Raw genomic sequence first — 57,671 nt, forward strand, 5'->3', positions numbered from 1 at the left:
GGACTAGGTTTTAAAAGCTTTGAATCGGCCAAACGAACATCGAGCGGAATTGAAGCTGTGCATATGCTAAGAAAGAATCAGATGGTTAGACCAGGTTCATCTATGTTTAAATCATTCTGTGCACTGGCGGGCTAATTTTAAATTACTTAAATTCTTATATTTCATTCTCGCAGATGCGACAAAACCAGCATTTGTTAGTTTAGCCATTTCATTATATAAAATTATTACGCTGTATGTTAAAAAATAATATAAAAATAACTCATTTTGTTTTATTAATGAGTCTGCTTAATTTTTTGTTCTTTCATTTTCCTTTTTACACCTATGTCTTCAATAATGTTGATTATAAAAGTTTAAACGGTATAATTCTGGTTATAAGTTTAGTAATTCTAATGTTGGTTTTAAATGCGTTTCTTTTTTTTCTGCTATTTTCGATCTCTCGTTATGTTGGAAAAACGCTATTGGTTTTGTTCTTTATAATCAATTCAATTGCAGTTTACTTTGTCAATACCTATAGTGTAATAATAGATGAAAGCATGATTGGTAATGTATTCAATACCAATTATGAAGAGTCAAGTAGTTTTTTCTCTTTTAAATTAGTGCTGTATATAATCTTGCTAGGTTTTATTCCGAGTGTTTATATCATAAAAGCTAAAATAATAAACGTAGCCCTGAAGAAATTTTTAACGATGTCTTATCTGGTTTTATTATTTATTGTCGTTTTGGTTTTTGCTAATGCAAGCAATTGGCTGTGGATTGATAAGAACTCAAAACAATTAGGAGGTCTTGCAATGCCTTGGTCATATTCAGTAAATACTTCGCTTTTTTATATCCATAAATACAAGAAGAACGAAAAAGAGATTCTATTACCTAATGCAGTAATAAAAGATAACCAGAAGTCGGTTGTAGTTTTAGTTATAGGGGAATCTGCAAGGAGCCAGAATTTTTCTATGTATGGTTATGGAAAAAACACGAATCCGCTACTTTCTAAAACACAAAATGTATTTCATTTTAACGCCAATTCTTGTGCTACATATACTACTGCCGGAGTGAAATGTATTTTAGAACACACTAATAGTGATGATTTGTATGAAATTTTGCCCAATTATTTGTATAGAAATAATGTAGAAGTTATCTGGCGAACTACCAATTGGGGTGAACCTCCGGTGCATATAGAAAAGTATCAAAACAGAGAGGTTTTAAAGAAGGATTGTAAAGGGAAAGAGTGTGATTATGATGAAGTTCTTTTAACAGGATTAAAAGAGCAAATATTAGCCAGTAAGAAGAACAAAATATTGATAGTTTTGCATACAAGTACAAGTCATGGCCCCACATACAGCAAGAAATATCCGCCTCAATTTGAGGTTTTTAAACCTGTTTGTAATAGCGTCGAATTAGGAAAATGTTCTCAAAACGAACTTCTCAATGCATATGATAATACGATCGTTTACACTGATTTTATTCTTCATAATGTAATTGAAGATCTAAAACAATTAAAAGAGTTTAAAAGCACCATGATTTTTGTTTCAGATCATGGAGAATCTTTAGGTGAAAAAAATCTATATATGCATGGAGTTCCTATAAGTTTTGCACCTAAAGAACAATACGAAATCCCTTTTATTGTTTGGGTATCCGATGGCTCAAAACAACTTAAGCCTACTAAAACATTGACTCAAAACAATGTGTTTCACAGTGTTTTAAATTTTTTAAATATAGAAAGTCCTATTTATGATGAGAAGATGAATATTTTTAAATAATGAACATCAGGATTTATTTTAAGAAGATCACAGAAGTACCAATGAGAAGTTTTGATCTATTTAAATTTTCGTAAGGTTAACTTGAGAGGACAAGTAAGCCTTTTAATACTATATGTAAAAAACTGGTAAAATAGCTCGATAAAGAGCAAAAAAAAGCTAAAACGAAAGTTTTAGCTTTTTTTCTAAGAGTGACCTCGACTGGATTCAAACCAGTAACCTTCTGAGCCGTAATCAGATGCGCTATTCAGTTGCGCCACGAGGCCTTTTTTATTATCACTTTAGCTATTTTTTTGTAGCTTTGTTGATTGCTTATTGCGGGTGCAAAGATAGACATAAATGTGAGATAAACAAGGAAAAAATAACATAAAAATAAAAAAAAATGCAGTTCGAAAATTATATACGTGATATTCAGGGTTTTCCGAAAGAAGGAATTTTATTTAAAGATATCACACCTTTGCTAATTAATCCAGAAGCGCGAACAAATTGCCTTAGAATTTTGCGAGATTCTTTAAATGGGGAAAAAATAGATAAGGTGGTTGGTGCCGAATCTCGTGGTTTTTTCTTCGGAATGTTATTGGCGCAAGAGTTAAATGCCGGATTTGTTCCTGTAAGGAAACCAAAAAAGCTTCCGTTTGATACCATTTCTGCTTCTTACGAATTGGAATATGGTTCTGATAGTTTAGAAATGCATACCGATGCCATTAGAAAAGGGGATCGAGTTTTAATTCACGACGATGTGTTGGCTACTGGTGGAACCGCAAAAGCAGTTTGCGAATTGGTAGAGAAATTAGGTGGCGAAATTGTACAATGTAATTTCTTAATGGAGTTGACCTTTCTTAATGGAAGAGATAAAATAAAACAGTATCCAGTTTTTGCTGCAGTAACATATTAATCGAAACGAAGAAAAGAAATCTGGTGCCGTAAAGGTTTAAGCTTGATTTCGTCTTTTGCAACGCATTTAAGGCTAGAAAATGATGAATTCATTATTTAGCTTTAAAAAGAAGATTGAAGCTTAACAATGCGCCCTGTTCGGTTTCTGTTTAAACTTGAAACCTGAAACCTGAAACAAAAACAAAAACCCGACAAAATGAATTGTCGGGTTTTTTATTTTAAAAGAAGAAAGAAGTTATCTTAAACTTGCACCAAGTTCAGTTTCGAAAGTCTGCTGTAATTTAGACATGATTTTATCAATTTGAGCGTCGGTTAATGTTTTAGTATTGTCTTGAATGGTAAAACTCAAAGCGTATGATTTTTTTCCTTCTGGTAATTTATTTCCTTGATAAACATCAAATAGATTGATGTCTTTTAAAAGTATTTTCTCTGTTTGTTTTGCCAAGTTGAAAATGCTTTCATAAGTCGTTTTTTCATCGATTAATAAAGCCAAATCTCTACGAACTTCTGGATATTTAGGAATTTCAGTATATTTAATTTTTCCTGTAATAATTTTTAAAACCAAATCCCAATTAAAATCGGCGTAATAAACGTCTTGCTTAATACCAAAATGTTTCAAAATAGGCTTTTTAATAACGCCCATTTCAACCAAAATATCATTGTTGTATGTAATTGCTGTTCCTTCAGAATAAACATCGGATTGAACTGGCGCATTCGAAATTTTTTCAATTCCCAAACGAGAAAGAATCGCTTTTACATATCCTTTCAACAAGAAAAAATCTGTTGTTTTCTGCGGATTAGTCCAACTTTCTTTGTTTCTGTTTCCAGAAATCAATAAAGAAAGGTGTTTATGTTCTTCATAACCATTTAAATACTTATGGTATGTTTTTCCGAATTCAAATAATTTTAAATCTGAATTTTTTCTATTGATGTTATAGGAAACTGCTTCTAAACCAGAAAACAATAAAGATTGGCGAAGTGTAGCTAAATCACTGCTCAACGGATTCAGCATAGATACATTATGCTCTTCTTTTAATGAAGCCGATAATTTCGCGTAAGCTGCAGTTGTCAATGAGTTGGCCATCATTTCATGGAAACCTTGCGAGTTCAACTGTGAAGCAATTACGTTTTGTACTTTGTAATCTTCAGTTCTTGGCGAATTGGCTACTGTAGCATTAAATTTCTTAGAGAAGTTAATGTTATTGTAACCGTAAACTCTCAAAATTTCTTCAATTACATCAATTTCGCGCTGAACATCTACACGATATGCAGGAATCGTTAAGCCTAAACCAGTATCAGAAACACTGTTTACTTTAATATCTAAAGAAACCAAGATTTTTTTAATCGTATCTTTTGGAATTTCTTGTCCAATAATTTTAGAAACATGGCTGAAATTCAACAAAACAGAAAAATCTTCAACCTTTTTAGGATAAACCTCTACAACATCAGAAGTGATTTTTCCGCCCGCAACTTCCTGAATTAGAAGTGCCGCACGTTTTAAAGCATATTCTGTAATCGTTGGATCAATTCCTCTTTCAAATCTAAAAGAAGCATCTGTGCTTAATTGATGTCTTTTTGCCGTTTTACGAATGCTTACTGGATCAAAATACGCACTTTCTAAGAAAATAGAAGTAGTTCCTTCAGAAACTCCAGATTTTTTTCCTCCGAAAACTCCAGCAATACAAAGTGGTCCTTTTTCGTCACAAATCATTAAGTCTTCTTTGTGCAAAGTTCTCTCAACATCATCAAGAGTAACAAATTTAGTTCCTTCTGCAACTGTCTTTACAATAATTTTTCCGTTGATTTTGGCAGCGTCAAAAGCGTGTAAAGGTTGTCCTAATTCATGTAGAACATAATTAGTAACGTCAACAATATTATTTTTTGGAGTTAAACCAATCGCTTTTAAGCGGTCTTGTAGCCAGCTTGGAGATTCATGTACAGAAATTCCAGAAATAGTTACACCACAATATCTTGGAGCTAAATGATTATCCTCAACATTCACATCAATTTTAAGCGTACGCATGTCAACTCTAAAATTGCTTACAGAAGGCGTAATCAATTCTACGTTTACACCACGCTGTAGCATTCCTGCTCTTAAATCACGAGCAGTTCCAAAATGGCTCATTGCATCGGCGCGGTTTGGTGTTAATCCGATTTCGAAAACTTCATCATTTGCAATTTGAAAAACTTCAGAAGCAGGAGTTCCTGGAACCAAATCTTCGGCCAAAACCATAATTCCGTCATGGCTATTTCCTAGACCTAATTCATCTTCAGCACAGATCATTCCGTGGCTTTCTTGTCCACGAATTTTACCTTTTTTAATGGTAAATTCTGCTCCATCTTTATCGTATAAAACAGTTCCAATTGTTGCAACAGGCACTTTTTGTCCTGCAGCCACATTTGCAGCGCCACAAACAATTTGTACAGGAGCTTCTAAACCGACATCAACTGTAGTAACTTTCAATCTATCAGCATCAGGATGTTTTTCGCAAGTTAGAACGTGTCCAACAACAACGCCTGCTAAACCTCCTTTAATTGATTCGTATTTTTCAACAACTTCAACCTCTAAACCTAAATCTGTTAGTAATTCAGAAGTCTGCTCAGATGTCCAATCAGTTTTAATAAATTGTTTTAACCAGTTGTAAGATATTTTCATTGTAGTTCTTTAATTCTTTGTATGAGGTTACAAATATAAGGATTGCGCGTTGGAGTAAGAAAAAATTGAGTAGTTTTTTCAAGTTGTTTTTTATTGAAAATAAAATGCTATGTTTTAGGATTTTAGAAATTTATGTGCATAAATTTTAACAGATCAGCATTGTAAAAGGTTTAAAAAATCAAATCTGTAATTTTTGTGCTACAAGATGAATGAAAAGTGCTATTCTGTTTCTTTTTATGAAACTAAATTTGGAGTAAATCAAAAAAAGAAAATTATGAGTACCGCAGTAAAAAGACCTGAATTTAAGGCAAAATACGATAACTATATTGGCGGAAAATTTGTAGCGCCAATTAAAGGAGAATACTTTGATGTTGTTTCTCCGATTGATGGAAAAGTATTTACAAAAGCAGCGCATTCTGGAAAAGAAGATCTCGAATTGGCTGTAGATACTGCTTATGAAGCATTTAAAACTTGGGGAAAAACTTCGGTAACCGAAAGAAGTATTTTACTAAATAAGATTGCACAAAAAATTGAAGACAATTTAGAATATATCGCAGCAGTTGAAACGGTAGATAATGGAAAACCAATTCGCGAAACACTTGCTGCCGATATACCATTAGCCATTGACCACTTTAGATATTTTGCAGGCGTGATTCGTGCAGAAGAAAGTTCGATAGCAGAATTGGATTCGCAGACTGTCTCTATTGCGTTAAGCGAACCTCTTGGTGTTGTAGCGCAGATTATTCCGTGGAATTTCCCGATTTTAATGGCTGTTTGGAAAATTGCTCCAGCACTTGCAGCAGGAAACACAATTGTTTTAAAACCAGCAGAAAGCACACCAATTTCCATTATGGTTTTAATGGAATTAATTGGGGATATTCTTCCTCCAGGAGTTTTAAATATTGTAAACGGATTTGGTGCCGAATTAGGCCGTCCATTAGTGACCAATAAAAAAGTGTCAAAAGCGGCATTTACAGGTTCTACTACAACGGGACGTTTGGTAATGCAATATGCTACAGAAAACATTATTCCGGTTACTTTAGAATTGGGCGGAAAATCTCCAAATATTTTCTTTCCGTCAGTAGCAGATCACGATGATGATTTCTTTGATAAAGCTGTAGAAGGTGCTGTATTATTTGCTTTAAATCAAGGTGAAATCTGTACTTGTCCTTCTAGATTATTAATTCACGAAGATATTTACGACAAGTTTATTAAAAAAGTAATCGAAAGAACCGAAGCGATTATAGCAGGAAATCCGTTGGATAAATCAACGATGATTGGCGCTCAGACTTCGATTGTGCAGAAAGAAAAAATCATGTCTTACATTAAATTAGGAAAAGAAGAAGGAGCAGAGGTTTTAACTGGAGGGGACGAAAATAAATTAGGAGGCGAATTGGAAGGCGGTTATTACATCAAGCCAACTTTGTTTAAAGGTCATAACAAAATGAGAATCTTTCAAGAAGAGATTTTTGGGCCAGTTTTGGCGGTTACCACTTTTAAAACTACAGAAGAAGCGATCGAAATTGCAAATGATACAATGTATGGTTTAGGGGCAGGAGTGTGGACTCGTGATGCGCATGAAATTTATCAGGTTCCAAGAGCAATTCAGTCAGGTCGTGTCTGGATTAATCAATATCATTCTTATCCTGCTGGCGCTCCGTTTGGTGGTTACAAACAATCTGGAATTGGTCGTGAAAACCATAAAATGATGCTAAGCCAATACCGTCAGACCAAAAACATGCTGATTTCTTATGACAAAAAGAAATTAGGGTTCTTCTAAAGAATATAAACTTGAGAATAGAAAGCTAAAAAAGTTTTCTATTCTCTTAAAACCATAGAATTATGCTTCCAAAAACAATGAAAGCTGCGGTCGTTCGAGAATTCGGATCTCTTTTAAGAATAGAAGAAGTTGAAGTAAAACGCCCCGGTAGAAATGAAATTCTTGTAAAAGTAATTGCAAGCGGAGTCTGTCACACCGATTTACATGCTGTAGAAGGCGATTGGCCAGTAAAACCCAAAATGCCTTTAATTCCTGGACACGAAGCTGTTGGCTATGTTGCTGCAGTGGGCCAAGATGTGAAAAATGTAAAAGAAGGAGATGCTGTTGGTGTGCCTTGGCTTTACAGTGCTTGCGGTGGCTGTGATCATTGCATTACGGGTTGGGAAACCTTATGCGAAAGTCAGCAGAATGGCGGTTACAGCGTAGATGGCGGATTTGCAGAGTTTGTAATTGCAGATGCCAGATATGTTGGAATTTTGCCTTCTAATGTGAATTTTATAGAAATGGCTCCAATTTTATGCGCTGGTGTTACAGTTTACAAAGGATTAAAAGAAACCGAGGTGAAACCTGGAGAATGGGTTGCGATTTCTGGAATTGGAGGTTTAGGACACGTTGCAGTGCAATATGCAAAAGCTATGGGAATGAATGTGGCAGCAATTGATATTGGAGATGATAAATTGGAACTGGCAAAAAAATTAGGTGCCGATTTGGTAGTAAATGCTAAAAATCAAAATCCTGGAGAATTCTTAAAGAAAGAAGTTGGTGGTATGCATGGGGCATTGGTTACCGCAGTTTCTCCAATTGCTTTTAAGCAGGGGCTTGAAACATTGAGAAGAAAAGGTACAATGGCATTAAATGGACTTCCTCCAGGCAATTTTGATTTGTCTATTTTCGATACCGTTTTAAATAGAATCACCATTAGAGGTTCTATTGTTGGAACTAGAAAAGATATGAAAGAAGCTATTGAATTTGCTGTAGAAGGTAAAGTCAAAGCAACCGTAACGCCTACAAAATTGGAAGATATTAATAATGTATTTGACAAAATGAAAAAAGGCGAAATAGAAGGAAGGGTTGTGCTTGATATAGCACAGTCCTAAATAGTTGGTTATGTTGAAGCAGTAGATTCTTAATTGAATTTACTGCTTTTTTTAATATTTAAAAGTTATGATTAAACGAATAGAAGCAACAGAAAAAGCAATTGAACTGATAAATGTTTTAAAGGAGAAACACGGTGATTTGATGTTTTACCAAGCTGGCGGATGCTGTGAGGGTACACAGCCACAGTGTTTTGAAAAAGGAGGCTATTATCAGCGAACTGGAGATGTTTGTATTGGAACTATTGAAGACACTGAATTTTGGGTAGACAAAGATTTATTTGAATATTGGAAACATGCGCATTTTACCTTAACCGTAATTGATGCATTTGGAGTGGGAGGTTTTTCGTTAGAAACGCCATTAAAGAAAACGTTTCAGATAGAATACCGCATTTTCACTCCCGAAGAAGAGAAAGATTTGGAACCGGTAACTTTTTTTTAGGTTCAAAGTAACAGAGTTACAAAGGTTCAAAGGTTCAAAGGTTTTAAGGCTTTGCAACTATGTGCCTTTGTCACTTTGAACCTAATTTATATAAAGTAACTGATACTGTTTCGGTGTAATTCCTTCATGTTTTTTGAATAATCTAATGAAGTAATTCGCATCTTCAAATCCTGCTAAATAACAAACTTCGTTAATTTGGAGCGTTGGGTTTCTTAATAGGTTTTTAGCGCATTTTATTTTTTCATTTAAAATATATTCAATAGGGCTCATTCCTAGCTCGCGTTTAAAGAAACGATAGAAAGAAGTGGTGCTCATACAAGCTTTTTCGCTCAGCGATTTCAAATTGATATTCTCTTTTAAATTTTGCTTGATGTATTCGGTAACTTCCTTAATCGGATTATTGTCTTCAAAAGGTTTTCCTTCGTCTAGTGATTTTACAGTCTGGGTTTGAATAATTCTAATTAGTAACTCTTTTAAAGTTAAATCGGCAAAAATGTCTTTGGTGATCGAAGTGCTCATGCATTCTTTGATGAGCTTGTTTATTGTCGCGGCCATTTCAATATTATTGTAAAAGAAATAATTCTGGTAATTGAGCTGCCAGTACATGTTACTTCCTTCTTTTGGATACTGCTCATTTAAGAAATTTAAAATCTCAGCAATTTTATCCTGATCGATGGCCAATGCTAAACATTGCGTCGGATTGTTTCTCGAAGCTTCAGGAAAATCAATTTTCATTTCTACATTAGAAGGGACAATCACAGTTTCGCCTGGAAGATATACAAATTCAGGGTCATCAAAAAGGTGCATGATTTTTTTACCGCGGAGCATGCTGGTTACCACCAAATCATTAAACTTCAATGGAACTTTTTGAGTCGATTCGTAGGTTTCAAATAGATTTAATTCACAATGATTCAAATTGTAAATAGTCCTGTTTTCTACAAGAGTCTTTAATGATTTTTCTTGCGATAATTGGAGCGGATTGACTAAAAATCGTTGGTTGTTCATTAAATTTATTTTTTGGTGAAGACTTTAAATTTAATGAAAATAAGAATATAAATTGCAGATTTAACGTTTAATTATATCAATTCTTCAACGTGTTTTTTGATGTTTTCAGATATTTTTTTTGTTGGAAGATCGTTCTCATCATTTCCAAACGGATCTTCAATTTCTTCAGCAATAAGCTCTAAACTTGCCAAAACATAAAAGATAAAAACAACAACAGGGGCAACTAGATAACCTAAGCTAACAGAATATCCAAACGGAAGAGTCATCGTATAAAAGAAGATGAATTTCTTTATAAAGGCACTGTAAGAGTAGGGAATAGGAGTGTTTTTAATACGTTCGCACGCTCCGCAAATGTCTGTAAAAGCAACTAATTCGTCATTTATCGTAATGAGTTGCTCTCCCGATATTTTTTTAGCCTCATACAAATCATTGATTTTATGATACATGATCCTTTTTAATTGATTTGGCTTGTGTTTATGCTGATCAATTTCCAATTCAACATCTTCAAACAGCATTTTACCAGTATCCTCGTCTTTTAAATGGTGATGAAGTATATCTGCATACATGGGAATGTATTTTCTAAAAAACTTTCTATCATTTTCGTCTTTTAAAATTGCGGATAGTTTTATAGCAAGATTACGGCTGTTGTTTACAAGTCCCCCCCAAAGTTTTCGCCCTTCCCACCATCGGTCATAAGCTGTATTGGTTCTAAAAACAAGTAAAAGTGAAATGACAAATCCAAGCATTCCGTGCATGATTGGAATGTTGTGGATATAATCATTTTTGGTCACTTTAAAATAATGAAGCTCAAAATAACACACTATAGCCGCATAAATTCCGATTGCAATCATAATCGTAAACAGTTTTCGGACTGTATCTGACTTATGAAAATGAAAAATGAAAGTAAACCAATCTTTGGTATTGTATGTAATCATTGAAACTTGTTTTGTAACAAATTTAAATTAAAAAAAATATTCTGTTGTGTGTAAAATAAAAAAATATTCAGAGCAAGGAATATAGATGATTTGAGAGTATTCAAATAGAATGTTTTCTTAAAAACGTTATCTGACCTTTGCTTAAATTAAAAAAAAATCTGCCTAATCTGCTAAATCTGCGAGAGAAAAATAGCTCGAAGATTTAGCGGATTAAGCAGATAATATTTGATTTGTTAATAGCAGTACTTCTTTAATATAGAAAGAAAGTCTTGCTTGATTAAAAGGAAAATTAAAAATTAATATTTCCCGCTAATTCTTTTAGAGCAATTTCAGATAGTTTAGCTTCGTATTGTGCGTTGCTGTAACGCACTTTAGCATTAACATAATTGAGTTGGGCAGTTCTAAAATCCAGTGTTGTAATAGTTCCGATTTTAAATTTGTCTAATGTGATTTCTAAATTTTGTCTTGCAATAGCCTCGTTATTTTCTTCTAAATCAATTAATTCTAAATTGGTTAAATAGGTTTGAAAAGCGGTGCTCAACTGTGTGTTTAAAGTTATGTTTTGCTGTTCTATAGCAAGCTGTGAATTTTCGATCTGTAATTTGGCAACTTTTTCATTACGATGCTGATTGAAACCGTCGAATATGTTCATGGAAGCGTTAAAACCGTAGTTTAAACCTTTAGAAGAGGTTTCGCTTGTAAATCCTAGACTCGACTGGCTTTCAGAAAAATTGTAGCCCGTAGTTAATCTCAAAGTAGGATAGCGGTCTGCTTTTACTTGTTTAAGCTGTAATTCGGCTATGCGTTTGTTTATGATTTCAGCTTCTAAACCTGGATTTTGCTTTTGAGCTAATTCCATTAAATCTGCTAAAACTAATTTATTATCCACTTTTACTTCATCTGTAACTTTAAAATCAATTTTGGGGTCACGAGCCAAGTATTGATTCAATAAAATTTTGCCATTAGCATAAGATTCTTTTTGTCTTAACAAAGCGACCTGATCAGAATTTAAATCTACCTGTGCATTTAAAACCTCTAGTTTTGAAGCTTTTCCAATACTGAAACGATTTTTAGCTAAAGTCAAACGCTGGTTAGAAATTACGATTGTAGTGTCTAATGCAGACAATTGCTGTTGCATTTGAACTAAATCATAATAAGCCGAATTTACCTGAGCAATTTTTAGTAAAATAGTTCTTTTAAGTTCTGCATCGCCCAGTTTTTGAAGCTCTTTTAACTGATCAAGTTTAGCAAACATTTTCATTCCGTCAAAAACCGTCCAGCCTAAACTTACACCATAATTTAAACTGTTGTTTTTAGCGTTATCCAACGAAGTCGATGTTCCGTCTTGTCTTACTTGTGTAGAGTTTGTAATGCTGTTATTGTCAGTAATATTGGCTGTTGCTGTTGGAAGCATTCCTGCATTTCCAATGGTTACGTTTGTCTCGGTTATTTTAGAATTATTTTTAGCAATTTTAATCTCAAAATTATTCTCCAAAGCTATAGACATAGCTTGTTCAATAGTAAGAACTTCCTGCGCCTTTGTCTGAATTACACAAAAAAGCAAGATAAATACTGTACAGTATATTTTTTTGATATTCATATTCTTTTTCTTTAACCAGAAATTAGGTTTCTGGCTTCTATTTAATGCTTTCTCTTTCGTATTCGTCAATATGGTCAAATTCTGGATAATGCTTTCTTGCTCTTGACCACATAAAATAAATGGCAGGAATTACAAAAAGCGTTAAAGCCAATGAAAAGATCGTTCCCCCCACAATTACAACTCCCATACCAATTCTACTAGTTGATGCTGCCCCTAGGGAAAGTGCAATTGGAAGTGCTCCTAGAGCAATAGCTAAACTAGTCATTAAAATTGGACGTAAACGTGCTTCTGAAGCTTCTAAAATAGCTTCTAGTTTTGGTTTTCCTTGTTCTCGCAACTGATTGGCAAATTCTACAATCAAAATACCGTTTTTGGTCACCAAACCAATTAGCATTACTGTACCAATCTGACTGAAGATGTTCCAGGTCTGGTTAAATAACCATAGAGAGAATAAAGCTCCCGCAACAGCCATCGGAACCGTCAAAATGATGATAAACGGATCGATAAAACTTTCAAACTGTGCAGCAAGAATTAAGAAGATTAACAATAGAGCCAATCCGAAGGCGAAAGAAGTATTAGAACTACTTTCTACGAAATCTCGTGATTCTCCAGCTAAATCTGTGGTAAAACTTTCATCTAAAACTTTTGCCTTAATTCTATCCATTTCTTCAATACCTTCTCCCATACTTTTTCCTGGTGCTAAACCAGCAGAAACGGTTGCAGACATGTATCTGTTGTTGTGGTATAATTGAGGCGGGTTACTTTGTTCATACACATTTACTACGTTATCCATCTGGATCAATTCGCCATTTTTATTTTTCACAAACATAGAAGTCAAATCCAGAGGTTTAGATCTGTCCTTTTGGTCAAATTGTCCAATTACCTGATATTGTTTTCCGTTTTTGATGAAATACCCAAAACGCTGTCCGCTTAAAGAAAGCTGTAAAGTCTGTGCAATATCAAGAATTGAAATTCCTAAACTTTCTGCTTTTGCTCGGTCAATTGTAACGTTGATTTCTGGCTTGTTAAATTTCAGGTTTACATCTGTAGTAGAAAATACATCGCTTTTACTCACTTCATTCATAAAAACAGGGATTTTCTCTCGTAACTTATCAAAGTTAGGAGCCTGAATAATGTATTGTATCGGAAGACCTCCACGTCTGTTAACTGCAATTGTTGGCTGTTGTGTTACCGAAGTTTTAGCATTAGGATATTGTTTTGTCCATTTGGTCAACTGATCAGCAATTTCTTTTTGTGATTTTGTTCTTTCGTCAACATCTTTTAAGGTAAGCCTTACCAATCCGCTGTTTACGGAGTTTGAACTAAATCCTGGTGAAGTAATAACCAAACTAACTTTTTTCTCTGGAATCGAGTCATCAATTAATTTAGAAATTTCCTGCATAAATTTATCTGTGTACTCATAAGAAGAACCTTCAGGAGTAGTCATACGCATGGTTACAGAACTACGATCGTCATACGGAGCAGTTTCTTTTGGAAGAATAGTAAAAAATAAGTAAATCAATCCAAAACAAGCAATCAGGATTGGGAAACTAATCCATTTTCGATCCATGAATTTTGTCAGCGCTTCGGCATAACTGCTATTCATTTTTTCGAAGAATGGCTCTGTTTTAATATAAAATTTTGATTTTTTCTGCTCGCCGCCTTTCATTAAATAAGCATTCAGCATTGGCGTTAAAGTCAATGATACAAAAGCAGAAATTAATACTGCGGCTCCAATTACGACCCCAAATTCTCTAAAGAGTCGGCCAACGAAACCTTCTAAGAAAATTACGGGTAAGAATACTGCAGCAAGTGTTACCGAAATCGAAATTACGGCATAGAAAATTTCATTAGAACCTTTAATCGCAGCCTCAATTGGCGACATGCCTTCTTCGACTTTTTTGAAAATGTTTTCAGTTACTACAATTCCGTCATCTACCACCAGACCAGTTGCTAAAACAATAGCTAATAAGGTCAAAACGTTGATAGAGAATCCGAAAAGCCACATAATGAAAAAAGTGGCAATTAAAGAAACAGGAATATCAATTAAAGGCCTGAAAGCAATAGCCCAGTCTCTAAAAAACAGATAAATGATAATGATAACCAGTATAATTGAAATACCTAAAGTTTCGGCTACCTCAAGTACTGATTTTTTTACGAAAATGGTATTGTCAAGAGCAATGTTAAGTTTGATATCTTTAGGAAGATCTTTCTTTAAAGCTTCGTATTTTTTATAAAATTCGGCCGAAATGTCTAGATAATTTGCTCCCGGCATAGGAACAATAGCAAGACCGATCAATGGAAGTCCAGATTGGCTTAATTTGGTTTCTAAATTTTCTGGCCCTAATTCAGCTCCTCCGATATCACTTAAACGGACAATTTTATCACCGTCAGTACGAATAATGATATTATTGAATTCTTCTGGTTTAGAAAGGTTTCCAACAGTTTTTACTGTTAACTCGGTATTGTTTCCAGTTAATTTTCCAGAAGGCAATTCGACATTTTGTGAATTTAAAGCTGTACGAACATCTGCAACAGTACAGCCGTAAGCAGAAAGTTTTGCGGGATCAATCCACAAACGCATCGCATAACGTTTTTGTCCCCAGATTTGTACAGCGCTAACACCTGGAATTGTTTCCAATCGCTGCGAAATAACGTTCTCTGCATAATCACTCAATTCTAAAGAACTTCTTGTGTCACTTTGAACAGTCATCGAAATAATAGCTTCACTGTCTGCATCGGCCTTAGATACAACAGGCGGGGCATCAATATCCTGAGGTAAACTTCTAATGGCTTGCGAAACTTTATCACGAACATCGTTTGCTGCTTCTTCTAAATCTTTATCAAGATTAAATTCTATTGTAATGTTACTGCTTCCTTGGTTACTAGAGGAAGTAATGTTTCTGATTCCGTCAATTGCATTAACAGCTTTTTCAAGAGGTTCTGTAATTTGCGACTCAATAATATCAGAATTTGCACCTGTATAATTGGTACGGATGGATACCTGCGCAGGGTCAATAGAAGGAAATTCTCTGACTCCTAAAAAAGTATAACCAATAAAACCGAATAAAATAATTAGTAAATTCAGTACTATGGTTAAAACAGGTCTTTTTATGCTTGTAGTTGATAAACTCATATAAGATTTATGATTTTAGAGTTCGGATTTTAGATTTTGATGAGCATTTTTAAAACTCATAACCTATAATTCAAAACTCATAACTTTGAATTATTTTACTTTAACTTTGATGGGAGCTTCATCTTTTAAAGACATTACTCCGCTTGTAATTAAAGTATCTCCTGGTTTTAATCCTGATAGAATTAAAATAGAAGAATCAGTTCTTGTTGTTGCATCAACCATTACTTCTTTTGCTTGTCCGTTATTGGCAACAAATACTTTTTTACCGTCTTGAATTGGCACAATAGCTTGAGAAGGAACTACAATAGCGTCTTTTATAATATTTAAAGGTAATTTGATGTCAGCGAAAGTTCCAGGGAAAAGTTTTCCGTCGACATTCTCAGCAAGAGCACGAACTTGAAGTGTACGTGTGGCAACGGCAACTTCTGGTTCTATGGCATATATTTTCGCATTGTATGTTTTGTCTGATCCAGAAACCTTAAAATCGATTACTGATCCTGATTTTACTTCTGAAGCGTATTTTTCGGGGATAGAAAATGTGATTTTTAACTTACTAGTATTAACCAGTTTGGCTACTAAAACAGTGGGTGTGATATAAGTTCCAGGAGAAATATTACGCAAACCAATTTTTCCTGAAAAAGGGGCTCTTACAGAAGTTTTAGAAATTTGCGCTCTAATTAACTGGCTTTGAGCTTGAGCAGAAGCAAGGTCGGCTTTTGCAACATCTGCCTCTTCTTGGCTAATTGCCTCTTTTTGAAGCAGTAATTTAGCCCTTCTTGCGTTTTCAGCGGCCAAATCTTCTCTAGTTATTGCCTGTCTTAATTGTGCTTTTAGTTCAATGTCATTTACTTTTAAAAGGATCTGGCCTTTGGTTACATTGGTGCCTTCAGTAAAAAAGATGCCTTCTACAATTCCTGAAACCTCACTGTGAATTTCAATTTGTTCGTTTGCTTCAATAGATCCTGATAATGCTAAATTATTGTCAAATGTAGCGGTCTTTATTATGATTCCATTAACAGTTGTTGGAGCTTTTTTATCATTGAACTTTTTAGATTCGTCGTTTTTGCCCTTGTTCGAAATAATTCTATAGGTGACAAAGCCACCAATTGCAATAATTAAAAGGGTGTAAATGAGGTGTTTTAGTTTCATAAAATGAGGTGAATATAGATTTTAGGTTTTTGTTTTTAGTAAGCTTACAAATTTAACTTTTTGGTGCGAAATCGAAAGCCGTTAGCGTTTATTTAACATTTGTATGTACAAAGGTTTGCATTTAGACTATAGACAGGTAAAAAGGTTTAATTTAAGTTTAATTTTTTTGAAGAGAATAAAGATGCCAAGGGTAGAATTGCATTGTAAGACTTAGATAAAGGCAGGCCTTTTCTAGTATGGAATATTTTTTTTGCAATTTGTCTGATTTTTTTTGCACTTTATCGATTTTATTTGTAACATTGATATGTTAAACAAAATGAAAGATTTTTACACGAAAGCTAACGGTTGCGTTTAATTTATGTGTTAAAATACGTATGCAGAAGTTGTTTTTTTTGGTTTTTGATTATATATAATGGATAATTATATTAACAAGTGTTTATTGTTTGTTATTGAATGATATAAAAAAAATAATTTATGAAGAAAAAATTACTTCTAAGCTTATGGTTTACATTTTTGCTTGTTTCAATTGGTTATCTGTTTTGGCAGAATGAATTCCAATACAGTCTTCCGACACCTATTCCTAAAAATTATCATGCAATTGCAATGGGGTCAAAAATTGAACTTGGTCCTTGCTGTGCATTTGACAATAAACCTATTTTTATCCATTTTTATAATCCCGAATGTCCCTGTTCGAGATTTAATGTCCCACATGTTAGCGGCTTAATTAAAAAATACGGAGATCAGGTCAATTTTAAAATTGTTGTATTAAACAAACAGAAGAGTTTTACTATTGATGAAATTCAGCAAAAATTTGGTGCTGAGATCCCTGTATATTTTGATGAAGGAATTGCTAAAAAATGTGGTGTTTTCTCTACTCCTCAGGCAGTTTTGCTAGATCAGTCACATAATTTATATTATAGAGGTAATTACAATAAAACCAGATATTGTACAGATACCAAGAGCAATTATGCCCAAATGGCGATTGATTCTCTTCTTAACCAAAAAGAGAACCCTTCTTTTAATGCTTTAGCTCTTAAAGCATACGGATGTTCATTACCAAAATGTACTAAATAACTATTCCAAAAACCTAAATCTAATAACCTATGAAAGCAAAAGCTAGCTTAAACGAACAAGATTATCTGCACAGTTTTATGTCTACAATGACACAAAAATCAGATACAATTATTAATTATGTACTTGCGGTATATTTTCTTCTGGGTATCGGACTTTCTTTTAAATACGATACTTTTGAAATTGGCGTTGGTGTTGGAACATTAAATCTTTTGCTATACTATTCGGCAAAATTTTTCATGAAAAATTCCAAATTTTATCAATACGTTTTATCTGTTGTTCTGGCTATTTTTATGGCGCAGTACATTTATCAAATGCATGGAATGTTCGAAATGCATTTTACAGTATTCATTGCCAGTACCATTTTGATTATTTATCAGAACTGGAAGCTTCAAATTCCGCTTACTTTATTGGTTGTTCTCCACCACGCTGGATTGGCGTACCTCCAAAATTTTATTTATAACGATGCCAACGGCCTTCAGGTGTATTTTTCGCAAGTAAATTTTGATCTCGAAACACTGATTATTCATACCGTTTTGGCTGCAGTAGTTTTCTTTATGAACGGCTATTGGGCATACTATTTTAAAGAGCATAGCGAAAATCATATCTCTAAAATTTCAGACGATTATGAATTAGAGAATATGAAATTGGCTTCGGCAAAATACAGCTCAATGTCGGCGACAAAAGATTATAATGATTTTATTCATAGAACAACTTTAGACTTAAAACTGCCAGTAAATTCAGTTTTAAAATTGATTGATGTTTCGAAAGGGCATACAGATAATGACAAGCTGCTTAGTTATCTTGAAATGATGAGAGAAAGTGCCAAAAAAATTGATGATTTAGTCAATGATATTCATGTGAAATCAACAACCAATAGAAACTAGTTTTTTTAAAACTAGATTTAAAATCAAGTCCCAAAGAAAACAATATTAATATTTTTAAACCCGATGTATGTTCAAGCATGATTTACCCACTGCAGTGCCTACGCTGCACAGTCTTAAAAGAATAATTGAAGATTTTTTGAATGAAAGCATAACATTAGATTCGATTGAAAAAATGGGGATTCAATCTGATTTTGAAATAGAGGTAAAGGAGATTTTCAAAAATTATCGAACGAGTTCACATGTTTATGATCTTGATTTTCAATATAAAAAGCTAATTCAGATTATCAATGATATTCTACAGCTTAATCTCGCTGTTAATAATGAAATTCCAGAATGGCTTGAAAATGAATTAGAAACAGTTTTTCGTAAAATCAGAAACATTCTGCTTGTCTTGGAAATCGAGTCAAATTAAGGATTAAGGATTCATTTTATACTAATTGAATTGTAAATTAATTTAAATGTAAGAGTTATGGATACCAGATTACACCGTCCAACAGCTTCGGATAGAGAAGTGGACTGGAATAAGAATAAAGTATTGCTTAGTAAAACTGATAAAAAAGGAACCATTTTATATGCCAATGAAGACTTTATAGATGTTTCTGGTTATGATGAATTTGAGCTTGTTGGCCAGTCTCATAATATTATACGTCATCCCGATATGCCAAAAGTAATTTTTAAATTCTTGTGGGATAGTATTAAATCTAGTGAAAACATTCATGTCATTATAAAAAACATGGCAAAAACCGGTCGCTATTACTGGGTTGTAACCGATTTTAAAATTGTTGCAGATACAGATGGCGAAATTGTAGGCTTCTTCTGCACTCGAAAATCGGTTCCAAACGATATTATTGTAAAATTTATTGAACCCTTGTACAAGAAACTTTTGCAGATTGAAGAAACCAGCGGTATGCATGCTTCTGAGGAATATCTTGTAGGTTTTCTAGAAGAGAGAAAGAAAACGTACATGGAATATATCGATCACATGATTGCAACCGGAAAGGATGATAAAAATAAGATAAGCAAAGGTTTATTTAGTGGTCTTTTTGAAAAGAAAAACGAGGCAAAAAAATAACAACTGATGATATACTTCATTGTGTCTGATAAAAATATTCACCCCCTTAAATTTGTCCCCCAGCAAAACTAAATCACATGAATATTAGAACGCAATGAAGTGTTTTTTTTTCTTTTTAGGTTAAAGGCTCAAAGGAGCAGAGGTTCAAAGTTTAAACTACAACTAGAAACCTTAGCACCTTTGAGCCTTTGCATCTTTAACTAATATAATTCCAAATATTCTTTTTCTTGGTTAATTCTATAAAGATGTTTCTTAAAACAGCATGTTCTGGTTTTTGAAGAGCAGAATCTTCTTTTAAGATTTTCATGGCATAATTTCTTGCCAGAGATAAAATTTCTCTGTCTTTTACAATATCAGCAATTTGAAGGTTTAAAACGCCGCTTTGCTGTGTCCCCATTAAATCTCCAGGACCACGAAGTTTTAAGTCAACTTCGGCAATTTCAAAACCATCGTTAGTCTGCACCATGGTTTCCATTCTAGTTTTGCTGTCAGAACTTAATTTATGTCCAGTCATTAAGATGCAATAACTCTGTTCGGCACCGCGACCAACACGTCCACGTAGCTGATGCAATTGAGAAAGCCCAAATCGTTCTGCACTTTCTATGATCATTACACTGGCATTTGGCACGTTTACACCAACCTCAATTACAGTTGTTGCCACCATAATATTGGTTTTTCCTTCAGAGAAACGCTTCATTTCAGAATCTTTATCTGCTGGCTTCATTTTTCCGTGAAGAATAGAAATAGAATATTGCGGAAGCGGAAAATCACGAGAAATACTTTCGTAACCGTCCATTAAATCCTTATAATCCATTTTTTCCGATTCCTGAATAAGCGGGTAAACAATATAAATTTGTCTTCCTTTTGCAATTTCGTCGCGAAGAAACTTCCAAACTTTTAGTCTATTGGTATCATAACGATGTACAGTCTGAATTGGTTTTCTTCCAGGAGGTAATTCATCAATAACCGAAATGTCTAAGTCACCATATAAGCTCATTGCCAGCGTTCTCGGAATAGGAGTAGCGGTCATGACTAAAACGTGTGGCGGAATATCATTTTTCTTCCATAATTTAGATCTTTGCTCCACACCAAAACGGTGCTGCTCATCAATTACGGCTAAGCCTAAATTCTGAAATTGCACTTTATCTTCCAATAAAGCATGTGTCCCGATTAAAATTTTAAGTTCGCCACTTTCCAGTTCTTCATGAATAATTTTTCTTTCAGCAGTTTTAGTAGAACCTGTTAAAATTCGAACATTGATATTTAATGTTTTAGCAAATTCAGATAAACCAAGAAAATGCTGATTGGCCAAGATTTCTGTTGGTGCCATCAAACAAGCTTGAAAACCATTATCAATTGCCAAAAGCATACTCATAAAAGCAACAATCGTTTTTCCAGAACCCACGTCACCTTGTAGTAAACGATTCATTTGAGCATTACTGCCCATATCTGTCCTAATTTCTTTAATCACTCTTTTTTGAGCATTCGTTAAGTCAAAAGGCAAATGATTTTTATAAAATTCATTAAAAAGTTCTCCTACTTTATCAAATGGATGTCCTTTTATTTTATGTTTTCGAATGAGATTCTTTGTAATTAATTGCAGCTGAATAAAGAACAATTCTTCAAATTTTAGTCGGAATTGCGCTTTAGCTAAAATTTCAGCACTCTTTGGAAAATGAATGTTGAATAATGCAGCACGTTTTGGAATCAGTTTTAATTCTTCAATTAAAAAAGGAGGAAATGTTTCTGTAAATAATGCTTGTGTTTCCAAGAAAAGCTGTTCCATCAACTTATTAATGGTACGGTTAGAAATTCCTTTATTAGCCAAAGCTTCTGTCGAAGGATAAACGGGCTGCATAGCCGAACGTAAACTTCTTTCGTGTTCGCTTAATAGTTCAATTTCTGGATGTGCCATACTAAATTGGCTTCCGTACAAAGAACATTTTCCAAAAATTACTAAAGGTTCGTTAATCTTTAAGCTTTCGCGAATCCATTTGTGACCCTGAAACCAATTTAAGTCAATTTGTCCCGTATCATCAACAAAACTCGCTACGAGACGTTTTTTATTTTTAGCAAATTCAACCGTTTTAATGTTGATTATTTTACCAATAATTTGAACTTCAGAACCTGTATTCTGCAATTCATTAATCTTGTAATAACGCGTTCTGTCAATATAACGATTTGGAAAAAGATTGACTAAATCTCCATATTTATGAATGCCCAATTCCTTGCGAAGCAGCTGGCCACGGCTCGGACCAACGCCTTTTAAGTATTCAATTGGAGTTTCTAGAAGATTATTAGACATTCGAAGATTAGTAATTTTGTAGATGCAAGAAGAAAGAAAAAAAGATAACATTTTGTCTTTTTTCTTCTTCTATTTTCTTTTCTCTTTAAAAAGCGAAGATAGATTTTAATTGGGAAATTTGAAAATGATTTGTTGTTTTCAAGTGTTTGAAGATTAAGTTATCGTTAAGTCGTGAATTGAAGACGCAACTATTTTAAACAAGGAAAGTCTTATAAATAGTAAACCATCAAAAAATATAAATATGAAAAAAATTGTACTTTTAATTGTATTGCTTATTTCAATTTTTTCCTGTTCTGATAATGACGATAAACCATCTGAAAGTTACGTTGGAAAATGGACGTTGACCAGAATGGGCAGTAATAATCCCGCGGCAAATTCTATAGATGTTTTAGAATGGGAAGAATCTTATGCTTTTAATTCTAATAATACATTTTCTAAAACGAGAAAAAAGGAGGGTAAAACTACAACCATTTCAGGAACTTATTCTGTTATAAAAACCAATGATCAAATACAGTTTGAATTAAATTATACTGCTGAAAGCGATATAGTTGCATCTTGTTTTTCAAAGGCAAAAGAAAATCTATACATCATTAACAGTACTGGAAATTTATATGGAACATGGTCTGTATGTGACGGTCCAGTAATGGTGTATGAGAAAAAGTAATAATTTTGAATGCTTACTAATTCATTTTTTTGAAGCTCCGTTTCTAACGGAGTTTTTTTTAATAATTAAAGTCAGTATTATTTTAATAAAAAAAGATAATTACTAGATTTGTTAAAACATTTAAATTATAAGCCCCAGTTATGATTAAAGAAGAAAAAATTCCTTTTGAAACTATGGTATTTTCGGGAGTTACATTTAAAGTAATTAACCGACACGAAGCCCACAATATTATTGGAGATCTTACCGATTTCAAGAATCAGAAAATTTATAATGTTTTTGAAGATACTTGGCGTTTTCCTGATTACGAAGAAAATCCGATATTTCTATTAGCAGAAGACGATGTAGAAATGGACTTATTTGAGATGGATTTTAGTACCGAAGAACATCCGGATATTTTCATTTTAGGGTTTATTTTCAAAAAAAATCTAACAGTTGCAAAGCTTATCAGTTCTTACGATACGGATAATTCTCCTGCTTTAATTGTTTTAGGAAAGACAACAACAGTCAATATTAATTTGTTTGGAAGTGTCCATTATTTAGGTGGAGGCTTGCAGTGCGATACACTTGCTGGAGAATATAATCACGGAGAACTTTTTGTAAAAGGCGATCTTATAGCTTGGCTAGTTTATACAGATGATATGCTGTTTCATTTTGAACGTTTTACGGATGTGCAGGCGATCATAAGTTCAGGCAGACCCGACGTTTTGATTTGCAGCAATGTTCAAGATACTGACGGATCTATTATAACTGTCGAGAATTATCTTCCTTCAACTCATAAACTTTCTGATATTGTAGAAGATTCTTTTGTTGAAAATTCAGATTACGGCACAGAAATACTAGGCAATAATTATTTAGAAGTTTTTAAAGAAGGGCTTTCTATATTAGATTACGACAAAAAAGAAAAGTATATGTATGCTGATTTTCGTAATCAGTTTATCAATATGGTGGAAGTTTTGTCTGAAAATGAAGAATTGAAAGAAAACGGAAAAATCGTTAGGCATATTTCTGGAACCACTTATTTGTTTATTCCTTTTGATTACGAAGGAAAAAAATACAGTCAGATTTCGGAAGAAATAGGAAATAGTTTTAGTATTAGAATGCGTGCTTTATGGTGTCATGAAGATGAAGAAATTATGATTATTCTGGAATATCTTGATGAAAACGGCGATCCAAAATACCAATGGATGAATGACGAAAATGCTGCAGGAATTGAATTTTTCTGCGTAAAAAATGCTGTCATGAAAACATTTGAAATATTGATGGCTCCAGAAGCTGAAGAAGAAGATGACGAAGATGATGAAACAGAATATGCAGAGTATGATAGCAGTTTTTCATTAGAAGAATTTGCAGTTCAATTTGGTGGCTATAAATTACCTGAAGATTTAGTAAAACTGTATGAATTCGAGCAAGAACATGGGGTAGAATCTTATTCGGAATGTTTTGGACTTACGATTACCAATGATAAAATAGGAATAAAAACATGGTCTGAGGAAGAAGAGTTTTACAATAGCTTTATTGAATTTGCAGGCGCAAACGGTTCGGGAAGTTCGTATGCTTATTGGCTTATAGATAAAGATTTGAATAATTGCCCAATTGTTGTTTTTGGCGACGAAGGTGGAGTTCACATTGTGGCAGAAAGCACTTGTAAACTAATTCAGCTTCTGACATTAGACACTGAAATTTCTGTTGATTTTGATTCTGCTTATTTTTATAAAGATGAAGAGTATTATGAAGAAAGCGAGAATAAAGAAGAGTTTCAAGAATGGGTTAAAGCAGAATTTGATCTAGATGCAATAGAAACAAACGAGGAAGCAGATGAAATTGTAGATCAGGCGCAAAGAAAGTATAAGCAAAAGTTTAACGATTTTTTAGTAAAGTTTGGTATCGAAATCAGCGAAGAAGATGAATAGTAGTTTTTATCTTTGACTAAAAATTAAAAAAAATGAAAACACATTTAGCGCTTTTACGCGGAATCAACGTTTCGGGACATAATATGATGAAAATGGAGGCTTTGAAAGCAATGCTGGAGAACCTTGGATTTCAAAATGTTCGAACGTACCTGCAATCTGGAAATGTTTTTGTGGATAGCGAAGAAGACGCTTCAAAAATTGGGTTTATGATTAAACAGGAAATTTTTAAGGTTTTTGGGCATGAAGTTCCTGTTGTAATGATTACTAAAGAAAATTTAGAATCGTGTTTTGCCAATAATGCGTTTTTGAAAGAGAAAGATGCTGATGTGAAAAAACTATATGTTGCTTTTGTATCAACAACTTTAAAAAAAGAAAACATAAACGATTTAAAAATAAGTCAGTTTAAGCCAGACGAAGCGAGTATTGATGAAAACAGAATTTTTATAAAGTACGCTGTTGGTGCAGGAAAGACTCGTTTTGACCAAAAATATATTGAGAAAAAATTAAATGTAACTGCAACAATTCGCAACTGGAACACAGTTACGAACCTGCTTAAAATGTATGAAGAATAATGAAGAAGTTTTTTTTATTAGTTTTGGTTCTTGCAATGACTGTAAATACTAATGTCTACGCCCGAAATACAAAAACAGTTCCTGAAGATTTTAATACCTTTTTCAGTAAATTCAATACCGATTCCAAATTTCAAATCAGTAGAGTTATTTTTCCTCTAAAATACAAGGCAAACAATGAAGATTTTGAACTGACAGATTATACAATGACAAAAGAAAAGTATAAAGTTCTTAATTTGAACAGAAAAGCAGATGAAAAGTATTTGAAAAGAACAATGTTAATAAAGAAAAATAAAGTTACTCTTGAAGAGCGTGGTCTTGACAACGGAATTTACATTGATTATGTCTTTGAATTAAAAGACGGCAAATGGTTCCTGAAAACTTTTGTAGATCAATCTACTTAGTATTTCAAACATATTAATCCCGAAGCCATTTTTGCATAGTAGGAAAAGGAAGTTTATTTGCTTTTTCTGCTTTTTCATTTCCAACACACAGCTCCATCCATTCTAAAAGAGGCAACCCCATATAATTTCCAGATTTAAAATTAGAAATAAACCAATCAGAATGACCTTTGTATCCGTCTGGATGGAAAACAAATTCGAGCGGAAGCTGTAAATGTTGCAAAGCTGCGTAAGACCATAAAATTGCAACAATCTCATCTCCTTGTGTTGGCCAGTCTTTGGAAATTTTTGATGAGCCAATTAATTTTCTTTCTGCTGGAGCTGTTACGGCAAGGTGACCAGCTTCATGTAAAATATCGCCAGGATATAATAATTTATTATAATCAATATAAATGCAATTAGGTCCTAAATCTAAACCTGGCAGAAAGGTTTCGTCAAGGTCTTTTTCAATAATTTCAATACCAATTTCTTTTAAAAAGATTAGTACTTTTTTTACTTCCTCTTTTTCTTTTAAATCCATATTAATTTGTTTTTAAAACAGTTTTCTTGATGTATATCGTGTCGACATTATGAAAAGCTCCTTTTTTCATTCCACCGCCAAATGGCTGTATATATTGAATGTTTTGAGATTCGTAACCTTCCTTTTTGATCGGTTCGTTTACAGCCAATGTTGGAGCTTCGAATCCAAAAAAGGTAAATTGATGATATCTTTTTTCTTTTAATGAAAAATAACCATTTGACTGGCTTGAAGTTTCACCAACGTTACAATTTTCAATAGGCTTTCTAGTTTCGAAATCGTAAATATATCCTGTGATTTGAGGCCTTTTACACCTGTTGACCAAACAGCTTTGAAAGCTGGAAGAAATAAGAATCACTAAGATAAGTTTTAAGAAAACCTTCATTTATTTTTTTATTAAATCACAATACCAAAATCCAAAATCAAAAGCAGTTTCATCATTGGTATCGCAAGCTGTGTTAGAAGAATCTTTCTTTTCAGGCTTTTCATATTTTCGGTAGACAATTTCGCCAATTTCAAAATCAATTGGTTTTGAAAAAATAGGACCATCAAAAGTAAAAGTATGAAATTCGCCATTTTCACCACAAACATCCACATTTTCAGGTAAATCATTTATAAAATCTTGATCTATAATTCGGCCTACAAAACTTTTATCCAAGTATTTTTCGTTTACACAAACCACAATGGTTTTGAATCCCAATGAGATAAACTCTTGTATTAAATCTTGAGTTGGAATTTTCCAAATTGGAAAAACACCTTTTAAGCCAATTTTCGCCAATTGATTTTCGCGATATTGACGCAAATCTTCAAGAAAAATATCTCCAAAAATAGAATGTGTTATTCCATTATCTTTTAATTCGGTTAAAACTTCGCTCATCACTTTTTCATAAACTTCCATAGTTGGCATTTCTGGAACTTCAAGAATTTTTAACGGAATTCCTAGGCTTTGTGCTTGTTCCTGCAATAGTTCAACACGAATTCCGTGCATTGAAATACGTTGATATTGCTGGTTTACGCTTGTTAGCAAACATTCTATCTGAAAATCAGTATTTTGAAGTGTTTTGTATAAGGCTAGAGCAGAATCTTTACCGCTGCTCCAATTAAATAAGGCTTTTTGAACTGTAGGCACGATTGGGTAGTTTAATAATGTAAACTTACAAAATTGATTCTATTTGTAAAGGAAACCTTTGTAACTTTGGGATTTTACATGCCAAATTAAGATGCTATTTAGAGAAAAATTTAAAACCAATTCAAGTAGATTGCAAAACTGGGATTATTCTAGTGAAGCGGTTTATTTTATTACGATTGTTACCAAAAATAGGAAATCTATTTTTGGTGCTATTGAAGGCGGAAAAATGATTTTAAATGAAAATGGAAAGATTATTGAAAAGGAATTATTAAAATCGATTAAGATCCGTAAAAATTGGTTTTTTCATAATTGGATTATTATGCCAAATCATATTCATTTATTAGTAGAAATTCAAAATACGGTTGTTTCTAATAACATGGAAAACCCCCATCATATCGTAGAGACGCACTGCAGTGCGTCTACGTCTAGTATATCCACAACAGAGAATAATATTTCGGATATTTCTTTGTCGACAAGCTCGGGTGAGACGCACTGCAGTGCGCCTCTACAGGACCAAATGGGTTCTGGATTTTCTAGAAAACCTAATTCGATTTCATCATTTGTTGCTATTTTTAAATCAATTACCACAAAACAAATAAACGGCGTTGAATCAATTTGGCAGACTAATTATCACGACCATATTGTTAGAAATTACAAAATGTTCGAAAAGATTTACGATTACATTAAACATAATCCAATATCTTGGGAAACAGATTCTTTAAAATAAATTTTCAATGAAATATATTTTTTTATTATTCACTGGTTTTCTTTTTGCGCAGCAAACTCAATACGTCGATTTTAAATCTGTTTCAGGACAATTGTCTTTGAATTCAAAAGAAAAAATAGTTTCTGGTGCAGTCGATTTTCAATTTGAGGTTTTAAAGGATTGTGATACTATTTCGCTTGATGCGAAAAATATGGAATTCTCGAACGTGAAAATCAACGAGAAGGAAATTATTTTCATTAATACAACCAAGCAATTAAAATTGGTTTTTCCATTTAAAAAAGGAGAAAATCATCTAACTTTTAATTATTCGACAAAACCCAAACAAGCCTTGTATTTTGTTGAAATGGAAAACGAAGTGCAGATTTGGACGCAAGGGCAGGGAAGATACACGAGTAATTGGTTTCCAAGTTTTGACGATGTGAATGAAAAATTGATTTTTAGTTTGGGGATTTCTTATGATAAAGAGTATCAGGTAGTTTCAAACGGAGTTTTAAAAGAAAAAACAACCAACGGAAATCTAAACCACTGGCAATATCAGATGGAGAAACCAATGAGTTCGTATTTGCTAATGCTGGCTATTGGAAAATTTGATAAAAAAGAATTTAAATCTAAAAGCAGAGTACCTTTAGAATATTATTACGAAGCCAAAGACTCAGATCGTTTTGAACCGACTTATCGCTATTCAAAACGGATTTTTGATTTTCTGGAAAAAGAAATTGGCGTAAAATATCCTTGGAAGATTAACAGACAGATTCCAGTAAGAGACTTTTTGTATGCTGGAATGGAAAATACGACTTCAACTCTTTTTGCAACACGCTATGTAGTAGATTCAACAGGATTCTGCGATCGAAATTACACTAATGTAGATGCACATGAATTGGCACATCATTGGTTTGGAGATTTGATTACAGCTGAAAGCAGTACGCACCATTGGCTTCAAGAAGGTTTTGCGACATACTTTGCCTTGCTTGCTGAAAAAGATATTTACGGAGAAGATTATTTCTATTCTAAGTTATACGATACGGCACAGCAGATTAAGTTTGCTTCACGCACCGATACCATTCCAGTTTTAAATCCAAAAGCAAGTTCGCTGACATTTTACGAAAAAGGAGCGTGGGCATTATTCGTTTTACATGAATCTATTGGAGATAAGGCTTTTAAAAAAGCAATTAAAAGTTATTTAAATAAGTACGCTTATCAAACGGTAAATACACAGAATTTTTTCGAAGAGATAAAAAAAGTGTCTGATTTCGATTTGGATAAATTTCAAAAGACTTGGTTGGAATCAACGGCTTTTGATACGCCAACTGCAAATGCTTTATTAAGTAAAAACAAAGCAATCCAAAAAAGACTGGAAATCGATAAATTGAAAAAAACGCCTTTAGTAGAGAAAACAGATGTTTTGAAGAACGTTTTAGTATCAGATGTTTATCAATCTGTAAAAGAAGCTGTTGTGGATCAGTTGGAAAATGAAAAATACGAAGATAAAAAGGTATTATTGCTTTTGGCATTGCAAACGAATAATAGTAAAGTCCGTCAGAATCTGGCTGGATCTTTAACCAAAATTCCGGAAGATTTTAGAACAAATTACGAAACACTTTTAGATGATAAATCGTATCAGACGCAAGAAATAGCGCTTTATTGGCTGTGGAGAAATTTTCCCGATCACAGAACAGGATATTTGGATAAATCTAAAGATTGGATTGGTTTTAATGATTATAATCTAAGAACATTGTGGCTTTCTCTTGCTTTGTCAACACCAAATTATAGTAATGAGCAAGATTCTTTGGTAGATCAACTGATTTCATTTTCATCTACAAAGTACGAAGCTACAACACGACAAAATGCTTTAGAAAAACTAATTGCTTTTAAAATTATTAACGATCAGGTTTTGAGTAATTTAGTTGGCGCTACTACCCACCATATGTGGCAATTTTCAAAATTTGGGAGAGACACAATTAGACTTCTGTTGAAAAATCCTGAAATGCGTGCTTCATTTAATAGAATTTTGCCTAATTTGACACCCGATGAGCAATTCCAATTGAATCGTTTGTTGAAAGAGTAAAATTAGATGAGAAGATAGAAGCAAGAGGCAAGAAGAAAGAGGCAAGAGGCGCAGCCGAATTGTTGCTTTGTCTTTTTTCTTGATTCTTTTCTCTATATTCTCTAAAAAAAAGTATCCCAAAAACAAAACCTACATTACAATTTATGAGAGCATTGGTTATTTCAGGAGGTGGCAGTAAAGGTGCATTTGCCGGTGGTGTTGCCCAGTATTTAATAGAAGAAAAAAGACACGAATACGATTTGTTTTTAGGAACTTCAACAGGAAGTTTATTGATTCCGCATTTAGCTCTCGGTCATATAAAAAAAATTCATTCTGTATATACCAATGTTACTATGTCAAGTATCTTCAATATTTGTCCGTTTGTGGTGAAAGCCAAAGATGGAGTAGACATTGTGACCATTAATCACTTTAATGTATTGCGTCAGTTTTTTAAAGGAAAACGAACTTTTGGAGAAAGTAAAGGTTTAAAGAAATATATTCAGAATAATTTCTCACTTTCTGATTTTAACAAACTAAAAAAACTTAAGACAGACGTTGTTGTAACCGTAACCAATTTTACAACAAACGAATCTGAGTATAAATCGGTAAAAGATTGTACGTATGAGGAGTTTTGCGAATGGTCTTGGATATCGAGTAACTATGTTCCGTTTATGAGTTTGGTTGAAAAGAACAACTTTGAATACGGTGATGGAGGATTTTCGAGTTTGGTGCCAATTCGTGAAGCGATAAACCGTGGCGCAACAGAAATAGATGTAATTGTGTTAGAAACAGAGGTTAATACCACTAAAACAGTAATCGGGAAAAATCCCTTTTCATTAATGATCGATTTGTTCCGAATTGCTTTAGATCAGGTTGAGAAACATGATATTGCTATAGGGAAACTTATGGCAAATACTAAGGATGTAAAACTTAACTTATATTACACTCCAATAAAATTAACTGATAATGCGCTGATTTTTAATAAAGATGTAATGAAAGAATGGTGGGAGCAAGGTTACGAATATGCACAAAATAAGTCTGAGGTTATGAGTGATAACAGAAAAATGTAAAATTTAATTTATCCGAAACATGAGAGGTTTACCTTATTTCGCTTCCTTTTTGTTGTTGATTTTTATTTCTATAAGCTGTCAGAGAGATAAGTCAATCCCTAATTTTAAATTACCCAAAAATGAAGAAATAAATGCTGTAATTAAAGCTCTTATCAATAGTGATAGTTTACCGCTTGCGGCTCATCATGGATACAAAGAAAAACCCTCGTTTTGTGAGGATTTAGAAAAGTTGAAAATTGAGCATATAGAGAAAGATTTCTTGAAAAAAATACCAAAAAAACAAGAAGGAGAATCAGAATTGATTGAGCTTCTTATCGGTTTGCCAGATGTTCCTCAAGAAAAATTTTTCTTTTCAAAGTCAGACTCTTTGTATATTGAGTTTCAAGGCAAAAACTTCAATACCTTTAAATTAGAGCAAAAAGATTTTGATAATGTACAAATCAGATCAATTAAAGAGCTAAGGAAGGATTTTAAAGAAGTGAAATATTTTAATTTTTACCATGCAACAATTCCAATAATTTCACTTGATGAAAAAAAAGCTTATGTCAAGTATACTTTACATTGTTCCGGTTTATGCGGTTATTGTTATCGCGTTTTCTTAGAGAAAAGAAATGGAAAATGGATAGTAGCGAGATATAATGTAGACTGGGTCAGTTAAAAAAAAAGAAAGATTGAGATTTTTTTAATTCTCAATCTTTCAAAATATTTTTAATACCATAAATCGGCTACTTCATTTTTAATATAACCCAACGCAGCATTACTTGGCGATTGTTTTTCTAGTAAATCATTCAAAATTACTTCGCGTAATTTGTCTGCGTTATCTACTTTATCGCTCATTGCAGCTTTACGAATCATTTGGATTGTTGCATTTTTTGCAGTTATAATGATTGTCCAGCAGTCTTCTGACATATAAATCTGCTGTGTTAAATTGTGCTCAAATTCCTGTTCAATTTGGTCAATTACATAATTTTCGTAATCATGTTTATTTTGAGAAATAGGAGAAATTCTGATTAACAATTTTGTCAAGTTAATACGCTCCAAAAACAAAGTCATACGCTCGTAAGCCTGTAAACGTATAGGTAACGACTCTTTGTGCGCTTGTTTGTTTAATAAAAAAGCACGTTTTCTGTCATTGTTTTTAATATGTAACTCAAAAAAACGATACGCCACAACTCCTGTAACTAAGGCTGGTAAAGTATAACTCGCAAGTTCTATTATTTTGTTGAAATCCATTTGAATAATTTTTAAGCAAAAATATACTTTTTGATCAAAAATCAACTTTAAATTTATAGTAATAAACAAAAATGAAGATGTACTTTTGCGACTTGTTTTTTAATGAGACCAAAATATATTTTGAATGGATTCATACCTAATACTTTTTCTTTGTTTGGCAGCGTTTGCTGCGGGATTTATTGATGCAATTGTAGGTGGCGGCGGATTAATCCAAACGCCAATGGGATTAATTTTATTGCCAAATCTCCCTGTTTCGACTGTAGTTGGAACTTTGAAAATTCCAGCATTTAGCGGAACTGCTTTTGCCGCTTTTCAATATTTGAAGAAAGTAGTGATTCAGTGGAAACTCTTACTTATTATGATGTGTCTGGCGGTTCCGTCAGCATTTTTAGGATCTACAATTTTAACAATGGTCAGCAATGATTTTATGAAACCGCTTTTGTTAGTGGTTTTATCTTTACTATTTGTATACACTTATGCCAAGAAAAATTTCGGACAGCATGTTGCTAAAGATCATTCGATGGCAACCCAAATATTTTATGCTGTTGTTATTAGTATAATTGTTGGATTTTACGACGGTTTTATAGGGCCTGGCACAGGAAGTTTCTTTGTTGTGGCTTTTATTGCGCTTTTAGGATTCGATTTTCTTCACGCTTCTGCGAATGCTAAAATGGTAAATTTAGCAACCAATTTCGGTTCGATTTGTCTATTTATGATTAAAGGGAAAATCATTTGGGCAATTGCAATTCCGATGGCAATTAGCAATGGGTTGGGCGGATGGCTCGGAGCAAAACTGGCGATCAACAAAGGAAATGGTTTTATTCGAATTTTCTTTTTAATTGTTGTAGTCGGAACTTTGATTCGTTTTGCTTACGACGTATTTTTTTAATAAGATTCTAAGTTGCTAAGGTTCTAAGACTCTGAGATACTAAGTTTTTTTTTGAATAGCCGTTGGTTTTTTCTTTTTCAGATTTTAAAGAAAAATTAAAAAATAAGTATAATATCTAATTCCAATTTTCTCAAAATATTTAAAGAAAACCAATTGTCTGTTTTCTAGCCCCGATTGAGGCGGTATCCTCGTAGCGGAGCGGAGAGATATAGCCGAAAGCGGGAAACCATGTCTGAAAAAATGCCTTTTGTTTGGCTTCGAAAAAAAAACTTAGCGACTTAGAATCTTAGCAACTTAGAACCTTCCAAAAGCATCTTAGGAACTTTCTTTTTTAATTCTTATTTTTGCATAAAAGGAGAAAATTACATGCAGAAATATATTGACCAGCTCAACGAAGCGCAGAGAGCGCCTGTTTTAAAGAAAGACGGGCCAATGATTATTATTGCTGGTGCAGGTTCGGGAAAAACACGTGTTTTAACCATTAGAATTGCGTATTTGATGGCTCAAGGTATTGATGCCTTCAATATTTTGTCGCTTACTTTTACCAATAAAGCAGCCCGCGAGATGAAACATAGAATTTCGGATATTGTGGGGGCTAGTGAGGCAAAGAACCTTTGGATGGGAACTTTTCACTCTATTTTTGCTCGTATTCTGCGTGCCGAATCAGATCATTTGGGGTATCCTTCAAATTTTACAATTTATGACTCTCAGGATTCGGCTAGATTGATTTCTTCTATTATAAAAGAAATGCAGCTAGATCGTGATATTTACAAACCAAAACAAGTTTTAGGACGTATATCTAATTATAAAAATAGTTTAATTACGGTTAAAGCTTATTTTAACAATCCAGAATTGGTTGAGGCCGATGCAATGGCAAAAAGGCCAAGATTGGGAGAGATTTATCAGCAGTATGTTGATCGCTGTTTTAAGGCTGGTGCAATGGATTTTGATGATTTATTGTTGAAAACCAATGAGCTCTTAACGCGTTTCCCTGAAGTTTTAGCAAAGTACCAAGATCGTTTCCGTTATATTTTGGTTGATGAGTACCAAGATACGAATCACTCTCAATATCTGATTGTTAGAGCTTTGTCGGATAGATTTCAGAATATTTGTGTGGTGGGAGATGATGCGCAGAGTATTTATGCCTTCCGTGGTGCGAATATCAATAACATTCTGAATTTCCAAAAAGATTACGAAGGTGTAATTATGTTCCGTTTAGAGCAGAATTACCGTTCGACAAGAAACATTGTAGAAGCGGCAAATACCGTGATGGAACATAATAAAACCAAACTAGATAAAGTAGTTTGGACAGCAAACGAGTTTGGACCAAAGATTAAAGTTCATAGAAGTTTGACTGATGCAGAAGAAGGTCGTTTTGTAGCAAGCACGATTTTTGAACAGAAAATGCAAAATCAATTGCATAATGGTGCTTTTGCAATTTTGTATCGTACCAATGCTCAGTCGCGCGCGATGGAAGATGCTTTGAGAAAACGTGACATTCCGTATAGAATTTATGGTGGTTTATCTTTTTATCAACGTAAAGAGATTAAAGACGTTTTATGTTATTTGCGTCTGGTTCTAAATCCAAAAGACGAAGAAGCTTTGGTTCGTGTAATCAATTATCCAGCACGTGGAATTGGAGACACAACAGTTGAAAAATTAACTATTGCTGCCAATCATTACAAACGTTCGATTTGGGAAGTAATGGTAAATATTGATAAAATTGATTTAAAATTGAATGCTGGAACAAAGAACAAATTGAAAGATTTTGTTACTATGATCCAGAGTTTTCAGGTTATCGATCAGAACCAAGATGCTTTTTATATTACAGACCACGTTGCAAAGAAAACCGGATTAGTTCAGGAATTGAAGAAAGATGCTACTCCAGAGGGGATGGCGAAAATTCAGAACATCGAAGAGCTTTTAAACGGTATTAAAGATTTTACCGAAGGGCAAAGAGAAATTGACGGAGCAAGAGGTGCGCTTTCTGAGTTTATGGAAGATGTAGCTTTGGCAACAGATTTGGATAAAGATACAAACGATGATGATCGTGTTGCTTTGATGACCATTCACTTAGCAAAAGGACTGGAGTTTCCGCATGTATTTGTGGTAGGAATGGAAGAAGATTTGTTTCCAAGCGCTATGAGTATGAGTACGAGAAGTGAATTGGAAGAAGAGCGCCGTTTATTCTATGTGGCATTAACCCGTGCAGAACATCAAGCGTATTTGACCTATGCTCAGTCTCGTTATCGATGGGGAAAACTAACGGATAGTGAACCTTCTCGTTTTATTGAAGAAATTGATGGTCAGTTTTTGGAATATTTGACTCCAGCCGAAACAAATTATCGTTATAAGTCTCCAATTGATGGCGATATTTTTGGAGATGTAGATAAATCAAAATTGCGATTGGCAAAACCAGTAGGAGGAACTCCGCCCAAACATATTACAGACAACAGTCCGAAGCCTGATTTAAATATTAGAAAACTAAAACCAGTTTCGGGAAATGCGCCAAGTAATGGAAATTCGAATTTATTTGATAGTAAATTGACCGTAGGAAATATTGTCATGCATGAACGTTTTGGAAAGGGAGAAGTGATGAATTTAGAAGGTGTTGGTCCAGATAGAAAAGCAGAAATTAAATTTGAAGTAGGAGGAATTAAGAAATTGTTGTTAAGATTTGCTAAATTAGATGTCGTAGGATAAAAATGTTTCAAGTTTTAAGTTTCAGGTTTCAAGTTATTACAAAGTAATTTGAAACCTGAAACGTTAAACAAGTTAAACTTTAAACTAAAAAGAAAAATGGCCGAATTTATAAAAATATACCCAGATAAACCTAGTGAAGCTGCTATTGCAAAAGTGGTAAAAGTGCTTCAGAATGGTGGTTTGGTAATTTATCCAACTGATACTGTTTATGGGTTAGGCTGTGATATTACCAATTCGAGAGCGTTAGAAAAAATTGCTAGAATAAAAGGAGTAAAACTGGAGAAGGCAAACTTTTCCTTTATTTGCCATGATTTGAGTAATTTGTCAGATTATGTAAGGCAGATCAATACTTCAACTTTTAAGATTTTAAAGAGAGCCTTGCCAGGACCTTATACTTTTATTTTACCTGGAAATAATAGTTTGCCGAAAGAGTTTAAAAAGAAAACTACAGTTGGTATTCGTGTGCCTGATAATAATATTATATTGGAGATTGTTCGCCAGTTAGGAAATCCGGTTGTTTCAACTTCTATTCGAGATGAAGATGATGTAATAGAATATACTACCGATCCAGAATTAATTTTTGAGAAATGGCAGAATATTGTAGATCTTGTAATCGATGGTGGCTATGGAGATAATGTAGGTTCTACAATTATTGATCTTTCTGAACATGAGCCAGTTATCGTAAGGGAAGGTAAGGGAGATATTGATATTTTGTAAAAAAATACACTAAAAGTATAATAGTATAGAAATTATGAGTAACTTTATTATGTTAAAATTTAGTTAGTTACTTAAAAATAATGCTATTCTTGATTTATATTTAATTGGTTATTAAAAAAATTAAGGATACATAAAAGCAGGTCATTAGACCTGCTTTTTCTGTATTATAAAGTATGTGAAACTCTAATTATTTTTGTTGTTTCTTCATTTCTTTTTCAATCATATCATAGAATTGATCGATTTTTGGCATAACAACAATACGAGTTCTTCTGTTACGAGCTTTGTTCTCAGCAGAATCGTTTGCAACTAATGGTACATAAGAACTTCTACCTGCAGCAATTAATTTAGCTGGGTTAACACCAAGATCGTTTGTTAATACACGAACGATAGAAGTAGAACGTTTAACACTTAAATCCCAGTTGTCTAAGATAATACCGTTGCTTTTGTAAGGAACGTCATCAGTGTGTCCTTCAACCATACATTCGAAATCTGGTTTGTCGTTTACAACTTTTGCAACTTTAGCTAAAACAGATTTAGCTTTGTCACTTACGTCGTAGCTTCCGCTTTTGAATAATAATTTATCAGCGATAGAGATAAATACAACCCCTTTTTCAACATTGATTTCGATGTCTGGATCGTTGATTCCAACTGCACCTTTCAAGCTTGTAACTAATGCTAAAGTAACACTGTCTTTTTTAGTTAAAGCATCTTGAAGTCTAGAGATTTTCAAATCTTTTTCTTTTAAACTTTCAAGAGATTTTTCAAGGTTTTCAGCACCTTTAGTAGTTAAGATAGTTAAATCTTTAGAGCTGTTGATTAAATCTTGATTATGTTGTTTGTAGCTTTCAGCTGTAGCAGCTAATCCAGCTTTTTCTTCTAAGCACGTATTTAATTTTACAGTACAAGAGTTTAACAAATCTTGAGTCTCTTTGTTTTTAGCTTCCAACTCTGCATATTTCTTTTTAGAAACACAAGATGTTAGGGCCATTAATACTGATAGTGCGATAACTATTTTTCTCATAAATTTAATTTTAATTAGACTTGATTACAAATTTAGTTTTTAATATTTTGAATACTGTTAAAGATTTCTTTAAATAAGGTCAATTTCTTGATGTAATAAAGGAAAACGATGCTTTTCACCGAATAGTATTGCTGTATTTGAAAATCTTTTCGTTTTTTAAGATATTTTAAAGATAAGCAATAAAATGAAAAATGTGCTTTTAAAATGGCAAGAGTGTGCCCGAATTTACCTTGTGTAAGAAAACGGATACCGGCAATGCCATCTAATACCATGCGGAAAAAAATTACAAAGAATAATCCTTTTGAAGGCAGATTTTTAACCAACATTAGCAATGAATTTCTAAAATTCAAATAAGTTTTTTTAGGATTTCCTTGCTGTAAAGTTGCGCCACCAACATGATAAACAACAGATTGGTAATTATATTTTATAATATGCCCTTCATTTGCAGCTCGCCAGCATAAATCAATTTCTTCCTGATGCGCAAAGAAACTTTCGTCAAAACCTCCTAATTCATGAAAAACGTTCTTTCTGATAAAGAAACAAGCGCCGGAAGCCCAGAACAATTCAATATTATCATTGTATTGCCCATAGTCTTTTTCAATTGTATCAAATATTCTTCCTCTGCAAAAAGGAAATCCGTATTTATCGATAAAACCACCGGCAGCACCTGCATATTCAAAGTATTCCTTGTTTTTAAAATCAAGAATTTTTGGCTGAATAATAGCGGTTTGATTTTCTTTTTCGAAAGTGTCTAGAATGGGCTGAAGCCAGTTTTCTGTGACTTCAATATCTGAATTTACTAATGCATATATTTCAGCATCAATATGTTTTAAGGCGTCATTATAACCTTTTGCAAAACCATAATTGCCTGAATTTTTTACAATTTTTACAGTTGGAAAATGTTCTGTAACATACGCAACAGAATTGTCCGTAGAATCATTGTCAGCAACGTAAATCGCTGCTCCTTCTGAAAACTGAATAACAGATGGTAAAAACTGCTCCAGCAATTTTACTCCGTTCCAATTTAAAATTACAACTGCTATTTTTTCCAAAAGTATTTAGTTCTTTATTATTTGTTAGTGGTTTTCTTTATAGTCTGGCAGATTTTTTAAAAACTCATATTTCTCGTTTTCAAAATCCATTTGACAATAAAAATGGTTCAGTCCGTTGGTAACATTCAAAAACCGTGCCTGCATTGTCATATTGTAACGTGCAATTTGATCAAAAGTTGCTTGAGAGATTTTAACTTCTGGAGCTTTGCACTCTACTAATATGTGTATAGAACCATCTGGGTTAAATACAACAACATCGTATCGCTTTCGTAATCCGTTGACGGTTAAAACTTTCTCGACATTAATAAGTGATTTTGGGTATTTTTTTTCATGCATTAAAAAATGAACTACGTGTTGGCGAACCCATTCTTCTGGCGTAAGAATTATAAATTTTTTCCTGATTTCATCAAAAATAGACACTTTATTTTCGCTATTTTTGAATCGGAAAGTATAAGCAGGGAAATTAAGTTTAAGCATAAAGCAAAAATATAAAATAGTTTCAGGTTTCAAATTTAAAGTTTCAAGTTTTGAAGCATAATTTGAAACCTGAAACTTGAAACAAAAGATTGAATGGACGAAGTAGTAAAAATTGTTAACGATATTAAAGCCGGAGATATTAAACCGATTTATTTTTTAATGGGCGAAGAACCTTATTATATAGATAAATTGTCTGAATATATTGAACAGAATGTATTAGCTGAAGAAGAAAAAGGTTTTAATCAGACAGTTTTATATGGAAGAGATGTGTCAATTGATGATATTGTTTCAACGGCCAAGCGTTATCCTATGATGGCTGAACGTCAGGTTGTTATCGTAAAAGAAGCGCAAGATTTGTCCAGAACAATCGATAAAATAGAATCTTACGTAGAAAATCCAATGCAAACAACTGTTTTAGTTTTTTGTTATAAATATAAGACACTAGATAAACGTAAAAAAGTTACTAAGCTATTAGGACAAAAAGGCGTTGTTTACGAAAGTAAAAAATTATATGAGAACCAAGTAGGAGACTGGATTAAACGCGTTTTGGCTGGAAAAAAATATACAATTGATCCTAAGGCAAATGCCATGCTTGTAGAATTTTTAGGTACAGATTTGAGTAAGATCAACAATGAGCTAGAAAAACTACAGATTATTTTACCGCAAGGCACGATGATTACTGCGGAGCATATTGAAGAGAATATTGGTTTTAGTAAAGATTATAATGTATTCGAACTTAGAAAAGCAATCGGAGAACGTAATCAATTGAAAGCGTATAAGATAGCAGAAAATTTTGCTCATAATCCTAAAGAATATCCTTTAGTTATGACTACTGGGTTGGTATTTGGGTTCTTTGTCCAACTTTTAAAATATCACGGATTAAAAGACAAGAATCCTAAAAACGTTGCAGCAACACTTGGAGTAAATCCGTTTTTCTTAAAAGAATATGATTTGGCAGTAAAAAACTATCCAATGAGAAAGGTGAGCCAAATTGTTGGAGCCTTACGTGATATTGATGTTAAAAGTAAAGGTGTAGGTGCCAACGCGTTACCGCAATCGGATTTACTAAAAGAAATGCTCTATAAAATATTTAATTAAGCCATTAAAATTCACGATATTTGCGTTTCTAAAAATTTTACTACTTAAAAATAATTGCACAATTATGGGAATGAATAAAAACACCATTTTAGGATGGGCAACTTTAATAATGGTACTTATGGGGTTGTTGCTTATAGCTCTTGGAATCTTTAGATATAGTGATGTTTCAGGATGGGGATTTGCTGCTGTTGGAGTTGGATTTTTTGCTAATGCATGGGTATTCAATGCTTTAAAAGGCAGGGTTTAGAATTTTGAGATTTAAAGAAATAAATAATTATAATAAAAAAAATAAAAAATGTCAGACGATAAGAAAGTAATTTTCTCAATGCAGAAATTGAGCAAAACCTATCAGGGAGCAGACAAACCAGTTCTTAAGAATATTTACCTTAGTTTCTTTTATGGTGCTAAGATTGGTATTTTGGGACTTAATGGTTCTGGAAAATCTTCTCTTTTAAAGATTATTGCTGGAGTTGACAAAAACTACCAAGGAGATGTAGTTTTTCAACCTGGATATACAGTAGGATATTTAGAGCAAGAACCAATTCTTGATGATTCTAAGACAGTTATCGAAATTGTTCGTGAAGGAGCTGCAGAAACAATGGCGGTTTTAGAGGAGTACAACCAAATCAATGACTTATTTGGTCTTCCAGAATACTACGAAGATCAAGATAAAATGGATAAATTGATGGACCGTCAAGCAGCATTGCAAGACAAAATCGATGCTCTTGGCGCTTGGGAAATCGATACTAAATTAGAAATCGCAATGGATGCGTTGCGTACTCCAGAAGGAGATACTCCAATCAAAAACCTTTCAGGAGGAGAGCGTCGTCGTGTAGCTTTATGCCGTTTGTTGTTGCAACAACCAGATGTATTGTTATTAGATGAGCCAACCAACCACCTTGATGCTGAGTCAGTTCTATGGTTGGAGCAGCATTTAGCGCAATATTCAGGAACTGTAATTGCTGTAACCCACGACCGTTATTTCTTGGATAATGTTGCCGGATGGATTCTAGAGTTGGATAGAGGAGAAGGTATTCCATGGAAAGGAAATTATTCTTCTTGGTTGGATCAAAAATCAAACCGTTTGGCTCAAGAGGAAAAGGTGGCTTCTAAACGTAGAAAAACTTTAGAGCGTGAGTTGGAGTGGGTTCGTCAAGGAGCTAAAGGTCGTCAGACTAAACAAAAAGCGCGTTTACAGAACTATGACAAATTATTAAATGAAGATCAAAAACAACTAGACGAAAAATTAGAGATCTATATTCCGAATGGTCCTCGTTTAGGAACAAATGTCATTGAGGCTAAAAATGTTGCGAAAGCTTTTGGTGATAAATTATTGTATGATAATTTGAACTTTACCTTGCCACAAGCTGGTATTGTTGGGATTATTGGACCTAACGGTGCTGGTAAATCGACTATTTTCAAAATGATAATGGGTGAACAAGCTACAGATAGCGGAGAATTTTCTGTCGGAGACACAGTGAAAATTGCTTATGTAGACCAGTCACACTCTAATATTGATCCAAACAAATCTATTTGGGAAAACTTTGCCGATGGTCAGGAATTGATAATGATGGGAGGAAAGCAAGTTAACTCAAGAGCCTATTTGTCACGTTTCAATTTTGGTGGCGGTGAGCAGAATAAAAAAGTTTCTATGCTTTCTGGTGGAGAGCGTAACCGTTTGCACTTGGCCATGACTTTGAAGGAAGAAGGAAACGTACTTTTACTGGATGAGCCTACGAATGATCTTGACGTAAATACACTTCGAGCTCTTGAAGAAGGTTTGGAGAATTTTGCTGGTTGTGCTGTAATTATTTCTCACGACAGATGGTTCTTAGATAGAATTTGTACACATATTTTAGCTTTCGAAGGTGACTCTGAAGTTTATTTCTTTGAAGGAAGTTTTTCTGATTATGAAGAAAATAAAAAGAAACGTCTAGGTGGTGATTTAACTCCGAAACGTTTGAAATACAGAAAATTGATCAGATAGTTTCTGATAAATTTCCAATAAAAAAAATCCCAAATTCCAATTAGTGTGAATTTGGGATTTTTTATTTCAAGTGTTTATGCGTTTAGTTTTGTCATTTCAGGAACAAGATCACGCTAAATTGGAATTTTTTAAAGAAATTTTGCTTTTAACTCTGGAGTCGGAATCATGCAACTTTCTTTCTTGCCATACCAATTGTATCTATTTTTTGCCACATAGTCGTAAATTCTATCACTAATAAAAATAGGAACAATTCTAAAAATTGAAATGAGTTTCCATAAGCCTCCAAAATTTTTTGCTATTTCAATTGCTGCAGAAGACTTATAAAAATATGCTGTTTTTGGATCATACAAAATAATACTATCCATTTTAGAAAAACTGATTCCTAAGTGTTTGCAGATTGAAATGCCCAAATCTGATTGCAATGCAACAAATCTGAAAATGTCTTTTTTGTCATGGTTTATAATATATTGCACAGCAGTACTGCACAGATTGCAAACTCCGTCAAAAAGAACTATTTTTTTATTTTCTGGAAGGCTTTCCATTTTATTAGGTTTGTTTCAAATTTTACATTTCACGTTTTGATATGCATGAAAGTGAGCTTGGATTATTATATTGTCTTTATTTGTTTTGTTTATTGAATTTTAATTTTTAATAAATTTTATAAATTAAAAATGACTTTGATAAATTCTTTAAGATGGATTTTAAAAAATAAAGCATCTTATTTATCCTATTTTGTAAAAACGTTTCTTAAATCGCTTTATTTTAATTTTTCTATTTTTTAACCGTTATTAAACACTGAAAATTTATTTTTTAACCGCTTCTACCAATTCCAATTCATCTAAACTTACTTTCGAAGTGAAAATTCCGTAATTAACCGTTGCTTTATTTTTTTCGATTAAATCAATACTTCCGACCGATCTTCCGTCGAGCATCCTTACTCTATCGCCAACTTTCAAAATTGGTTTTGGTTTTTCAATAACTGGCTTAAGTTTCTTCTCTTTTTTCTCTTTTCGAATTTCCTCAACTTTTACCTGTACTTCAGCAATAATTTCTTTCTGTTTTTCAACTTTTGCTTTTACTTCTTTCGGAGTTGCTTTTTTACGTTTAGAATTTTCGATCTCAACAATTTTTAAAAATTCACCAATTAGTTCTTTTTTGTTTTTGTTGTTAAAATACTTCTCGGCAATGTCGTCAATTTTTTGTCCAATGTAAATTATCTTTTGATTGCTGTCATATAATTCCTGATAACTTTCCAATTTTTGTTGGATTCTGGTATTGATATTTTCCATCTTTTTGCTTTCTTCTCGAGCACGAGTTTCTTCTTCTTTTAAATTCAAAGAAGTTTTTTCTAACTTCGAACGCTCTTTCTGTAAAGTAGCAATTGTTTTATCAAAACGAACTTTTCCAACTTCAATTTTCTTTTTTGCACGATTGATCAATCCAAACGGAATTCCATTTTTTTGAGCAACTTCAAATGTAAACGAACTTCCTGCCTGACCTAAAGCTAATTTGTACATTGGTTCAAGAGATTTTTCGTCAAACATCATATTGGCATTTGTAGCATATGGTAGCTCGTTTGCGAAAATTTTTAAATTGGAATAATGCGTTGTGATAATTCCGAACGCTTCACGATGATAAAATTCTTCCAGAAAAATTTCAGCCAAAGCGCCACCCAGTTCAGGATCAGAACCTGTACCAAATTCATCAATTAAAAACATGGTTTTGCTATTACATTTCTTTAAAAAGTAATTCATGTTTTTTAATCGGTAACTATAAGTACTTAGGTGATTTTCAATAGATTGATTGTCTCCAATATCGGTTAGGATTCTATCAAACAAAAAAGTTTCGCTTCTTTCGTGAACCGGAATCAAAATTCCAGATTGCAGCATTAATTGCAATAAGCCAACTGTTTTTAATGAAATGGTTTTCCCTCCAGCATTTGGTCCAGAAATTACAATAATTCTATTTTCTTGTTTTAACTCGATTGTCTGCGGATGCGTAACTTCTTTTTTCTGTTTATTGTTGAGATATAAAATCGGATGATACGCTTCTCTAAAGAATAATCTTCTTTCTTCTGTAATTGTTGGTAAGATTCCGTTTATTCGATTTGCATATTTTGCCTTTCCTGCAACAACATCAATATCACTTAAAAAGTCTTGATATTCAATTAATAAAGGAAGATATGGGCGAATTACATTTGATAAATTCTTTAAAATTCTTGTAATTTCTTCTTTCTCTTCATATTCCAAGTTGGCTAATTCACGAGAATACTTCAAAGTAGCTTCAGGTTCGATATATGCAATGCTTCCAGTTTTAGAACTTCCTAGAATTGAACCTTTTACTTTACGACGATACATGGCTAAAACCGCTAAAACTCTACGATTTTGTACAAAACTTTCTTTAATATCATCCAAATAACCTAAACCGTTGTACTGCGTTAAAGCTACACCAAAACTTTGATTTACTTTTCCGCGAACTAAGTTCATATTTTGTCTAATCCCAGCCAAAGCAGGAGAAGCATTGTCTTTTATTTCGCCATATTTATCTACAATTGCATCAATTGCAGTGATAATATCTTTGGTTAATTCTACTCTTGAAGCTCTAGCATTTAAGTTTGGATAATAGTCATCGAATTTTTTCAAGAAATTCAATAAGACATTTGTTGTTGCAGAAAGATTTGCGATTTTTCTAAAACTTCCAACTTCAAGAAAGCTGTCTTCGATTGCTAAGAATTTAATTTCATGCGTGATAGCGTCAAATCCATGATTTGGAATTGCATTATTATTTTGAAAAGAAGACACATACTCTGATGTTTGCATCAGCGATTGCATTAATTCTTCTTTGTCTCTAAATGGTTTTATTTGTAAAGCCTTTTCTTTTCCAATATCGGTGTTGCAACCATCTGAGATGGTTTCCAAAACAGTTGGAAATTGTAAGTCTTGTAATGTTTTTTCTGTAATACTGATCATTTAATTTCTTTATGAAAGTAGAGGCAAAAGTACGAAAACATTATGATTGAAATCTACAAGTAATCGCTAATTTTATGTAATAGTAAATATGATTTTAAGTAATAATTTCTGAAATTCGCATAAAAAAAATTATGGACGTAAAAATGCATTCTTCTTGGAAACCAGTTTTGAATGAAGAATTTGAAAAACCATATTTCAACGATTTAATCGAATTTGTAAAATCTGAATATGCAACAAAAGTTTGTTACCCAAAAGGGAATCAGATTTTTTCAGCTTTTGATCATTGTCATTTTGATGAAGTAAAAGTTGTTATTATTGGGCAAGACCCTTATCATGGGCCAAATCAAGCAAATGGATTGTGTTTTTCTGTAAATGATGGAATTCCTTTTCCACCATCACTTCAAAATATATTCAAAGAAATTCAAGACGATTTCAATATACCAATGCCTAATACAGGTAATTTGGAACGCTGGGCAGATCAAGGTGTTTTTCTGTTAAACGCAACTTTAACGGTAAGACAATCTGAAGCAGGAAGCCATCAGGGAAAAGGATGGGAAAAATTTACAGATGCAGTTATCAAGCAAATTTCTGCTGAAAAAGAAAATGTTGTTTTCTTACTTTGGGGAGGTTTCGCTCAAAAGAAAGCGGCTTTGATTGATGCTTCAAAACATCATATTCTAAAATCGGGTCATCCTTCGCCATTAAGCGCAAATAGAGGATTTTGGTTCGGGAATAAACATTTCAGTCAGACAAATGAATTCTTGAAATCTAAAGGATTGAAAGAAATTGAATGGTGATTTTCTAAAAGTGACAAAGACTCAGAGGGGCAAAATGAAAAACTTTGCGTCTTTGTGACTTTGCGAGAAATGTTTTTTATATAAAAAAAAATCTTTTGAATCTGCGAGAAACAAAAGAATTTAATTTATGTTATTTTTTTACAATTTCTTCTAAAACAGCTTTATTTTCGTAATTAACCACTTTTAGAATAATCTCTTGGTTTTTTACTGTTTTTCCTTCAATGATATAAAGTTTTCCTTTATTGAACGGAACATTACTTTGGTCAAAATCTACATCTCCATAAGTTAATGTATTTTTGACATCTGCTGTGTCAACCCATTTTTCACTTAAAGTCTGAACAGCTTTTGGAGAATATTGAAAAGGTTTTGTTCTAAGGTTGTTTAAAACTCGAGCATTTGGGAAATAATTACAACGAGTGTCTTTTCCAATAAAAAATCCTGATACAATAAAACATCCCATTACGAGACCAATCAGATAATATGCAAAACGGTATGCGAACTTCATGAAATAATTTTTTTGCAAAGGTACACTAAAGTTCCTTTAGAATACAAGTAAATTAATATCGTTATCAGGTAAATCAAACCAATCGCCAATTGCTTTATTGGTTAAAATTCCGTGATAAAGATAAATTCCGTTTTTAAGACCTTTGTTGCAACGAATTGCGCTTTCAATACCACCATCTTCAGCTATCTGATGCAGGTAAGGGGTTAGAATATTACTTATTGATAATGAGGCAGTTTTGGAGTATCGTGAAGGTATATTAGGTACGCAATAATGTAAAACATTACTTTTTATAAATGTAGGTTTTTCGTGAGTTGTAACTTCCGAAGTTTCAAAGCAACCGCCAGTATCGATGCTGACATCCACAATTACGGCACCTTTTTTCATGTGTTCAACCATTGTTTCATTAACAACAATCGGACATCTTTCTTTTCCTCGCATGGCACCAATGGCTACATCACAGCGTCTTAAAGCCTTTAATAGTCCTTTTTGCTGAATAGTTGAAGTAAAAATTCTTTGATTTAAATTGTTTTGGAGACGACGTAGTTTTGTAATAGAATTATCAAAAACTTTTACGTTCGCACCTAGTCCAATGGCAGTTTTGGCAGCAAATTCACCAACTGTTCCTGCTCCCAAAATAACAACTTCAGTAGGAGGAACGCCTGTAATGTTTCCAAACAAAAGGCCTTTTCCAAATTCGTTAGTAATCATTAATTCAGCTGCAATAAGGATTGAAGCCGTTCCTGCAATTTCGCTTAAAGATTTTACTGCAGGATAAGATCCGTCTTCATCTTTTATATATTCAAAAGCTAAGGCTGTAATCTTTTTTTGCGCTAGCGCTTCAAAGTATTCTTTCTTTTTAGTTTTAAGCTGAATAGCAGAAATGATAACTGTTTCAGGATTAATCATTTCGATTTCTGCTAAAGTAGGCGGTTCTACTTTTAATAGAAACGGACAGCCAAAAACCCTTTTAGTGTCTTTTGTGATTTCTGCACCTGCATCTGCATATTCTTTATCCGTATAACTCGAACTTTCACCCGCTCCAGACTCGATCATAACGCGATGACCTTCATAAGTTAAAGAAGTGACTGCATCAGGCGTAAGGCAGATACGGCGTTCCTGATAACTTGTTTCTTTAGGAATTCCTATAAAGAGTTCTCTTTTAAAACGACCAACCTCAAGTTTTTCTTCTTGTGGTATTAATTGTTGTTTTGTAAATGGAGTTAATGTGATTGACATGGATAATGCAAAAAATTAAGGGTACAAATTACGTAAAAACTTTTAAAATTAGTGTAAAAATTCTGCTAATACTCAGAGTTAAAAAATTAAGATCTAACTAACTGGTAAAAATGGCTGAATTTTTCTTTTTGCCGATATTTCTGTTGGCTTTAAACTAATTCTAGTTCTCTTTTTCCATCAGGAAGTAATTTAATATTTATTGTAGAATGTTCTTCTGGAATTAAACTTGCGATTTTTTCAGACCATTCTATAAAACACCAATTTCCAGAGTATAAATAATCGTCGACACCCATATCTAGCGCTTCGGTTTCTTTATTTAATCGGTAAAAATCAAAGTGATAAACTGTCTGGTTGTTAATAGTTTGGTATTCATTTACAAGAGAAAAAGTCGGACTGCTTGTTGCGTCTTCCACTCCAAGACTTTTGCATAGCTGCTTGATTAAAGTTGTTTTTCCGACGCCCATTTCTCCATTAAAGAGAATGATTTTTTTAGGGTTTGCGGCAATAATCTGTTCGGCAACTTTTTGAATTTGATCTAATGAAAAAATGACATTCATTGTTATATTATTTTTGCCACGAATTTCACGAATTTTCATCAATTAAAATATATTTACTAATGAAAATTCGCGGCATTCTTGACAATATTTTATTTAGGATTAAAAACCAGAAACGGAATAATCATTTCTTCTAAGGAAATTCCTCCGTGTTGGTAGGTATTTTTGTAATAACTCACATAATGATTATAGTTGTTTACATAGGCCAAGAAAAAATCATTTTTGGCAAAAATAAACGAACTGCTCATATTTATCGCAGGTAAACCAATGGTTTTAGGCTCTTTTACTACATAAACATCTTTTTGTTCGTAAGTTAAACTACGCCCAGTTTTGTAACGTAAATTTAGACTTGTATTTTTATCTCCAACAACTTTCGAGGGATTTTTGACATTAATTGTTCCGTGGTCTGTAGTTAAGATCAGTTTGAATCCTAAAAGCTGTGCCTGCTGAATAATTTCTAATAATGGAGAATTTTTAAACCAGCTTAAAGTTAAAGAGCGATAGGCTTTGTCGTCTGATGCCAATTCTTTTACTACTTCCATTTCGGTTTTAGCGTGCGAAAGCATATCAACGAAATTGTAAACCACAGTTACTAAATCATTTCCTTTTAAAGCTTTAAAGTTTTCTGCTAACTTTTTCCCACCAGCATAATTGGTGATTTTGAAATAATCTTCTTTAATATTTAAACCTAAACGTTTTAATTGGGGCGATAAAAATTCTGCCTCGTAAAGGTTTTTTCCGCCATCTTCAACATCATTTTTCCAATATTCAGGAAACTGTTTTTCCATTTCTAAAGGCATTAAACCTGAGAAAATTGAATTTCGAGCATATTGTGTAGCTGTTGGAAGAATAGAATAATAAGGTACTTCTTTTTCTAGTTTGTAATAATTTGAAATGACAGATTCAAAAGATTTCCATTGATCATATCTTAGATTGTCAATTACAACAAAGAGAATTGGCTTGTCTTTCTTTTTAAGTTCGGGAACAACAAGTTCTTTAAATAAGGTATTAGACTGTATGGGTTTATCTGCTTTTGGAGCAAACCAATCTTCATAGTTTCGTTCAATGAATTTTCCGAATTGAGAATTGGCTTCTACTTTTTGAGATTCTAAAATTTCAATCATCGCTGTATCATTGATGTCTTCTAGTTTTAATTCCCAAAAAAGCAATTTTTTATACAATTCAATCCAGTCTTCATAAGAATTAACCATTGCCAATTCCATTGAAATTTTTCTGAATTCCTTCTGGTAATCTAAAGTTGTTTTTTCTGTAATTAATCTCGAATCATCCAAGTTTTTCTTCAAACTCAATAGAATCTGATTCGGATTTACGGGTTTAATCAAATAGTCAGCAATTTTAGAACCAATGGCTTCTTCCATTATATATTCTTCCTCACTCTTGGTAATCATAATCATCGGAATTGCTGAATTTTTTTCTTTCATTTCAGAAAGTGTTTCCAATCCGCTCATTCCAGGCATATTTTCGTCTAGAAAAACAATATCAAAATTATCTTCTTCAAACAAGGCAATGGCGTCTAATCCGTTATTACAAGTAGTAACTTCGTAATTCTTTTTTTCTAGAAATAATATGTGAGGCTTTAAAAGATCGATTTCATCGTCGACCCAAAGTATTTTTATCTTATCCATAAATCAATTTAATTTTACTGCAATTTAAAGTTATAGAACTTAAAAAGTATTAAAAATAGTATAAAATTACTAAAGTTGAAGCATGATTTTATTTTGAATTTTAACATTTTTAAATGTATTTTATTGATAATCATGGTAATTTAAAGTGTGATTTTTAAATAAAAAACACCAAACTCTTTATACTTATTTACTTATATTTGTTGACCAAAAAAATAACTGAACTGTGACTCAGATCAATAAATTAAAAATATTCAACGATCCTATATATGGTTTCATTACGATTCCAAACGAACTAGTTTACGATTTAATTCAGCATCCTTATTTTCAGCGTCTACGTCGTATTTCGCAAATGGGATTGTCGTATTTGGTATATCCAGGAGCAAATCATACTCGTTTTCATCACGCATTAGGATGCATGCATTTGATGAAGAAAGCAATTGATACGCTTCGTTTTAAAGATGTTGTGATTTCTGAAGAAGAAGAGAATGCGCTTTTAATAGCAATTTTGCTTCACGATATTGGGCACGGGCCATTTTCGCATGCTATGGAAAAAAGTATTGTAGAAGATGTACATCACGAAGCGATTTCATTATTATTTATGAATCAGCTGAATGAGGAATTTGGTGGAAGACTAAGTTTGGCAATTCAGGTTTTTAAAGGAGAATACCATAGGAAGTTCATGTTGCAATTGATTTCAAGTCAGTTGGATATGGATCGAATGGATTATTTAAAGCGTGATAGTTTTTATACAGGTGTAGCGGAAGGAAATGTAAATTCTGAACGATTGATTCAGATGATGAATGTTGAAAATGATGTTTTAGTTATTGAAGAAAAAGGGATTTATTCTGTAGAAAAATTCCTGCTTTCAAGAAGATTAATGTATTGGCAAGCTTATTTGCACAAAACCAGTTTGGTGGCCGAATTAATTTTGATGAAGGTCTTAAAAAGAGCAAAAGAATTAGTATTAAAAGGAGTGGATCTTCCTTGTAGTGAACCGCTTTCATATTTTATGCATAATAAAATTACACTTGAAGATTTTGATGCCGAAAAATTGGATTTGTTTTCGCAATTGGATGATTTTGATATTATTAGCGCGTTGAAAGCTTGGCAGAGACAAGACGATTTTGTTTTAAGTACTTTGAGTAAAATGATAATCAATAGAGATTTGCTTAAAATTAAGATGAGCGCTGAGAAAGTTTCTATGGAAGAATCTCAATCTTTGAAAGAGCAGTTTGCTAATAAGCATCATATTTCGCAATTAGACGCAGGATATTTTATTTTTAGAGGAAAAATAAAAAACCAAGCGTACAGTAAAGAAGCAGAACCTATTCGTATTTTGAAAAAAGATAAAACAATTGAAGATGTTGTTGAAGCTTCTGACCAGCTGAATTTGAAATCGTTATCTAAATTGGTAACAAAATATTATATCTGTTTCCCAAAACAACTTATATAAAATTAACATTTAAAACCTATTTTTTATATTTTTGTCGCGATGAAATTTACAGCAGAACAAATAGCAGGAATTTTAGAAGGAGAAGTTGTTGGGAATCCCAATGCTGAAGTTTCTAAGCTTTCTAAAATCGAAGAAGGAGAGGAAGGATCTCTTACTTTTTTGGCTAACCCAAAGTATATCAATTATATATATACTACAAAAGCGACGGTAACAATTGTTAATGATAGCTTTATTCCGGAACAGGAAATTACAACTACACTAATTAAAGTGGAAGATGCTTATGCGGCGTTTTCTAAACTTTTACATTTTTATAATCAGGTAAAATTAAACAAAAACGGTATCGAACCTCAGTCTTTTATGTCTGAAGGAACGAAATACGGGGAAAATTTATATTTAGGTAGTTTTAGCTATATCGGGCAGAATGTTGTTTTAGGTAATAATGTGAAAATCTATCCAAATAGTTTTATTGGTGATAATGTTGTTATTGGCGACAATGTATTCATTTTTGCCGGCGCAAAGATCTATTCAGAAACTGTAATTGGCAATAATTGTACGGTTCATTCTGGCGTTATAATTGGTGCTGATGGTTTTGGTTTTGCTCCAAATGAAAACGGTGAGTACAGTAAAGTTCCTCAAATTGGAAACGTTATTATTGAAGATAATGTAGATATTGGCGCGAACACAACAATAGATAGAGCAACTCTAGGTTCTACAATTATTAGAAAAGGAGTTAAGTTAGACAATCAAATTCAGATTGCCCATAATGTAGAAATAGGAAAAAACACTGTAATAGCCGCTCAAAGTGGTGTTGCAGGGTCTACAAAAATTGGTGAAAATTGTATGATTGGAGGGCAAGTAGGTATCGCAGGTCATTTAATTATAGGAAATAATGTTAGGCTTCAAGCGCAATCGGGTGTAGCTAGAAACATTAAAGATGACGAAGTTCTACAAGGAACTCCATCTCTTGGATATACAGATTTTAATAAATCGTACGTTCATTTTAAGAATCTGCCTAAAATTGTGGCTGAAGTTGAAGAATTAAAAAAACAAATAATAAACCCAAAAAATGGAAATAATGGTTAAACAGAAGACCATCAAAAATGAAATTTCGCTAACAGGAGTTGGTTTACACACTGGAAAAGAAGTTACAATGACTTTTAAACCTGCACCCGTTAATAATGGTTTCACTTTTGTAAGAGTAGATTTGCAAGGTCAACCAGTAATTGAAGCTGATGCTAATTATGTTGTTAATACTCAAAGAGGAACAAATCTTGAGAAACTTGGTGTGAAAATTCAAACACCAGAACATGTTTTGGCTGCAGTGGTTGGCTGTGATTTGGATAATATTATTATTGAATTGAATGCCTCTGAACTTCCAATTATGGATGGTTCATCAAAATATTTTGTTGAAGCTATTGAAAAAGCAGGAATCGAAGAACAAGATGCGCAACGTAATGTTTATGTTGTAAAAGAAGTTATCTCTTTTACAGACGAAGCAACAGGAAGCGAAATTCTGGTTATGCCAAGCGACGAATATCAGGTTACTACTATGGTAGATTTTGGTACGAAAGTTTTAGGTACTCAAAATGCTACTCTTAAAAGTTTAACAGATTTTAAATCTGAAATTGCAAGCTCAAGAACTTTTAGTTTCTTACACGAATTAGAGTCTTTGTTAGAGCACGGACTTATTAAGGGTGGAGATTTAAACAATGCAATTGTATACGTAGATAAAGAAATCTCTGAATCTACAATGGAGAATTTAAAGAAAGCATTTGGTAAAGAAGAGATTTCTGTTAAACCAAATGGAGTTTTAGATAATTTGACTTTACACTATCCAAACGAAGCTGCAAGACACAAACTTCTTGATGTAATTGGAGATTTGTCTCTTATTGGAGTTCGTATTCAAGGAAAAATTATTGCTAACAAGCCAGGGCACTTTGTAAACACTCAGTTTGCAAAGAAATTAGCAAAAATTATCAAAATAGAGCAGAGAAATCATGTTCCTACTTATGATTTACATCAAGAACCATTGATGGATATTCATAAAATCATGTCTATGCTGCCTCATAGACCACCATTCTTGTTAATAGACAGAATTATTGAAATGTCTGATCGCCATGTAGTAGGATTGAAAAATGTTACTATGAACGAGAATTTCTTCGTAGGCCACTTTCCAGAAGCTCCAGTTATGCCAGGTGTATTAATTGTAGAAGCAATGGCACAAACAGGTGGAATATTAGTGTTAAGCACTGTTCCAGATCCTGAAAATTACTTAACATATTTCATGAAAATTGACAATGTTAAATTTAAGCACAAAGTATTGCCAGGTGATACTTTAATTTTTAAATGTGAGTTAATTTCTCCTATCAGAAGAGGAATTTGTCATATGCAAGCAAATGCTTACGCAAATGGTAAATTGGTAACAGAGGCAGAATTAATGGCACAAATAGCAAGAAAACAATAATAAATTATCAAATTTATTGTTTAGGTTTGTTGCTTCAAATTAGAATATTTTAATTAAAAATATAAAACATACAGATGAATCAACCATTAGCATATGTTCATCCAGGCGCGAAAATCGCTAAAAATGTTGTAATAGAGCCATTTACAACAATTCACAATAATGTTGTTATTGGTGATGGTACTTGGATTGGTTCAAACGTGACCATTATGGAAGGTGCTCGAATTGGAAAAAACTGTAATATTTTTCCAGGAGCTGTAATTTCTGCAGTGCCACAAGATTTAAAATTTGGAGGTGAAGATTCTCTTGCTATTATCGGTGATAATTGTACAATTAGAGAATGCGTAACTATAAATAGAGGAACAATTGCTTCTGGTCAGACTGTAATTGGTAATAATTGTTTAGTAATGGCTTATGCTCACATCGCGCACGATTGTGAGATCGGAAATAATGCAATTATTGTAAATGGTGTTGCATTAGCTGGACACGTAGTAGTTGGTAATCATGCAGTTATTGGAGGTTTAGCAGCAATTCACCAGTTTATCCATATTGGAGATCATGCAATGATTTCTGGCGGATCATTGGTAAGAAAAGACGTTCCTCCGTTTACAAAAGCGGCAAAAGAGCCGTTGTCTTATGTTGGAATCAATTCTGTTGGTTTAAGAAGAAGAGGTTTTACTACTGAAAAGATTAGAGAAATTCAGGAAATCTATAGAATTTTATACCAAAAGAATTATAATACAACTCAAGCTTTAAGTATTATTGAGGCTGAAATGGAAGCGACTCCAGAAAGAGATGAAATTCTAGATTTTATTAGAAATTCTTCTCGAGGAATTATGAAAGGTTACTCGGGTAACTATTAATTTTAGTCCCGATAGCTTCGGGATAGATTTCTGATTTTGGATTTCTAAACGACAGATAATAAATAACAAAAAAAATGAAGATTGATTCTTTGTCTAGAATCTAAAATCTACATTCTAAAATCTAAAATAAAAAATACAAATGGCATCTACATCAGATATTAGAAACGGATTGTGTATTAAATTTAATCACGATATCTATAAAATCATCGAATTTCTTCACGTAAAACCTGGAAAAGGTCCAGCTTTCGTAAGAACAAAACTAAAGAGTTTAACTTCTGGTAAAATATTAGATAATACTTTTTCAGCAGGTCACAAAATTGACGTTATTCGTGTTGAAACGCATACATTTCAATATTTATACCCAGAAGGTGATGAATTTCACTTTATGAATGCTGAAACGTTTGAGCAAATTTCTTTGAACAAAAACATTTTGGATGCTCCAGATTTGTTAAAAGAAGGAACAAACGTTATGGTACAAATCAACACAGAAACCGATTTGCCATTATCAGTAGATATGCCTGCATCTGTAATTCTTGAAGTTACTTATGCTGAGCCAGGTGTAAAAGGAAACACAGCAACAAATGCTACTAAAAATGCTACAGTAGAAACTGGAGCAAACATAAATGTTCCTTTGTTTATCAACGAAGGTGATAAAATTAAAATCGATACAGCTTCAGGTTCTTACATGGAGCGTGTTAAAGAATAGTTATTTTAATTAAGATAATTTGACAATGAGTCAATTAGATAATCTGTGAATCGACATAATTTTGTATATTCACATTCTAATTGACTCATTTTCTAATTTACAAGTTTTCTAATTATACTATATGAAATTTCCAAAGAGTCATTCTTTACAAGAAATTGCCAATTTGCTTAACTGCAAATTTATTGGAGACAAAGACTTTCAAGTTTTAGGCATGAACGAGATACACGTTGTAGAGCCTGGAGATATTGTTTTTGTGGACCATCCAAAATACTACGATAAAGCTTTACAATCGGCTGCGACCATTGTTTTGATAAACAAAGAAGTAGAATGCCCAGAAGGTAAAGCGCTTTTAATCTCAGATGACCCTTTTAGAGATTTTAATATTCTTACCAAGCATTTTAAGCCTTTTCAGTTTGCTAATGTCGCTATTGCAGCATCTGCAGAAATAGGAGAGGGAACTGTAATTCAGCCTAATACATTTGTTGGGAACCATGTGAAAATTGGAAAAAATTGTCTAATACATTCTAATGTTTCTATTTACGATTATACTGTAATTGGGGATAATGTAATCATACATGCAGGAACTATTTTAGGGGCCGATGCTTTTTATTATAAAAAACGTCCAGAAGGTTTTGATCAGTTAGTTTCAGGTGGAAGAGTTGTTATTGAAGATAATGTTGGTATTGGAGCTTTGTGCACAATCGATAAAGGTGTTACAGGTGATACAACAATTGGAGCTGGGACAAAACTAGATAATCAAGTACATGTTGGACATGATACTGTCATCGGAAAAAAATGTTTAATTGCCTCACAAACTGGTATTGCTGGTTGTGTTATTATTGAAGATGAAGTAACAATGTGGGGACAAGTTGGAACCACAAGCGGTATTACAATTGGTGCAAAAGCCGTTGTAATGGGGCAAACGGGTGTGACTAAATCAGTTGAAGGTGGAAAATCGTATTTTGGTACTCCAATTGAAGAGTCTAGAGAAAAATTGAAACAATTAGCCAATATTAAGAAGATTCCTGAAATTTTAAATAAATTGAAGTAATTATGTCTATTAAAGAATTTGTTCAGAAATTTTACAAGTCAGATGCCTTAATTGATAGCGAAATTTTAAAAACTTATCTGCATCCTGATGTTATGCTTGAATGGAACAGCAGTAAAGGTTTTATTCAAATGGATTATGATTCGATAGTTGAAATGGCCAATGAGCTTAGCCGTGCCTATGTACGCTCTAAAGTTAGAATTAGCCATATTATTAGCGAAGATGATTTAGTATCAGTGCGTTACTCTCATTTTGTTAAAACAATCGAGAATCCGAGAGAAGAAATGCTTTTAGCACATTTTGCAACCATTTGGCAGATAAAAGATGATAAACTTTATAGAGGTTATCAAATGAGTCAATTTTCTTAATATTTTTTTGACAATAAAAGAGGCAAAATACATTACAAAACCTTATTTTTGCAACACAAATTTAAAAACTACATAAAATATATATCATGAGTGTTTTAGTTAATAAAGATTCCAAAATAATTGTTCAGGGATTTACAGGGAGCGAAGGTACTTTCCATGCTTCTCAAATGATTGAGTACGGTACTAATGTTGTTGGAGGTGTTACTCCAGGAAAAGGTGGTACTAGCCATTTAGATCGTCCAGTTTTTAATACAGTAAAAGATGCTGTTGATCAAGCTGGTGCTGATACTTCTATCATTTTTGTTCCGCCAGCTTTTGCTGCTGATGCAATTATGGAAGCTGCTGATGCTGGAATTAAAGTAATTATTGCTATTACAGAAGGAATTCCTGTAGCAGATATGATTAAAGCAAATAATTATGTTAAAGAAAGAAATTCAAGATTAATTGGTCCAAACTGTCCAGGTGTAATTACTCCAGGTGAAGCTAAAGTTGGTATTATGCCAGGTTTCGTTTTCAAAAAAGGAACAGTTGGTATCGTTTCTAAATCAGGAACTTTAACTTATGAGGCTGCTGACCAAGTTGTAAAACAAGGTTTAGGAATCACTACAGCTATCGGAATTGGTGGAGATCCAATTATTGGAACTACAACTAAAGAGGCTGTTGAATTATTAATGAATGATCCAGAAACTGAAGCAATCATTATGATTGGTGAAATTGGAGGTCAATTAGAGGCTGATGCTGCAAGATGGGTAAAAGCTGATGGTAACCGTAAACCAGTTATTGGATTTATCGCTGGAGAAACTGCTCCTGCTGGTAGAACAATGGGTCACGCAGGTGCTATCGTTGGAGGTTCTGATGATACAGCTGCAGCTAAAAAACAAATTATGAGAGACAACGGAATTCACGTTGTTGATTCACCAGCTGAAATTGGTAAAAAAGTAAAAGAAGTACTTGGATAATTTTCAAGTTTCGAAATAAAAATTTCCAAAAAAAGTCTCAATATCTTGTTGAGACTTTTTTACATTTTAAAGGCTGAGGCGTAAATGAAAAAAACTTAGCATCTTAGAACCTCAGTATCTT

Annotated in this window: 53 protein-coding genes and 1 tRNA gene (1 of these 54 running past the window's edge); 33 read left to right on the plus strand and 21 right to left on the minus strand. The window is 33.1% G+C overall.

From position 1 onward, the window contains the following. Both M0M44_RS16855 and eptA read left to right on the plus strand, forming a co-directional pair. On the plus strand, positions 1 to 135 hold the 3' end of the coding sequence (locus M0M44_RS16855) for an IS6 family transposase (RefSeq protein WP_248726725.1). It extends 531 nt beyond the left edge of the window; the window shows 135 of its 666 coding nt (coding positions 532-666); its start codon lies off the left edge, out of view; it ends in the stop codon at positions 133 to 135. A gap of 98 nt (positions 136 to 233) precedes the next feature. After that, positions 234 to 1,754, plus strand: coding sequence for a phosphoethanolamine--lipid A transferase EptA (gene eptA / locus M0M44_RS16860; RefSeq protein ID WP_248726726.1), 1,521 nt, complete (start codon positions 234 to 236; stop codon positions 1,752 to 1,754). 189 nt (positions 1,755 to 1,943) lie between these two features. Here the strand turns inward: eptA and M0M44_RS16865 are convergent. Further along, positions 1,944 to 2,017: transfer RNA gene (locus tag M0M44_RS16865), tRNA-Arg, on the minus strand. 116 nt (positions 2,018 to 2,133) lie between these two features. On the opposite strand from M0M44_RS16865, the gene M0M44_RS16870 reads away from it, so the two are divergent. Continuing rightward, positions 2,134 to 2,646 (plus strand): adenine phosphoribosyltransferase, encoded by a 513-nt coding sequence (locus tag M0M44_RS16870; protein WP_248726727.1) that lies wholly within the window; start codon positions 2,134 to 2,136, stop codon positions 2,644 to 2,646. A gap of 234 nt (positions 2,647 to 2,880) precedes the next feature. On the opposite strand, the gene pheT is transcribed toward M0M44_RS16870, so the two are convergent. Then, positions 2,881 to 5,301 (minus strand): phenylalanine--tRNA ligase subunit beta, encoded by a 2,421-nt coding sequence (pheT, locus tag M0M44_RS16875; RefSeq protein WP_248726728.1) that lies wholly within the window; start codon positions 5,299 to 5,301, stop codon positions 2,881 to 2,883. Positions 5,302 to 5,575: 274 nt separating this feature from the next. Here pheT and M0M44_RS16880 point away from each other — a divergent pair, with 274 nt between their 5' ends. The 3 genes from M0M44_RS16880 (at position 5,576) to M0M44_RS16890 (ending at position 8,617) form a co-directional block, all read left to right on the plus strand. Next, complete coding sequence (locus tag M0M44_RS16880; protein ID WP_248726729.1) at positions 5,576 to 7,081, plus strand: aldehyde dehydrogenase family protein; 1,506 nt, start codon at positions 5,576 to 5,578, stop codon at positions 7,079 to 7,081. Positions 7,082 to 7,143: 62 nt separating this feature from the next. Then, on the plus strand, positions 7,144 to 8,178 hold the full coding sequence (gene adhP, locus M0M44_RS16885; RefSeq protein WP_248726730.1) for an alcohol dehydrogenase AdhP: 1,035 nt from the start codon (positions 7,144 to 7,146) through the stop codon (positions 8,176 to 8,178). A 67-nt stretch (positions 8,179 to 8,245) separates the two neighbouring features. Beyond that, complete coding sequence (locus M0M44_RS16890) at positions 8,246 to 8,617, plus strand: DUF779 domain-containing protein (RefSeq protein WP_248726731.1); 372 nt, start codon at positions 8,246 to 8,248, stop codon at positions 8,615 to 8,617. An 81-nt stretch (positions 8,618 to 8,698) separates the two neighbouring features. Here M0M44_RS16890 and M0M44_RS16895 read toward each other — a convergent pair whose 3' ends face one another. The 5 genes from M0M44_RS16895 to M0M44_RS16915 form a co-directional block, all read right to left on the minus strand. Next, positions 8,699 to 9,622, minus strand: a complete 924-nt coding sequence (locus tag M0M44_RS16895) for an AraC family transcriptional regulator (RefSeq protein WP_248726732.1) — start codon at positions 9,620 to 9,622, stop codon at positions 8,699 to 8,701. A 71-nt stretch (positions 9,623 to 9,693) separates the two neighbouring features. Beyond that, positions 9,694 to 10,557, minus strand: coding sequence for a bestrophin family protein (locus M0M44_RS16900; RefSeq protein ID WP_248726733.1), 864 nt, complete (start codon positions 10,555 to 10,557; stop codon positions 9,694 to 9,696). Positions 10,558 to 10,846: 289 nt separating this feature from the next. Then, complete coding sequence (locus M0M44_RS16905; RefSeq protein ID WP_248726734.1) at positions 10,847 to 12,157, minus strand: TolC family protein; 1,311 nt, start codon at positions 12,155 to 12,157, stop codon at positions 10,847 to 10,849. Between the two features lie 37 nt (positions 12,158 to 12,194). Then, positions 12,195 to 15,293: an efflux RND transporter permease subunit gene (locus tag M0M44_RS16910; protein ID WP_248726735.1), complete on the minus strand. Its 3,099-nt coding sequence runs from the start codon at positions 15,291 to 15,293 to the stop codon at positions 12,195 to 12,197. A gap of 90 nt (positions 15,294 to 15,383) precedes the next feature. Beyond that, positions 15,384 to 16,442 (minus strand): efflux RND transporter periplasmic adaptor subunit, encoded by a 1,059-nt coding sequence (locus M0M44_RS16915; RefSeq protein ID WP_248726736.1) that lies wholly within the window; start codon positions 16,440 to 16,442, stop codon positions 15,384 to 15,386. A 474-nt stretch (positions 16,443 to 16,916) separates the two neighbouring features. Here M0M44_RS16915 and M0M44_RS16920 point away from each other — a divergent pair, with 474 nt between their 5' ends. From M0M44_RS16920 to M0M44_RS16935, 4 genes are all read left to right on the plus strand, one after another. Further along, on the plus strand, positions 16,917 to 17,516 hold the full coding sequence (locus M0M44_RS16920) for a TlpA family protein disulfide reductase (RefSeq protein ID WP_248726737.1): 600 nt from the start codon (positions 16,917 to 16,919) through the stop codon (positions 17,514 to 17,516). 29 nt (positions 17,517 to 17,545) lie between these two features. Further along, positions 17,546 to 18,400 carry a histidine kinase gene (locus M0M44_RS16925; RefSeq protein WP_248726738.1) on the plus strand — a complete coding sequence of 285 codons (855 nt, stop codon included), beginning with the start codon at positions 17,546 to 17,548 and terminating at the stop codon, positions 18,398 to 18,400. Between the two features lie 67 nt (positions 18,401 to 18,467). Continuing rightward, a complete protein-coding gene (locus tag M0M44_RS16930) occupies positions 18,468 to 18,812 on the plus strand; it encodes a hypothetical protein (protein ID WP_248726739.1) in 345 nt (114 codons plus the stop codon). Between the two features lie 57 nt (positions 18,813 to 18,869). After that, positions 18,870 to 19,472, plus strand: coding sequence for a PAS domain-containing protein (locus M0M44_RS16935; protein ID WP_248726740.1), 603 nt, complete (start codon positions 18,870 to 18,872; stop codon positions 19,470 to 19,472). A 196-nt stretch (positions 19,473 to 19,668) separates the two neighbouring features. Here the strand turns inward: M0M44_RS16935 and recG are convergent, their stop codons facing one another. Further along, complete coding sequence (gene recG / locus M0M44_RS16940) at positions 19,669 to 21,777, minus strand: ATP-dependent DNA helicase RecG (RefSeq protein WP_248726741.1); 2,109 nt, start codon at positions 21,775 to 21,777, stop codon at positions 19,669 to 19,671. 241 nt (positions 21,778 to 22,018) lie between these two features. Between recG and M0M44_RS16945 the strand changes: the two genes are divergently transcribed. The 4 genes from M0M44_RS16945 to M0M44_RS16960 all read left to right on the plus strand — a co-directional run bounded on the left by M0M44_RS16945 (position 22,019) and on the right by M0M44_RS16960 (position 25,324). Next, on the plus strand, positions 22,019 to 22,441 hold the full coding sequence (locus M0M44_RS16945) for a hypothetical protein (RefSeq protein WP_248726742.1): 423 nt from the start codon (positions 22,019 to 22,021) through the stop codon (positions 22,439 to 22,441). A 140-nt stretch (positions 22,442 to 22,581) separates the two neighbouring features. Further along, a complete protein-coding gene (locus M0M44_RS16950; protein ID WP_248726743.1) occupies positions 22,582 to 24,351 on the plus strand; it encodes a hypothetical protein in 1,770 nt (589 codons plus the stop codon). A gap of 32 nt (positions 24,352 to 24,383) precedes the next feature. After that, positions 24,384 to 24,923: a DUF1697 domain-containing protein gene (locus M0M44_RS16955; RefSeq protein ID WP_248726744.1), complete on the plus strand. Its 540-nt coding sequence runs from the start codon at positions 24,384 to 24,386 to the stop codon at positions 24,921 to 24,923. Next, positions 24,923 to 25,324, plus strand: a complete 402-nt coding sequence (locus tag M0M44_RS16960; protein ID WP_248726745.1) for a DUF4348 domain-containing protein — start codon at positions 24,923 to 24,925, stop codon at positions 25,322 to 25,324. Before M0M44_RS16955 ends, M0M44_RS16960 begins: the two co-directional genes overlap by 1 nt. Positions 25,325 to 25,337: 13 nt before the next feature. Here the strand turns inward: M0M44_RS16960 and M0M44_RS16965 are convergent, their stop codons facing one another. Genes M0M44_RS16965 through M0M44_RS16975 form a run of 3 tightly spaced genes read right to left on the minus strand, consistent with a single transcriptional unit; the run spans position 25,338 to position 26,967 of the window. Continuing rightward, the gene (locus tag M0M44_RS16965; RefSeq protein ID WP_248726746.1) at positions 25,338 to 25,841 is read right to left on the minus strand and encodes a hypothetical protein; all 504 of its coding nucleotides are present in this window, start codon (positions 25,839 to 25,841) and stop codon (positions 25,338 to 25,340) included. A gap of 1 nt (position 25,842) precedes the next feature. Next, positions 25,843 to 26,223: a hypothetical protein gene (locus tag M0M44_RS16970; protein ID WP_248726747.1), complete on the minus strand. Its 381-nt coding sequence runs from the start codon at positions 26,221 to 26,223 to the stop codon at positions 25,843 to 25,845. Beyond that, positions 26,224 to 26,967, minus strand: a complete 744-nt coding sequence (locus tag M0M44_RS16975; protein ID WP_248726748.1) for a Dph6-related ATP pyrophosphatase — start codon at positions 26,965 to 26,967, stop codon at positions 26,224 to 26,226. A gap of 91 nt (positions 26,968 to 27,058) precedes the next feature. Between M0M44_RS16975 and M0M44_RS16980 the strand changes: the two genes are divergently transcribed. From M0M44_RS16980 to M0M44_RS16995, 4 genes are all read left to right on the plus strand, one after another. Then, entirely contained in the window at positions 27,059 to 27,694 is a 636-nt protein-coding gene (locus tag M0M44_RS16980; RefSeq protein WP_248726749.1) for a transposase, read from the plus strand. A gap of 7 nt (positions 27,695 to 27,701) precedes the next feature. Continuing rightward, entirely contained in the window at positions 27,702 to 29,759 is a 2,058-nt protein-coding gene (locus M0M44_RS16985) for a M1 family metallopeptidase (protein ID WP_248726750.1), read from the plus strand. Between the two features lie 143 nt (positions 29,760 to 29,902). After that, entirely contained in the window at positions 29,903 to 30,808 is a 906-nt protein-coding gene (locus M0M44_RS16990; protein WP_248726751.1) for a patatin-like phospholipase family protein, read from the plus strand. A gap of 19 nt (positions 30,809 to 30,827) precedes the next feature. After that, positions 30,828 to 31,466: a hypothetical protein gene (locus tag M0M44_RS16995; protein ID WP_248726752.1), complete on the plus strand. Its 639-nt coding sequence runs from the start codon at positions 30,828 to 30,830 to the stop codon at positions 31,464 to 31,466. Positions 31,467 to 31,516: 50 nt separating this feature from the next. On the opposite strand, the gene M0M44_RS17000 is transcribed toward M0M44_RS16995, so the two are convergent. Next, positions 31,517 to 32,041: a DUF7935 family protein gene (locus M0M44_RS17000; RefSeq protein ID WP_248726753.1), complete on the minus strand. Its 525-nt coding sequence runs from the start codon at positions 32,039 to 32,041 to the stop codon at positions 31,517 to 31,519. 124 nt (positions 32,042 to 32,165) lie between these two features. Here M0M44_RS17000 and M0M44_RS17005 point away from each other — a divergent pair, with 124 nt between their 5' ends. The 3 genes from M0M44_RS17005 (at position 32,166) to M0M44_RS17015 (ending at position 36,350) form a co-directional block, all read left to right on the plus strand. Then, positions 32,166 to 32,930 carry a sulfite exporter TauE/SafE family protein gene (locus M0M44_RS17005; RefSeq protein WP_248726754.1) on the plus strand — a complete coding sequence of 255 codons (765 nt, stop codon included), beginning with the start codon at positions 32,166 to 32,168 and terminating at the stop codon, positions 32,928 to 32,930. Between the two features lie 366 nt (positions 32,931 to 33,296). Continuing rightward, complete coding sequence (locus M0M44_RS17010) at positions 33,297 to 35,633, plus strand: ATP-dependent helicase (protein WP_248726755.1); 2,337 nt, start codon at positions 33,297 to 33,299, stop codon at positions 35,631 to 35,633. Positions 35,634 to 35,729: 96 nt separating this feature from the next. Next, complete coding sequence (locus tag M0M44_RS17015; protein ID WP_095929258.1) at positions 35,730 to 36,350, plus strand: L-threonylcarbamoyladenylate synthase; 621 nt, start codon at positions 35,730 to 35,732, stop codon at positions 36,348 to 36,350. 187 nt (positions 36,351 to 36,537) lie between these two features. Here M0M44_RS17015 and M0M44_RS17020 read toward each other — a convergent pair whose 3' ends face one another. Genes M0M44_RS17020 through M0M44_RS17030 form a run of 3 tightly spaced genes read right to left on the minus strand, consistent with a single transcriptional unit; the run spans position 36,538 to position 38,900 of the window. Then, positions 36,538 to 37,371: an OmpA/MotB family protein gene (locus M0M44_RS17020; RefSeq protein WP_095929259.1), complete on the minus strand. Its 834-nt coding sequence runs from the start codon at positions 37,369 to 37,371 to the stop codon at positions 36,538 to 36,540. 32 nt (positions 37,372 to 37,403) lie between these two features. After that, positions 37,404 to 38,423: a glycosyltransferase family 2 protein gene (locus tag M0M44_RS17025; protein WP_248726756.1), complete on the minus strand. Its 1,020-nt coding sequence runs from the start codon at positions 38,421 to 38,423 to the stop codon at positions 37,404 to 37,406. A 24-nt stretch (positions 38,424 to 38,447) separates the two neighbouring features. Then, entirely contained in the window at positions 38,448 to 38,900 is a 453-nt protein-coding gene (locus M0M44_RS17030) for a type I restriction enzyme HsdR N-terminal domain-containing protein (protein WP_248726757.1), read from the minus strand. A gap of 93 nt (positions 38,901 to 38,993) precedes the next feature. Between M0M44_RS17030 and holA the strand changes: the two genes are divergently transcribed. The 3 genes from holA to ettA all read left to right on the plus strand — a co-directional run bounded on the left by holA (position 38,994) and on the right by ettA (position 41,985). After that, positions 38,994 to 39,998 carry a DNA polymerase III subunit delta gene (holA, locus tag M0M44_RS17035; protein WP_248726758.1) on the plus strand — a complete coding sequence of 335 codons (1,005 nt, stop codon included), beginning with the start codon at positions 38,994 to 38,996 and terminating at the stop codon, positions 39,996 to 39,998. Positions 39,999 to 40,062: 64 nt separating this feature from the next. Then, positions 40,063 to 40,245 carry a CAL67264 family membrane protein gene (locus tag M0M44_RS17040; RefSeq protein ID WP_095929263.1) on the plus strand — a complete coding sequence of 61 codons (183 nt, stop codon included), beginning with the start codon at positions 40,063 to 40,065 and terminating at the stop codon, positions 40,243 to 40,245. Positions 40,246 to 40,293: 48 nt separating this feature from the next. After that, complete coding sequence (gene ettA / locus M0M44_RS17045; RefSeq protein ID WP_198855721.1) at positions 40,294 to 41,985, plus strand: energy-dependent translational throttle protein EttA; 1,692 nt, start codon at positions 40,294 to 40,296, stop codon at positions 41,983 to 41,985. Positions 41,986 to 42,113: 128 nt separating this feature from the next. On the opposite strand, the gene M0M44_RS17050 is transcribed toward ettA, so the two are convergent. Continuing rightward, positions 42,114 to 42,527, minus strand: coding sequence for a thiol-disulfide oxidoreductase DCC family protein (locus tag M0M44_RS17050; RefSeq protein ID WP_248726759.1), 414 nt, complete (start codon positions 42,525 to 42,527; stop codon positions 42,114 to 42,116). Between the two features lie 261 nt (positions 42,528 to 42,788). Next, a complete protein-coding gene (locus M0M44_RS17055; RefSeq protein ID WP_248726760.1) occupies positions 42,789 to 44,954 on the minus strand; it encodes an endonuclease MutS2 in 2,166 nt (721 codons plus the stop codon). Between the two features lie 131 nt (positions 44,955 to 45,085). Between M0M44_RS17055 and M0M44_RS17060 the strand changes: the two genes are divergently transcribed. Next, positions 45,086 to 45,751: a uracil-DNA glycosylase gene (locus tag M0M44_RS17060; protein WP_248726761.1), complete on the plus strand. Its 666-nt coding sequence runs from the start codon at positions 45,086 to 45,088 to the stop codon at positions 45,749 to 45,751. Between the two features lie 130 nt (positions 45,752 to 45,881). Here M0M44_RS17060 and M0M44_RS17065 read toward each other — a convergent pair whose 3' ends face one another. From M0M44_RS17065 to porX, 4 genes are all read right to left on the minus strand, one after another. Beyond that, positions 45,882 to 46,256, minus strand: coding sequence for a DUF4258 domain-containing protein (locus M0M44_RS17065; RefSeq protein WP_095929268.1), 375 nt, complete (start codon positions 46,254 to 46,256; stop codon positions 45,882 to 45,884). Between the two features lie 36 nt (positions 46,257 to 46,292). Further along, positions 46,293 to 47,492, minus strand: coding sequence for an alanine dehydrogenase (locus tag M0M44_RS17070; RefSeq protein WP_095929269.1), 1,200 nt, complete (start codon positions 47,490 to 47,492; stop codon positions 46,293 to 46,295). Between the two features lie 149 nt (positions 47,493 to 47,641). Then, positions 47,642 to 48,049, minus strand: coding sequence for a tRNA (adenosine(37)-N6)-threonylcarbamoyltransferase complex ATPase subunit type 1 TsaE (gene tsaE, locus M0M44_RS17075; protein WP_248726762.1), 408 nt, complete (start codon positions 48,047 to 48,049; stop codon positions 47,642 to 47,644). A gap of 89 nt (positions 48,050 to 48,138) precedes the next feature. Then, the gene (gene porX, locus M0M44_RS17080; protein ID WP_248726763.1) at positions 48,139 to 49,692 is read right to left on the minus strand and encodes a T9SS response regulator signal transducer PorX; all 1,554 of its coding nucleotides are present in this window, start codon (positions 49,690 to 49,692) and stop codon (positions 48,139 to 48,141) included. Between the two features lie 223 nt (positions 49,693 to 49,915). On the opposite strand from porX, the gene M0M44_RS17085 reads away from it, so the two are divergent. The 8 genes from M0M44_RS17085 (at position 49,916) to sucD (ending at position 57,550) form a co-directional block, all read left to right on the plus strand. Further along, entirely contained in the window at positions 49,916 to 51,145 is a 1,230-nt protein-coding gene (locus M0M44_RS17085; protein ID WP_248726764.1) for an HD domain-containing protein, read from the plus strand. A 39-nt stretch (positions 51,146 to 51,184) separates the two neighbouring features. Beyond that, the gene (gene lpxD / locus M0M44_RS17090) at positions 51,185 to 52,228 is read left to right on the plus strand and encodes a UDP-3-O-(3-hydroxymyristoyl)glucosamine N-acyltransferase (RefSeq protein WP_248726765.1); all 1,044 of its coding nucleotides are present in this window, start codon (positions 51,185 to 51,187) and stop codon (positions 52,226 to 52,228) included. Beyond that, a complete protein-coding gene (locus tag M0M44_RS17095) occupies positions 52,221 to 53,609 on the plus strand; it encodes a bifunctional UDP-3-O-[3-hydroxymyristoyl] N-acetylglucosamine deacetylase/3-hydroxyacyl-ACP dehydratase (protein ID WP_095929337.1) in 1,389 nt (462 codons plus the stop codon). Before lpxD ends, M0M44_RS17095 begins: the two co-directional genes overlap by 8 nt. A gap of 74 nt (positions 53,610 to 53,683) precedes the next feature. Then, the gene (gene lpxA, locus M0M44_RS17100; protein ID WP_091497682.1) at positions 53,684 to 54,469 is read left to right on the plus strand and encodes an acyl-ACP--UDP-N-acetylglucosamine O-acyltransferase; all 786 of its coding nucleotides are present in this window, start codon (positions 53,684 to 53,686) and stop codon (positions 54,467 to 54,469) included. 139 nt (positions 54,470 to 54,608) lie between these two features. Further along, positions 54,609 to 55,175: an elongation factor P gene (efp, locus tag M0M44_RS17105; RefSeq protein WP_248726766.1), complete on the plus strand. Its 567-nt coding sequence runs from the start codon at positions 54,609 to 54,611 to the stop codon at positions 55,173 to 55,175. A gap of 121 nt (positions 55,176 to 55,296) precedes the next feature. Next, complete coding sequence (locus M0M44_RS17110) at positions 55,297 to 56,226, plus strand: UDP-3-O-(3-hydroxymyristoyl)glucosamine N-acyltransferase (protein WP_248726767.1); 930 nt, start codon at positions 55,297 to 55,299, stop codon at positions 56,224 to 56,226. A 2-nt stretch (positions 56,227 to 56,228) separates the two neighbouring features. Next, positions 56,229 to 56,591 carry a nuclear transport factor 2 family protein gene (locus M0M44_RS17115; protein WP_248726768.1) on the plus strand — a complete coding sequence of 121 codons (363 nt, stop codon included), beginning with the start codon at positions 56,229 to 56,231 and terminating at the stop codon, positions 56,589 to 56,591. A gap of 86 nt (positions 56,592 to 56,677) precedes the next feature. Then, positions 56,678 to 57,550 carry a succinate--CoA ligase subunit alpha gene (gene sucD, locus M0M44_RS17120; RefSeq protein ID WP_057118027.1) on the plus strand — a complete coding sequence of 291 codons (873 nt, stop codon included), beginning with the start codon at positions 56,678 to 56,680 and terminating at the stop codon, positions 57,548 to 57,550. Positions 57,551 to 57,671: the final 121 nt, after the last annotated feature.

The sequence above is a fragment of the Flavobacterium humidisoli genome, from assembly GCF_023272795.1.
Classification (GTDB): Bacteria; Bacteroidota; Bacteroidia; order Flavobacteriales; family Flavobacteriaceae; genus Flavobacterium; species Flavobacterium humidisoli.

Bases quoted from the DNA above. Each gene is read 5' to 3' on its own strand.
- eptA (WP_248726726.1), top strand. From the start codon at position 234: ATGTTAAAAAATAATATAAAAATAACTCATTTTGTTTTATTAATGAGT.
- M0M44_RS16870 (WP_248726727.1), top strand. From the start codon at position 2,134: ATGCAGTTCGAAAATTATATACGTGATATTCAGGGTTTTCCGAAAGAA.
- pheT (WP_248726728.1), bottom strand. From the start codon at position 5,301: ATGAAAATATCTTACAACTGGTTAAAACAATTTATTAAAACTGATTGG.
- M0M44_RS16880 (WP_248726729.1), top strand. From the start codon at position 5,576: ATGAGTACCGCAGTAAAAAGACCTGAATTTAAGGCAAAATACGATAAC.
- adhP (WP_248726730.1), top strand. From the start codon at position 7,144: ATGCTTCCAAAAACAATGAAAGCTGCGGTCGTTCGAGAATTCGGATCT.
- M0M44_RS16890 (WP_248726731.1), top strand. From the start codon at position 8,246: ATGATTAAACGAATAGAAGCAACAGAAAAAGCAATTGAACTGATAAAT.
- M0M44_RS16895 (WP_248726732.1), bottom strand. From the start codon at position 9,622: ATGAACAACCAACGATTTTTAGTCAATCCGCTCCAATTATCGCAAGAA.
- M0M44_RS16900 (WP_248726733.1), bottom strand. From the start codon at position 10,557: ATGATTACATACAATACCAAAGATTGGTTTACTTTCATTTTTCATTTT.
- M0M44_RS16905 (WP_248726734.1), bottom strand. From the start codon at position 12,157: ATGAATATCAAAAAAATATACTGTACAGTATTTATCTTGCTTTTTTGT.
- M0M44_RS16910 (WP_248726735.1), bottom strand. From the start codon at position 15,293: ATGAGTTTATCAACTACAAGCATAAAAAGACCTGTTTTAACCATAGTA.
- M0M44_RS16915 (WP_248726736.1), bottom strand. From the start codon at position 16,442: ATGAAACTAAAACACCTCATTTACACCCTTTTAATTATTGCAATTGGT.
- M0M44_RS16920 (WP_248726737.1), top strand. From the start codon at position 16,917: ATGAAGAAAAAATTACTTCTAAGCTTATGGTTTACATTTTTGCTTGTT.
- M0M44_RS16925 (WP_248726738.1), top strand. From the start codon at position 17,546: ATGAAAGCAAAAGCTAGCTTAAACGAACAAGATTATCTGCACAGTTTT.
- M0M44_RS16930 (WP_248726739.1), top strand. From the start codon at position 18,468: ATGTTCAAGCATGATTTACCCACTGCAGTGCCTACGCTGCACAGTCTT.
- M0M44_RS16935 (WP_248726740.1), top strand. From the start codon at position 18,870: ATGGATACCAGATTACACCGTCCAACAGCTTCGGATAGAGAAGTGGAC.
- recG (WP_248726741.1), bottom strand. From the start codon at position 21,777: ATGTCTAATAATCTTCTAGAAACTCCAATTGAATACTTAAAAGGCGTT.
- M0M44_RS16945 (WP_248726742.1), top strand. From the start codon at position 22,019: ATGAAAAAAATTGTACTTTTAATTGTATTGCTTATTTCAATTTTTTCC.
- M0M44_RS16950 (WP_248726743.1), top strand. From the start codon at position 22,582: ATGATTAAAGAAGAAAAAATTCCTTTTGAAACTATGGTATTTTCGGGA.
- M0M44_RS16955 (WP_248726744.1), top strand. From the start codon at position 24,384: ATGAAAACACATTTAGCGCTTTTACGCGGAATCAACGTTTCGGGACAT.
- M0M44_RS16960 (WP_248726745.1), top strand. From the start codon at position 24,923: ATGAAGAAGTTTTTTTTATTAGTTTTGGTTCTTGCAATGACTGTAAAT.
- M0M44_RS16965 (WP_248726746.1), bottom strand. From the start codon at position 25,841: ATGGATTTAAAAGAAAAAGAGGAAGTAAAAAAAGTACTAATCTTTTTA.
- M0M44_RS16970 (WP_248726747.1), bottom strand. From the start codon at position 26,223: ATGAAGGTTTTCTTAAAACTTATCTTAGTGATTCTTATTTCTTCCAGC.
- M0M44_RS16980 (WP_248726749.1), top strand. From the start codon at position 27,059: ATGCTATTTAGAGAAAAATTTAAAACCAATTCAAGTAGATTGCAAAAC.
- M0M44_RS16985 (WP_248726750.1), top strand. From the start codon at position 27,702: ATGAAATATATTTTTTTATTATTCACTGGTTTTCTTTTTGCGCAGCAA.
- M0M44_RS16990 (WP_248726751.1), top strand. From the start codon at position 29,903: ATGAGAGCATTGGTTATTTCAGGAGGTGGCAGTAAAGGTGCATTTGCC.
- M0M44_RS16995 (WP_248726752.1), top strand. From the start codon at position 30,828: ATGAGAGGTTTACCTTATTTCGCTTCCTTTTTGTTGTTGATTTTTATT.
- M0M44_RS17000 (WP_248726753.1), bottom strand. From the start codon at position 32,041: ATGGATTTCAACAAAATAATAGAACTTGCGAGTTATACTTTACCAGCC.
- M0M44_RS17005 (WP_248726754.1), top strand. From the start codon at position 32,166: ATGGATTCATACCTAATACTTTTTCTTTGTTTGGCAGCGTTTGCTGCG.
- M0M44_RS17010 (WP_248726755.1), top strand. From the start codon at position 33,297: ATGCAGAAATATATTGACCAGCTCAACGAAGCGCAGAGAGCGCCTGTT.
- M0M44_RS17015 (WP_095929258.1), top strand. From the start codon at position 35,730: ATGGCCGAATTTATAAAAATATACCCAGATAAACCTAGTGAAGCTGCT.
- M0M44_RS17020 (WP_095929259.1), bottom strand. From the start codon at position 37,371: ATGAGAAAAATAGTTATCGCACTATCAGTATTAATGGCCCTAACATCT.
- M0M44_RS17030 (WP_248726757.1), bottom strand. From the start codon at position 38,900: ATGCTTAAACTTAATTTCCCTGCTTATACTTTCCGATTCAAAAATAGC.
- holA (WP_248726758.1), top strand. From the start codon at position 38,994: ATGGACGAAGTAGTAAAAATTGTTAACGATATTAAAGCCGGAGATATT.
- M0M44_RS17040 (WP_095929263.1), top strand. From the start codon at position 40,063: ATGGGAATGAATAAAAACACCATTTTAGGATGGGCAACTTTAATAATG.
- ettA (WP_198855721.1), top strand. From the start codon at position 40,294: ATGTCAGACGATAAGAAAGTAATTTTCTCAATGCAGAAATTGAGCAAA.
- M0M44_RS17050 (WP_248726759.1), bottom strand. From the start codon at position 42,527: ATGGAAAGCCTTCCAGAAAATAAAAAAATAGTTCTTTTTGACGGAGTT.
- M0M44_RS17055 (WP_248726760.1), bottom strand. From the start codon at position 44,954: ATGATCAGTATTACAGAAAAAACATTACAAGACTTACAATTTCCAACT.
- M0M44_RS17060 (WP_248726761.1), top strand. From the start codon at position 45,086: ATGGACGTAAAAATGCATTCTTCTTGGAAACCAGTTTTGAATGAAGAA.
- M0M44_RS17065 (WP_095929268.1), bottom strand. From the start codon at position 46,256: ATGAAGTTCGCATACCGTTTTGCATATTATCTGATTGGTCTCGTAATG.
- M0M44_RS17070 (WP_095929269.1), bottom strand. From the start codon at position 47,492: ATGTCAATCACATTAACTCCATTTACAAAACAACAATTAATACCACAA.
- tsaE (WP_248726762.1), bottom strand. From the start codon at position 48,049: ATGAATGTCATTTTTTCATTAGATCAAATTCAAAAAGTTGCCGAACAG.
- porX (WP_248726763.1), bottom strand. From the start codon at position 49,692: ATGGATAAGATAAAAATACTTTGGGTCGACGATGAAATCGATCTTTTA.
- lpxD (WP_248726765.1), top strand. From the start codon at position 51,185: ATGAAATTTACAGCAGAACAAATAGCAGGAATTTTAGAAGGAGAAGTT.
- M0M44_RS17095 (WP_095929337.1), top strand. From the start codon at position 52,221: ATGGTTAAACAGAAGACCATCAAAAATGAAATTTCGCTAACAGGAGTT.
- lpxA (WP_091497682.1), top strand. From the start codon at position 53,684: ATGAATCAACCATTAGCATATGTTCATCCAGGCGCGAAAATCGCTAAA.
- efp (WP_248726766.1), top strand. From the start codon at position 54,609: ATGGCATCTACATCAGATATTAGAAACGGATTGTGTATTAAATTTAAT.
- M0M44_RS17110 (WP_248726767.1), top strand. From the start codon at position 55,297: ATGAAATTTCCAAAGAGTCATTCTTTACAAGAAATTGCCAATTTGCTT.
- M0M44_RS17115 (WP_248726768.1), top strand. From the start codon at position 56,229: ATGTCTATTAAAGAATTTGTTCAGAAATTTTACAAGTCAGATGCCTTA.
- sucD (WP_057118027.1), top strand. From the start codon at position 56,678: ATGAGTGTTTTAGTTAATAAAGATTCCAAAATAATTGTTCAGGGATTT.